General features: G+C 31.7%; 49 protein-coding genes and 1 pseudogene (1 of these 50 cut by a window edge). 27 read left to right on the top strand and 23 right to left on the bottom strand.

Annotation, left to right across the window (positions count from 1 at the left end; genetic code table 11):
• Positions 1 to 180: 180 nt before the first annotated feature.
• Positions 181 to 858, bottom strand: coding sequence for a DUF4294 domain-containing protein (locus RMO53_RS02075; protein ID WP_310377691.1), 678 nt, complete (start codon positions 856 to 858; stop codon positions 181 to 183).
• Positions 859 to 939: 81 nt separating this feature from the next.
• On the opposite strand from RMO53_RS02075, the gene RMO53_RS02070 reads away from it, so the two are divergent.
• Entirely contained in the window at positions 940 to 2,028 is a 1,089-nt protein-coding gene (locus tag RMO53_RS02070) for a M42 family metallopeptidase (RefSeq protein ID WP_310377690.1), read from the top strand.
• A 136-nt stretch (positions 2,029 to 2,164) separates the two neighbouring features.
• Here RMO53_RS02070 and RMO53_RS02065 read toward each other — a convergent pair whose 3' ends face one another.
• Positions 2,165 to 2,902, bottom strand: a complete 738-nt coding sequence (locus tag RMO53_RS02065; RefSeq protein WP_310377689.1) for a hypothetical protein — start codon at positions 2,900 to 2,902, stop codon at positions 2,165 to 2,167.
• 300 nt (positions 2,903 to 3,202) lie between these two features.
• On the opposite strand from RMO53_RS02065, the gene RMO53_RS02060 reads away from it, so the two are divergent.
• The gene (locus RMO53_RS02060; RefSeq protein WP_310377688.1) at positions 3,203 to 3,670 is read left to right on the top strand and encodes a DUF1801 domain-containing protein; all 468 of its coding nucleotides are present in this window, start codon (positions 3,203 to 3,205) and stop codon (positions 3,668 to 3,670) included.
• A 65-nt stretch (positions 3,671 to 3,735) separates the two neighbouring features.
• Here RMO53_RS02060 and RMO53_RS02055 read toward each other — a convergent pair whose 3' ends face one another.
• The 7 genes from RMO53_RS02055 to RMO53_RS02025 all read right to left on the bottom strand — a co-directional run bounded on the left by RMO53_RS02055 (position 3,736) and on the right by RMO53_RS02025 (position 10,799).
• Positions 3,736 to 4,113, bottom strand: a complete 378-nt coding sequence (locus tag RMO53_RS02055; RefSeq protein WP_310377687.1) for an ankyrin repeat domain-containing protein — start codon at positions 4,111 to 4,113, stop codon at positions 3,736 to 3,738.
• 153 nt (positions 4,114 to 4,266) lie between these two features.
• Positions 4,267 to 5,214 (bottom strand): phosphoribosylaminoimidazolesuccinocarboxamide synthase, encoded by a 948-nt coding sequence (locus RMO53_RS02050; RefSeq protein ID WP_310377686.1) that lies wholly within the window; start codon positions 5,212 to 5,214, stop codon positions 4,267 to 4,269.
• Positions 5,215 to 5,287: 73 nt separating this feature from the next.
• On the bottom strand, positions 5,288 to 7,636 hold the full coding sequence (locus RMO53_RS02045) for a prolyl oligopeptidase family serine peptidase (protein ID WP_310377685.1): 2,349 nt from the start codon (positions 7,634 to 7,636) through the stop codon (positions 5,288 to 5,290).
• 85 nt (positions 7,637 to 7,721) lie between these two features.
• Positions 7,722 to 8,534 carry a Cof-type HAD-IIB family hydrolase gene (locus RMO53_RS02040; RefSeq protein ID WP_310377684.1) on the bottom strand — a complete coding sequence of 271 codons (813 nt, stop codon included), beginning with the start codon at positions 8,532 to 8,534 and terminating at the stop codon, positions 7,722 to 7,724.
• An 86-nt stretch (positions 8,535 to 8,620) separates the two neighbouring features.
• Positions 8,621 to 9,082, bottom strand: a complete 462-nt coding sequence (gene tnpA / locus RMO53_RS02035; protein ID WP_310377683.1) for an IS200/IS605 family transposase — start codon at positions 9,080 to 9,082, stop codon at positions 8,621 to 8,623.
• 247 nt (positions 9,083 to 9,329) lie between these two features.
• Positions 9,330 to 10,280: a PhoH family protein gene (locus RMO53_RS02030; RefSeq protein ID WP_310377682.1), complete on the bottom strand. Its 951-nt coding sequence runs from the start codon at positions 10,278 to 10,280 to the stop codon at positions 9,330 to 9,332.
• A 21-nt stretch (positions 10,281 to 10,301) separates the two neighbouring features.
• Positions 10,302 to 10,799 carry a hypothetical protein gene (locus tag RMO53_RS02025; RefSeq protein WP_310377681.1) on the bottom strand — a complete coding sequence of 166 codons (498 nt, stop codon included), beginning with the start codon at positions 10,797 to 10,799 and terminating at the stop codon, positions 10,302 to 10,304.
• A gap of 124 nt (positions 10,800 to 10,923) precedes the next feature.
• Between RMO53_RS02025 and RMO53_RS02020 the strand changes: the two genes are divergently transcribed.
• The 8 genes from RMO53_RS02020 to RMO53_RS01985 all read left to right on the top strand — a co-directional run bounded on the left by RMO53_RS02020 (position 10,924) and on the right by RMO53_RS01985 (position 18,369).
• Complete coding sequence (locus tag RMO53_RS02020; RefSeq protein WP_310377680.1) at positions 10,924 to 11,751, top strand: SAM-dependent chlorinase/fluorinase; 828 nt, start codon at positions 10,924 to 10,926, stop codon at positions 11,749 to 11,751.
• Between the two features lie 79 nt (positions 11,752 to 11,830).
• Positions 11,831 to 12,127, top strand: a complete 297-nt coding sequence (locus tag RMO53_RS02015; RefSeq protein ID WP_310377679.1) for an antibiotic biosynthesis monooxygenase family protein — start codon at positions 11,831 to 11,833, stop codon at positions 12,125 to 12,127.
• A gap of 75 nt (positions 12,128 to 12,202) precedes the next feature.
• Positions 12,203 to 12,928 (top strand): gliding motility-associated ABC transporter permease subunit GldF, encoded by a 726-nt coding sequence (gene gldF / locus RMO53_RS02010; RefSeq protein WP_310377678.1) that lies wholly within the window; start codon positions 12,203 to 12,205, stop codon positions 12,926 to 12,928.
• Positions 12,928 to 14,613, top strand: coding sequence for a gliding motility-associated ABC transporter substrate-binding protein GldG (gldG, locus tag RMO53_RS02005; protein WP_310377677.1), 1,686 nt, complete (start codon positions 12,928 to 12,930; stop codon positions 14,611 to 14,613). Before gldF ends, gldG begins: the two co-directional genes overlap by 1 nt.
• Before the next feature lie 106 nt (positions 14,614 to 14,719).
• On the top strand, positions 14,720 to 15,838 hold the full coding sequence (gene dnaN, locus RMO53_RS02000; protein ID WP_310377676.1) for a DNA polymerase III subunit beta: 1,119 nt from the start codon (positions 14,720 to 14,722) through the stop codon (positions 15,836 to 15,838).
• 154 nt (positions 15,839 to 15,992) lie between these two features.
• Positions 15,993 to 17,393 carry a tRNA uridine-5-carboxymethylaminomethyl(34) synthesis GTPase MnmE gene (mnmE, locus tag RMO53_RS01995; RefSeq protein ID WP_310377675.1) on the top strand — a complete coding sequence of 467 codons (1,401 nt, stop codon included), beginning with the start codon at positions 15,993 to 15,995 and terminating at the stop codon, positions 17,391 to 17,393.
• A gap of 25 nt (positions 17,394 to 17,418) precedes the next feature.
• Positions 17,419 to 17,619 carry a YqaE/Pmp3 family membrane protein gene (locus RMO53_RS01990; protein WP_310377674.1) on the top strand — a complete coding sequence of 67 codons (201 nt, stop codon included), beginning with the start codon at positions 17,419 to 17,421 and terminating at the stop codon, positions 17,617 to 17,619.
• Positions 17,620 to 17,655: 36 nt separating this feature from the next.
• Complete coding sequence (locus RMO53_RS01985) at positions 17,656 to 18,369, top strand: GYF domain-containing protein (protein WP_310377673.1); 714 nt, start codon at positions 17,656 to 17,658, stop codon at positions 18,367 to 18,369.
• Positions 18,370 to 18,468: 99 nt separating this feature from the next.
• Here RMO53_RS01985 and RMO53_RS01980 read toward each other — a convergent pair whose 3' ends face one another.
• Genes RMO53_RS01980 through RMO53_RS01970 form a run of 3 tightly spaced genes read right to left on the bottom strand, consistent with a single transcriptional unit; the run spans position 18,469 to position 19,387 of the window.
• Positions 18,469 to 18,690, bottom strand: coding sequence for a hypothetical protein (locus tag RMO53_RS01980; RefSeq protein WP_310377672.1), 222 nt, complete (start codon positions 18,688 to 18,690; stop codon positions 18,469 to 18,471).
• 2 nt (positions 18,691 to 18,692) lie between these two features.
• Positions 18,693 to 18,848 carry a hypothetical protein gene (locus tag RMO53_RS01975; RefSeq protein WP_310377694.1) on the bottom strand — a complete coding sequence of 52 codons (156 nt, stop codon included), beginning with the start codon at positions 18,846 to 18,848 and terminating at the stop codon, positions 18,693 to 18,695.
• Positions 18,845 to 19,387 (bottom strand): hypothetical protein, encoded by a 543-nt coding sequence (locus RMO53_RS01970; protein WP_310377671.1) that lies wholly within the window; start codon positions 19,385 to 19,387, stop codon positions 18,845 to 18,847. The genes RMO53_RS01975 and RMO53_RS01970 overlap by 4 nt, the downstream gene beginning before the upstream one ends.
• Positions 19,388 to 19,481: 94 nt before the next feature.
• Here RMO53_RS01970 and RMO53_RS01965 point away from each other — a divergent pair, with 94 nt between their 5' ends.
• The 5 genes and pseudogenes from RMO53_RS01965 to RMO53_RS01945 all read left to right on the top strand — a co-directional run.
• Positions 19,482 to 19,730, top strand: a complete 249-nt coding sequence (locus RMO53_RS01965) for a hypothetical protein (protein ID WP_310377670.1) — start codon at positions 19,482 to 19,484, stop codon at positions 19,728 to 19,730.
• A 150-nt stretch (positions 19,731 to 19,880) separates the two neighbouring features.
• Positions 19,881 to 20,321 carry a KTSC domain-containing protein gene (locus tag RMO53_RS01960; RefSeq protein ID WP_310377669.1) on the top strand — a complete coding sequence of 147 codons (441 nt, stop codon included), beginning with the start codon at positions 19,881 to 19,883 and terminating at the stop codon, positions 20,319 to 20,321.
• Between the two features lie 169 nt (positions 20,322 to 20,490).
• Entirely contained in the window at positions 20,491 to 20,730 is a 240-nt protein-coding gene (locus tag RMO53_RS01955) for a hypothetical protein (protein WP_310377668.1), read from the top strand.
• Positions 20,731 to 20,826: 96 nt separating this feature from the next.
• Positions 20,827 to 21,591, top strand: a complete 765-nt coding sequence (locus RMO53_RS01950) for a DUF4369 domain-containing protein (RefSeq protein ID WP_310377667.1) — start codon at positions 20,827 to 20,829, stop codon at positions 21,589 to 21,591.
• Between the two features lie 18 nt (positions 21,592 to 21,609).
• Positions 21,610 to 21,996: pseudogene (locus tag RMO53_RS01945) on the top strand (TlpA family protein disulfide reductase); the annotation flags it as partial.
• 331 nt (positions 21,997 to 22,327) lie between these two features.
• Here the strand turns inward: RMO53_RS01945 and RMO53_RS01940 are convergent.
• Both RMO53_RS01940 and RMO53_RS01935 read right to left on the bottom strand, forming a co-directional pair.
• Positions 22,328 to 23,014, bottom strand: coding sequence for an SIMPL domain-containing protein (locus RMO53_RS01940; RefSeq protein WP_310377666.1), 687 nt, complete (start codon positions 23,012 to 23,014; stop codon positions 22,328 to 22,330).
• A gap of 50 nt (positions 23,015 to 23,064) precedes the next feature.
• On the bottom strand, positions 23,065 to 23,703 hold the full coding sequence (locus tag RMO53_RS01935; RefSeq protein WP_310377665.1) for a rhomboid family intramembrane serine protease: 639 nt from the start codon (positions 23,701 to 23,703) through the stop codon (positions 23,065 to 23,067).
• Between the two features lie 130 nt (positions 23,704 to 23,833).
• Here RMO53_RS01935 and RMO53_RS01930 point away from each other — a divergent pair, with 130 nt between their 5' ends.
• Positions 23,834 to 24,703, top strand: a complete 870-nt coding sequence (locus RMO53_RS01930; protein ID WP_310377664.1) for a lysophospholipid acyltransferase family protein — start codon at positions 23,834 to 23,836, stop codon at positions 24,701 to 24,703.
• A 66-nt stretch (positions 24,704 to 24,769) separates the two neighbouring features.
• On the opposite strand, the gene RMO53_RS01925 is transcribed toward RMO53_RS01930, so the two are convergent.
• From RMO53_RS01925 to RMO53_RS01910, 4 genes are all read right to left on the bottom strand, one after another.
• Positions 24,770 to 26,257 carry an aminotransferase class V-fold PLP-dependent enzyme gene (locus RMO53_RS01925; protein WP_310377663.1) on the bottom strand — a complete coding sequence of 496 codons (1,488 nt, stop codon included), beginning with the start codon at positions 26,255 to 26,257 and terminating at the stop codon, positions 24,770 to 24,772.
• 38 nt (positions 26,258 to 26,295) lie between these two features.
• Entirely contained in the window at positions 26,296 to 27,489 is a 1,194-nt protein-coding gene (locus tag RMO53_RS01920) for a hypothetical protein (protein ID WP_310377662.1), read from the bottom strand.
• Positions 27,490 to 27,563: 74 nt separating this feature from the next.
• Complete coding sequence (locus tag RMO53_RS01915; RefSeq protein ID WP_310377661.1) at positions 27,564 to 28,394, bottom strand: type VI secretion system tube protein Hcp; 831 nt, start codon at positions 28,392 to 28,394, stop codon at positions 27,564 to 27,566.
• Positions 28,395 to 28,563: 169 nt separating this feature from the next.
• On the bottom strand, positions 28,564 to 28,989 hold the full coding sequence (locus RMO53_RS01910; RefSeq protein ID WP_310377660.1) for a hypothetical protein: 426 nt from the start codon (positions 28,987 to 28,989) through the stop codon (positions 28,564 to 28,566).
• Here RMO53_RS01910 and RMO53_RS01905 point away from each other — a divergent pair.
• Positions 28,971 to 29,429 (top strand): SET domain-containing protein-lysine N-methyltransferase, encoded by a 459-nt coding sequence (locus tag RMO53_RS01905; protein WP_310377659.1) that lies wholly within the window; start codon positions 28,971 to 28,973, stop codon positions 29,427 to 29,429. The two genes, RMO53_RS01910 and RMO53_RS01905, sit on opposite strands and share 19 nt — an antisense overlap.
• A gap of 176 nt (positions 29,430 to 29,605) precedes the next feature.
• Here the strand turns inward: RMO53_RS01905 and RMO53_RS01900 are convergent, their stop codons facing one another.
• The 3 genes from RMO53_RS01900 to RMO53_RS01890 all read right to left on the bottom strand — a co-directional run bounded on the left by RMO53_RS01900 (position 29,606) and on the right by RMO53_RS01890 (position 32,109).
• On the bottom strand, positions 29,606 to 30,187 hold the full coding sequence (locus RMO53_RS01900; protein ID WP_310377658.1) for a porin family protein: 582 nt from the start codon (positions 30,185 to 30,187) through the stop codon (positions 29,606 to 29,608).
• Positions 30,188 to 30,206: 19 nt separating this feature from the next.
• Complete coding sequence (locus RMO53_RS01895; RefSeq protein WP_310377657.1) at positions 30,207 to 30,977, bottom strand: membrane metalloprotease; 771 nt, start codon at positions 30,975 to 30,977, stop codon at positions 30,207 to 30,209.
• Positions 30,978 to 31,065: 88 nt separating this feature from the next.
• On the bottom strand, positions 31,066 to 32,109 hold the full coding sequence (locus tag RMO53_RS01890; protein WP_310377656.1) for a hypothetical protein: 1,044 nt from the start codon (positions 32,107 to 32,109) through the stop codon (positions 31,066 to 31,068).
• A gap of 257 nt (positions 32,110 to 32,366) precedes the next feature.
• Here RMO53_RS01890 and RMO53_RS01885 point away from each other — a divergent pair, with 257 nt between their 5' ends.
• From RMO53_RS01885 to RMO53_RS01875, 3 genes are all read left to right on the top strand, one after another.
• Positions 32,367 to 32,882 (top strand): RNA polymerase sigma-70 factor, encoded by a 516-nt coding sequence (locus tag RMO53_RS01885; RefSeq protein ID WP_310377655.1) that lies wholly within the window; start codon positions 32,367 to 32,369, stop codon positions 32,880 to 32,882.
• Positions 32,883 to 32,943: 61 nt separating this feature from the next.
• Entirely contained in the window at positions 32,944 to 33,858 is a 915-nt protein-coding gene (locus RMO53_RS01880; protein ID WP_310377654.1) for a FecR domain-containing protein, read from the top strand.
• Positions 33,845 to 36,382 (top strand): TonB-dependent receptor, encoded by a 2,538-nt coding sequence (locus RMO53_RS01875; protein WP_310377653.1) that lies wholly within the window; start codon positions 33,845 to 33,847, stop codon positions 36,380 to 36,382. Before RMO53_RS01880 ends, RMO53_RS01875 begins: the two co-directional genes overlap by 14 nt.
• 83 nt (positions 36,383 to 36,465) lie before the next feature.
• Here RMO53_RS01875 and glmM read toward each other — a convergent pair whose 3' ends face one another.
• Entirely contained in the window at positions 36,466 to 37,866 is a 1,401-nt protein-coding gene (gene glmM, locus RMO53_RS01870) for a phosphoglucosamine mutase (RefSeq protein WP_310377652.1), read from the bottom strand.
• Between the two features lie 196 nt (positions 37,867 to 38,062).
• Between glmM and RMO53_RS01865 the strand changes: the two genes are divergently transcribed.
• The 7 genes from RMO53_RS01865 to RMO53_RS01835 all read left to right on the top strand — a co-directional run bounded on the left by RMO53_RS01865 (position 38,063) and on the right by RMO53_RS01835 (position 44,406).
• On the top strand, positions 38,063 to 38,569 hold the full coding sequence (locus RMO53_RS01865; RefSeq protein ID WP_310377651.1) for an outer membrane beta-barrel protein: 507 nt from the start codon (positions 38,063 to 38,065) through the stop codon (positions 38,567 to 38,569).
• A 109-nt stretch (positions 38,570 to 38,678) separates the two neighbouring features.
• Entirely contained in the window at positions 38,679 to 39,263 is a 585-nt protein-coding gene (locus RMO53_RS01860; protein WP_310377650.1) for an acyl carrier protein phosphodiesterase, read from the top strand.
• The gene (gene ggt, locus RMO53_RS01855) at positions 39,260 to 40,945 is read left to right on the top strand and encodes a gamma-glutamyltransferase (RefSeq protein WP_310377649.1); all 1,686 of its coding nucleotides are present in this window, start codon (positions 39,260 to 39,262) and stop codon (positions 40,943 to 40,945) included. The genes RMO53_RS01860 and ggt overlap by 4 nt, the downstream gene beginning before the upstream one ends.
• Positions 40,946 to 40,961: 16 nt before the next feature.
• Positions 40,962 to 42,746 carry a chloride channel protein gene (locus RMO53_RS01850; protein WP_310377648.1) on the top strand — a complete coding sequence of 595 codons (1,785 nt, stop codon included), beginning with the start codon at positions 40,962 to 40,964 and terminating at the stop codon, positions 42,744 to 42,746.
• Positions 42,747 to 42,756: 10 nt separating this feature from the next.
• On the top strand, positions 42,757 to 43,440 hold the full coding sequence (locus RMO53_RS01845; RefSeq protein WP_310377647.1) for a peptidoglycan DD-metalloendopeptidase family protein: 684 nt from the start codon (positions 42,757 to 42,759) through the stop codon (positions 43,438 to 43,440).
• A 45-nt stretch (positions 43,441 to 43,485) separates the two neighbouring features.
• Positions 43,486 to 43,959 carry a nuclear transport factor 2 family protein gene (locus RMO53_RS01840; RefSeq protein WP_310377646.1) on the top strand — a complete coding sequence of 158 codons (474 nt, stop codon included), beginning with the start codon at positions 43,486 to 43,488 and terminating at the stop codon, positions 43,957 to 43,959.
• The gene (locus tag RMO53_RS01835) at positions 43,960 to 44,406 is read left to right on the top strand and encodes a DUF1572 family protein (protein ID WP_310377645.1); all 447 of its coding nucleotides are present in this window, start codon (positions 43,960 to 43,962) and stop codon (positions 44,404 to 44,406) included.
• 21 nt (positions 44,407 to 44,427) lie between these two features.
• On the opposite strand, the gene RMO53_RS01830 is transcribed toward RMO53_RS01835, so the two are convergent.
• Positions 44,428 to 44,445, bottom strand: partial view of an o-succinylbenzoate synthase gene (locus RMO53_RS01830; RefSeq protein WP_310377644.1) — the 3' end only. 1,026 nt of this gene lie beyond the right edge of the window; 18 of the gene's 1,044 nt are visible here — the last part of the coding sequence; the start codon falls outside the window, past its right edge — the gene reads right to left on this strand; its stop codon occupies positions 44,428 to 44,430.

Raw genomic sequence — 44,445 nt, 5'->3', positions numbered from 1 at the left:
TAAAAAACTGCCTTTTTCTTGACAGAATAGAGCGCCCAAACGAAGCTCCTTTGCTGGCCTAGAAAAATTCAGCTTTTTTAAACAAGATTGAAACGGTGAGCGGGATTTAGCTAATTAGAAAAATTAACTATTCGAAATTAAAACGAATTACCCGTAATTATATGGGAACGTCAAAAATATTTAATGATTTAATTTATTAGCTTTTGTCAACCAAAAATCAGTGAGGTTTTCATAGTCTACTGGCTTAGATGGATTTTGATTTATTAATCGACCCGAATCAAAAGCACGAATAAGTATGGTTTCTATTAAATAATCCTCATTTACTTGATAGGGCAAATATTCAGTTTTCAAATTAATATCGAACATTTTTGCTGTGGTGTTTGACCAAAATGCTTTCCAACCGCTTTTCAGATTTTTTACCAATTCATATGTAGTATTGCCGGTTTGCCTGTGTATTAATTTCACAAGTATCTGACCTTGTTTGCGTGAAAGTTTCTTTAAATTTGTCTCAAATTCATTACTTAAATAGTTTTCTACAATTTTAAAGTATTTCTTTTTTTCTCTGTTCGTTTTTAATTTAGCCATTCCATAATTTAATAATGTCAATCTTTCAGAGGCTAGTTTTGCATATGGATATGTTACGTAAATACGTTTTTGAAGTAGTAAAAATTGTTTTTTAGCTTCAGGATCTAGTTTTGACTTATGAATTATAATTTCTTCTAGTTGAATAGTATCACTGAGTATTGAGTCGTTTTCGGTTAAAACATAACCCATTTTAGTTGTGTCTTTTTGTATGACTTGCGCATTTGATCCTATAAACAAAAAAAGGAAAAAAGAAAAAAAATTGAAAATTTTCATGAAACAAAATTTATTTAGCAAAATTATAAATTATATACACAACTGTAATGCCAAATTTATAATTTAGCAAAAAATAATTTTATGAGTTCAAAATCGATATTAAAAAAGACTTCTCTTACATTTTTAGAAAACTACCTCAACAACACCTCTCCAACAGGATATGAAGCCGAAGGGCAAAAACTTTGGATGGAATATTTAAAACCTTATGTAGATACATTTATTACTGATACTTATGGCACCGCAGTTGGGGTGATAAATCCTGATGTTCCCTATAAAGTAGTTATTGAGGGTCATGCAGATGAAATTTCTTGGTATGTCAATTATATTACTGATGATGGTTTAATATATGTAATTCGAAATGGTGGTTCTGATCATCAAATTGCGCCTTCAAAACGTGTAAACATCCATACCAAAAAGGGAATTGTAAAAGGGGTTTTTGGTTGGCCAGCGATTCATACAAGAAATAGAGGAAAAGAAGAAACGGCAAGAATCGACAATTTATTTATTGATATAGGTTGTTCAAAAAAAGAAGAAGTTGATGCACTAGGAGTTCATGTAGGCTGTGTAATTACATATCCTGATGAATTTATGATTCTTAACGAGAATAAATTTGTTTGTCGCGCCATTGATAACAGGATGGGTGGATTTATGATTGCCGAAGTAGCACGATTGCTTTTTGAAAATAAAATTAAACTTCCTTTTGGGTTGTATATAACTAACTCTGTTCAGGAAGAAGTTGGGCTTCGTGGAGCTGAAATGATTACAAAAACCATTAAACCTAATGTAGCAATTGTTACCGATGTTTGCCATGACTCTACTACTCCAATGATTGAAAAGAAAATTGAAGGAGAAATAAAAATAGGAAAAGGACCTGTAATTACTTACGCACCAGCAGTACAAAATAATTTAAGAGAATTAATTTTAGATACTGCTACTGAAAAAGAAATTCCGTTTCAAAGACTGGCTTCTTCAAGAGTTACTGGAACCGATACCGATGCTTTTGCATACAGTAACGGCGGTGTGGCTTCGGCATTGATTTCTTTGCCTTTAAGATACATGCATACAACAGTTGAAATGGTGCATCGTGATGATGTGGAAAATGTAATTAAATTAATTTATGAAACATTATTAAAAATAGAAAACAACGAAACATTTTCATATTTTAAATAATTGATCAAAATACAATCGCCTTTTCGTAATTATTAAATATAAAAAAAGCATCATTATCTTACCATAATGGTGCTTTTACATTTAGTAAAACTATACTTTACTTGGCCCGATTTCGAAAATATATTTTATAATTTACTTATTCTAGAACAACTAACGAATTATTGTTCTCAATTATAAAGATTTGATTTTTATTGATTAGGGTAAAGTCCAATTCATATGTCTCGTTTGAAATCGTATTCTCGGTGATGGCGTTGTCTGCGTCAATTAGTTGGTCAGCTGTTTTTTCGATTTTGATTGTAGGAACACTTTCGACAACTTCATAAGCATAAGAATTGTTATTTATAATATTAAAATCCAAAGCTTGCGCCTCGTTTGAAATCGTATTCCCAGTAATCGCATTGTCTTCTGCAATTAGTTGATCTGCTGTTTTTTCGATTTTGCTTGTAGAAATACTTTCGATAATTTCATAAGCATATGAACTGTTATTTATAATATTATAATCCAAAGCTTGTGTCTCGTTAGAAATCGTATTCTCAGTAATGGCATTATCTTCTGCAATTAGTTGGTTAGCATTTTTTTCGATTTTGATTGTAGGAACACTTTCGATTGTTTCATTATTTTCATTTACTACATAAACCGAAGCCATTTTAAAATCTTCCTTAACATTAGTCTCACAATTAAAAACTGGTTGAAATGCATTTGTTTTTTCAAAAGTAGCTTCCTCTGTTTTTAGTGAAGTCCTTTGTAAATTTGAAATGTTTTTGATTGATTTCATTTTTAAAACTTTAACTTCTTTGATGGTGTTAAAAGTTACATTACTTACACTGGCAAAAACCACCAATGCGATTCCTAAATAAATGATTGATTTTTTCATGATAATTAATTTTAATTGTTACTTTTTTATTTAAATTTTTGTTGTTTGTAAAAACATATAATAATATCCTATGCAAATATATATCTAAAAACAGGTATCTTGTTTTACATAGTACTTAAATTTAACATTTATTTAACATTTAGAGTTTTTTTATTATTTAAAATTATTATCTTAATTATTGATTATCAGTGTATTAATGTCAATAATACATTTATATATATTGTTTTGTACTTTTATAATATAAACGAAAAATAGATATAGAACTAAAGATTTTTAGTAACTTTACTAAAACAAATCACAATGATAAGTACAGCAAAAACAGTTGAAGCCTATATAAATGAACTTCCCGAAGAGAGAAAATCATCCTTCATGAAGCTTCGTGAGATTATTTTAAACAATATTCCAAAAGGCTTCAAAGAAGAATTAAGTTACGGAAACTTGGGTTATGTAGTTCCACATTCGATCTATCCAAATGGGTATCACTGCAATCCAAAACTCCCGCTACCATTTATGGGCATTGCCTCTCAAAAGAATTTTATTGCATTATATCACATGGGTATTTACGTCAAACCTGAATTATTAGAATGGTTCAAATCTGAATACCCAAAATACAGTAATCAAAAACTAGATATGGGGAAAGGATGCATACGATTTAAAAAAATAGACCAAATTCCATTTGATTTAATCGCAGAACTTGTCAAAAAAATTTCACTCGAAGAATGGATTCACAGCTACGAATCGAATATAAAACCCAAAAAAGGGCTATAAGAATATAAAATAAAAACTCCAAAACTATAAAGTCATGGAGTTTTGATTTAATTGATTTAGAGAATTTATTTTGCTTCTTTTAATATCAAAATAGCATCCTGAGCATTAGAAAGTTCTGCATATTTTAATGCTGTAAATCCGTTTTCATTTTTAGTTGATTTTTTTGCTCCATTTGCTAATAAGAGTTTAATTATTTCTGCCTTATTATAGCGTGCAGCTACCATTAATGGTGTTAAATTATTTGTAGTCTCCTCTAGATCTGCACCATATTCAATAATTTTTTTTACGGCTACAACATCTCCTTTGATTATTGCAGCACATAAAGGAGTGATTTCAGATTTTACAAATTCTTTTTTAATAATAGCTTTTTCTACAGTGCTAGCAAATGATGAATTTGCAAATGTTACTAGAGCTAATCCTAAAACAATAATAGATTTTTTCATAATGATTTGATTTTTGATTGATGATTAAATGATATCTATAGTAATAGACTTATAAACTTATTTTTTGTTACACTGTATTTTAAATTATAACTTGCATTTAACATTAAGCAAAAAAAACCTCGCAATTGCGAGGTTTATAAAAACTACAGCGTATTACTTTTTTAAATAATTTAAGACATTATTTTCTATTCGATTATAAATATTAGACACATCGGCTTTTACAAATTTTTCGCCTAAAATCTTTTCATACAATTCAATATATCGCTCGGAGACAGTCTCTATATATTCATCGGTCATATTAGGTATTTTTTGCCCTTCAAGTCCCTGAAAACCATTTTCTATTAACCATCGACGCACGAATTCTTTTGACAATTGCTTTTGGTCTTCGCCTCCATCCTGTCGTTCTTGATATCCTTCAAGATAAAAATAACGAGAAGAGTCAGGTGTGTGAATTTCATCGATAAGTACAATTACACCGTCTTTGGTTTTACCAAACTCGTATTTAGTATCTACTAATATTAATCCGCGACTAGCAGCAATTTCCGTTCCTCTTTGAAATAATGCTCGGGTGTATTTTTCTAAAACTAAATAATCTTCTTCTGAAACTATTCCTTTTAATAAAATATCTTCTCGTGAAATATCTTCGTCGTGTGAACCATTATCAGCTTTGGTTGTTGGTGTAATTATTGCTTCAGGAAATGCATCGTTTTCTTTTAATCCTTTCGTCATTTTTACACCACAAATTTCTCTTTTACCTTGAGCATATTCTCGTGCAGCATGACCTGATAAATAACCTCGAATGACCATTTCAACTTTAAAAGGCTCGCACAAATGACCTACGGCAACATTTGGATCTGGTGTGGCAATTAACCAGTTTGGAACAATATCTTGGGTCAATTCCATAAACTTGGTAGCAATTTGATTCAGGATTTGTCCTTTATACGGAATTCCTTTTGGCAAAACCACATCAAACGCCGAAAGCCTATCAGTGGCAACCATGACTAAAAGTTCATCGTTAATATTGTAAACTTCGCGAACTTTGCCTCTGTAAACTGATTTTTGATTCGGAAAATTAAAATTGGTTGTAGTTATTGTATTCATTATTCAATTGAGTTGTTTTTGCAAAAATAGTTTGTTTCAAAGAGATAAAAAAATTGTTCCGCTACATAAATCGTTACTTTTTAAGAAGCGTAGCATTGAACAAATTTAAAATGCGACCGTATTCATCAACCCAAGAATAAGTTTCTGTAAAAGCGTGTGCTTCAACAGGAAAAATAGCTAAATTCCAATTCTTTTTCCCCAATTCTATCAATCGTTGTGACAACCGTACTACATCTTTGTATTCTACATTATTATCGACCATTCCGTGTAGCATGAGCAAATTGCCTTCAAATTTATTGGCAAAATAAATTGGAGAACTTTTTTTATAGGCTTCTGGATCTGTTTCTGGAAAGTTTAAAATATTTCCGGTATACCCGTGATTGTAGTGTGCCCAATCAGTAACCGACCGAATTGCTGCACCAGAAACAAATTCTTTTGGAGCAGTAAATAGTGACATTAGCGTAATAAATCCACCGTATGAACCACCATAAATCCCTACTCTATTTGCATCTATTCCGTAATTATCTACTAAATATTTTTTACCATCAATTTGGTCTGTCAAGTCTTTACCTCCCATAAATCTATAAATTCCTGTTCTAAAATCGCGTCCATAACCGTCACTTGCTCTATAATCGATGTCTAAAACGGTGTAACCCAAATCAGTCAATAAATTATGAAACATATATTCTCTAATATAAGCACTCCAGTAATTATGGGCGTTTTGCAAGTAACCTGCGCCATGAACAAAAAGTATTGCAGCTTTGTTAGTATTTGTAATTTCAGGCTTATACAATCGGGCATGAACTGTTGTTCCATCTTGAGCCTTGAAAGTAATTACTTCGGGCTTTCGCCAAGGATACGCATTGAATTCATTGGTAGTAGAATAAGTGATTTGAGATAAAGATGTATTCTTTATATTATCGGCCAGATACAATTCCCATGGTTTATTTTTAAAGGAATAACGTACTAATAAGGTACTTTCATCCGGTGATAAACTCACTTCGTGTGCGCCATCATTTGTCAAAATAGGTTGCAAAATACCATCAGAAACATTCAATTTATAAAAATTTCTATTTCCAGGATGTGTTGTATTAGTAGTCAAGTAAAATGATTTTTTGTCATTTGCCAAAATTACGCTTCGCACTTCCCAATTGCCATTTGTAAGTTGGATTTTCTTTTTTGACCTTAAATTAAAAGTGTATAAATGAGAAAATCCAGTTGCTTCTGATTGGAAATAAATGGTTTCATTATCACCCAAAAAACCAAGTGTTCCCGTTCCAAATGAATAAGCAGGAATTCCTGGTCCACCAATCCAAGCTTCATCGTGCTGATGTTCAATTTCTTCAAAGGTACCTTTATCTAAATTCAACCGCACTAACCATCGATCTTTGTTGTCTTGACTACGAATTTCGGATATTGCATACGTTCCATCTTGATTGTAAATAGGTGCATTGACCACAATAAGTTTATCAGTTTTTGGTCGGCTTTTTAGGTTTTCATACAATTCAAAATAGCTTGGTTTGTCTTGAATGTGACTCAATGTTGAGAAATTCACAAAATAAACCGAATCTTTTACTGCATTGTAAATTCCGAATTTTGTTGCAATCAGATTATTTTCAGATACTTTATCTTTAGTGTCCGGTGATTTATTATAACCATCGGCAGTGATAAAAACTTCCATTTTTTCATTTCTATTTTCTTTAATCTCCGTTAAATTAAAAGTAGCAAAATCGCCTTTTGGGCTAGATTTTAGAGAACCAAAATTATTTTTATCATAATAAAAAGGTTCAGGAAAATTTGATTTGATGGCTTTTGATTTTTCCTCATTCCATTTTTTATTTGCCTCTTGATCTCTTATAAACTGAAACAATTCTTTTTGTTGAATACTCAAAAAAGTATCTTTATCAGGAACAATTTCTAGTTTTTTTCCTTGTTTGAAATTTGTGGTTTGAACAATACTTCCCTCATTAGAATTGTACTTAAATAAGTTTCCGTTTTGTTGAAAAAACAAAGTGCCATCTTCAAACCCCAATTGCAAATTTGAAACTGAATTACTATTTTGGTAGATTTTTTTTGTGGTTTTGCTTTTTACAGCATACGAAAACAAAGCTCCATTTGAAGTATAATAAACTAAATCCGAAGAAGTACTTTTTAGAAAATTTAATTTAGAAAACGAAGCTTCTGTTGCGGAAACTTGTTGCGGTTTATCGAATCCTTTTTCCCAAAAATAAGTGCTTGAGCCCAATTCTTTATTTGGATTCCATTCGAAATAGATTTTTTTTCCATCCACTGACCAACGTGGATTTTCAGGTTGAACACCAATGAAAGTATCACCTTTCATAATATCTTCTAATTTCAAACTCTGACTTTGACTAACAGTTGCAACAAAAAAACAGATAAGAACTACAATAAATTTATTCATTTAATTTTAGATTATTTTGAGACAAAAATATACTTTGAAAAGTGATATAATTGCTTTTATTCGAGATTTAACGTTTCAAAGGAATTCAAGAGTTTAAAATATTTTTGGCCAGATATGCTGCAACGCCATCATTTTCATTGGAAGAAATTATTTCTAAATGGGAAAGTTTAGATTTCAATCCTTCAACAGCATTGCTCATAATCAAAGATTTTCCGGAAGAAAGAAGCATTTTCACATCATTAAAACCATCCCCAAAAGTTAGGGTTTCCTGAAAAGTAAAATTCTCTTTTTCTAAAATTTTGCCTATTGCAACACTTTTATCTACTGACTTGTCCATAAGTTCTAAACATATTGGAAGACTAAAAGCATAATCAAATAACGCCGAATGTGTTTCAAGAATTTTGTCCTTTAACTCTACTAATTTTAGATGGTCATCGTGTGTAAAAAATATTTTAATAGCACTTAAATCTTCAATAATTTTAAAATTAACAATCTCTGGTGGATAATTCATTTCGGTCTGAAAACTGTTCAGCTTTTTGTTTTCTTTATTGGTTTGCCAAACTTTTTCTTTGAATAATACCGTTGTAATATCAGGGTCAATATCTAAATCAAGGATCGATTTTATGGCATCACTTTTTATATCAAACTCAAAAAGGAGTTCCTTTGTAGGCGAATGAATTCGGGCGCCATTTGAGGTTACTAAATAAACGGGGCATCCCAAATTATCAACTAATGACATAGCATCAATATGGTGTCGACCAGTTGCAACGATTATCAAATAATTTTTGGCGTGAAGTTCTTGAAAAACTGCCTTGGTATATTCGGAAATTTGATGTGCGGGATTGAGTAATGTTCCGTCTAAATCGGTTATTATTACTTTAATTTTTTCTTTAATCATTTTTAAATTCTAGTTTTAACAACGCCAAATTTAGCATAAATTCAAAGTGTGAGACAACGAAAAGTCCAAACGATTTTCTCAAAAAATTAATCCAACCATTCAAATAAAAAGTTCTCTTTATATTCTATTTCAAATTTTTCTAAAAATTCAATATATTCTACTTTAAACGATTTCTTTTTGTGATGATTTTTTTGATTTTTAATGTATTGAACCACATTATTAATTTGGCTGAAACCGTATGAAAAAGCTCCAAATCCTTCTTGCCAATAAAACGGAATCTTTGTGAATTGCTTTTCATTAATGAAAGAATTACTAGATTTTTTTATTTCCCTTACCAAATCCGAAAGACAACAGTTGGGTTTCATTCCAATAAAAATATGAATATGATCAGGCATTCCGTTTATGGCAATTAATTTTTGACCTTTATTTTGGATAATTCCTGTGATGTATTTATATAATTCTTCTTCCCAAGATTCATGAATCAATGCTTTTCGATTTTGAACCGAAAAAACAACTTGTATATAAATTTTGGAATAGGTGTCTGCCATGTAAATTTAGATTTGATTTTTATTCAAAAATCCCAGAGTGATTTAATATTTATTGATTTCATAAATATTTAACGGTAAAACTGTTATTTACAATTATGAAAAAATTAATGGTCCCAAAAATCCCAGAGGGATTTAATATTCATAGAAAACAATTTTAATTATTGTAGATTCGACCCCAGCTGGGGTCGAATATTATTTCGAAAAAATCAATTTCTATAAATATTTAACGGCGCTGCCGTTTGATAATCTAATCGTGATTTTCAATCTGTTTGTAGGCATCAATAACTTTTTTAACAAGTCTATGGCGAACGATATCTTTGTCATCAAGGTAGATAATCCCTATTCCGTCCACGTCTTTCAAAACCAGCAAGGCTTCTTTTAAACCCGAAATAGTTCTGCGAGGCAAGTCGACTTGGCCTGGATCACCCGTAATCATGAACTTGGCACTTTTTCCCATACGAGTCAAGAACATTTTCATTTGCGAATGGGTCGTGTTTTGAGCTTCATCAAGAATTACAAAAGCATGATCTAAAGTTCGACCTCGCATGAATGCCAAAGGTGCAATTTGGATAATTCCTTTAAGGATGTAATCTTCTAGCTTTTCGTTTGGTAGCATATCACGCAAAGCATCGTACAAGGGTTGCATGTAAGGATCTAATTTTTCTTTCATGTCACCAGGAAGAAAACCTAGATTTTCACCAGCTTCAACCGCTGGTCGAGTCAAAATAATTTTTTTGACTTGCTTTTCTTTTAGTGCTTTTACTGCCATAGCAACACCAGTATACGTTTTTCCTGTTCCGGCTGGACCAACGGCAAAAACCATATCATTTTTGTTCATGGTATCAACAAGTAATTGTTGATTTGGCGTCATGGGTTTTATGATTTTTCCGCCTACACCGTGCACTAATATTTTGTCGTGTCCAAACGTTTTAGCATCGTCTTGTGCTGTGTTTTGAATCACTCTTTCGATAACATTGTCGTCAATGGTGTTGTAACGTGTAAAATGAAGCATCAAGCGGTTGAAACGGTTTTCGAATTCATCCAGCACTTCTTTTTCGCCAAAAGCCTTTAAGGTTGTGCCTCGAGCAACAATCTTCAATTTAGGATAATACTTTTTAATTGTTTCAAGATGAGTGTCTTGAGCGCCCCAAAAATCTTTTGGAGCGATGTCTATGAGCTCGATGATTCTTTCGTTCAAAAGTGTTATTTTTTTTAGTTATTAATTAAATGTTAATCGAATTCCTGCTCCGTTTTGATTTGTCATGAACTCCGTTTTCTGAATTTTGAATTCATTATTGCCCATTTTTAAACCATTGTTATAATCCGTAACCACATTTTTTATTTTGTTAGAAAAGCCAATTTTAATTGGAATTGCTATAATAAGGGCTGCAACACCAATGTAAGTCAAGGCGGTAGGAAACCCTTTTTCAGTGCCGTTTTGCAAATCAATTTTTGCCGTAACAGCAGTTATTAAATCGGCAACTATCAATACTGGACCACCTATGAGTAATACATTTCCTGTAGTTTTTTTACTTCTTCCTGCATTGTAATCTGCAAGTAGTTTCTGGTTATTTGCCAATAATTCTCTAACTTGGTCTGGAGAAATTTTTTGATTTTCGGAGTTTAAAATAGTTCCGTTTGATTTGTAAATCAGATTTTGAGAAAACGATTGTACAGTACAAAAAATTAGTAAAAAGAAAAATATTGGTTTAATCATATATGTTGTTTTAAAATTCAAATAAAAAAATTCTAATTAATTAAAGCCGAAAATACTTTAGCTTTGCATTTCTCAAATTTAATGAGTTTTAAGTTTGGTTTTCGTTTTATTTATAAACAATTTTATGTCAATAATTACCCTTACTACGGATTACGGCTTGAAAGACCACTTTGTAGGTGCGTTGAAAGGGAAAATCTTATCTGAATATCCAGAAGCTTCCATCATCGATATTTCGCATTATATTGACCCATTCAACACGGTAGAAGCAAGTTACATTATTGGCGCAGCCTATTTAAGTTTTCCAAAAGGCACCGTGCATCTCATTGGCGTAGACGTGGAATTAAATAAAGAAAACCAACATATCGCAATGCAATGGAACGACCATTATTTCATAGCTGCCGATAATGGTATTTTGAGCATGCTTTCACAAAAAATTGTTCCACAAAAAATAGTAGCCATAAATATTCACGATCGTTTGCCGAACGAAGCCACCGATTTAGATGTTTTTGTAAAAGTCGCTTGTCATATTGCCAAAGGTGGTTTGCTGAACGTTATTGGCAAAGAAATAAAAGCCATCAAACAAGTAACAAATTTGCAGACAGTTGTCCCTAATGATGGAAGTTCTATAAAAGGGTATGTAGTTTATATTGACCATTTTGGGAATGTGGTGACCAATATTTCTAAAAAACAATTCTTAGAAGTAGCCAAAGGAAGACCTTATGAAATTGTATTGCGAACCAAAAACATCAAAACCATTTTACCCAATTATTCTGCGATTGCGAGTTCAGATAAATATCCAATCAAGAATTATGAAGGCGAAAAACTCGCACTTTTTAACGAAGCGGGTTTTCTAGAAATTGCCGTTTTTAAGAGTAATCCATCAAAATTAGGCTCCGCAAACAGCTTGTTGGGGTTGAATTATAGGGATGTTATAACGATTAAATTTGTTTAGAGTTTAAAAGGTTTAAAGTTGTTCATATTGACACCTAAACTTTAAACTTTTAAACCAATAAACTTTTAAACCAAAAAAAATGTTCATACGAATAGTAAAAATGTCCTTCGCCGAAGAAAATATTCCAGCATTTCTGGAAAACTTCGAAATAAATAAAGACAAAATACGAAATGCGCAGGGAAACCGTTTATTGGAATTGTATCAAGACAAAACTAACAAATGTATTTTCTTTACATACAGTTATTGGAAAACCGAAGAAGACATGGAAAATTACAGAAAATCGGAGCTTTTTAATGAAGTTTGGGCATTTACCAAGAAGTTATTCAACGAAAAACCTGAGGCTTGGAGCGTTGACAAATTAGTTAGTTTGCAGTAATTAATGATTCGTTTTTCAATAATAAACAACAAACTATAAACGGAATGAGATTGCTTCGTTCCTCGCAATGACAATATGAAATCAATAGTAGTAAGAGAAATAAAATCCTTTTTTGGTTCGCCAATTGGCTATTTGGTGATTGCCGTTTTCTTGATTGGGAATGGATTATTCCTTTGGGTTTTCAAAGGAGAATACAATATTTTAGATAGCGGTTTTGCAGATTTGAGTCCGTTTTTTACTTTGGCACCTTGGATTTTGATTTTCCTGATTCCTGCCGTTACGATGCGCAGTTTTTCGGATGAAAAAAAGCAGGGAACATTAGAATTATTGTTGACAAAACCCTTGAGTATTTGGCAAATCGTGAACGGGAAATTTCTGGGTTCGCTGATTTTGATTGTAATGTCAATTATCCCAACATTGATTTATGTTTGGGTCATTTCTGGTTTAGGTTCACCCGAAGGCAATATTGACATGGGCAGCACGATGGGTTCTTATTTTGGATTATTGTTTTTGATTGCAGCTTATTCCGCTATTGGAATCTTCACTTCTACCCTATCCGAAAATCAAATAGTGGCGTTTATTGTGGCGGTATTTTTGTGTTTCTTTTTTTACTTTGGATTCGAAAGTTTAGCATCGATTTTTCCTAGTTTTGAAGGATTAATTTCAAATATTGGAATGCAAAACCATTTCAAAAGCATGAGCCGTGGCGTGATTGACACTCGAGATGTAATTTATTTTTTGAGTATCACGGTTTTGTTTCTTTCGCTTACTGTTTATAAATTAAAATCTGTTAAATTATAATGGTACCAATTAAAAAAAGCAACCTCAAAACGCTGTTGATTACCATTATAATCTTGTTGATTATCAATGGTCTTGGAAATCAATTTTTCCACCGTTTTGATTTGACCAAGGACAAACGATACACGCTTTCGACAACTTCCTTGAATATCATCAAACAAATAGAAAATCCGCTGTCCATAAAAATATATTTAGAAGGCGATTTACCAGCTGAATTTAAGCGTTTGCAAAGCGAAACCAGAGATTTGTTGGAAGAATTTCAAGCTTTTAACAAAAATATTATTTTTGAATTTATAAACCCTTTGGAAAACGAAGACCAAAGCATGGACCACATCAAAGAGTTGTACCGAAAAGGGCTTACACCAATTAACATAACGGTTGACGACAAAGGAAAACAATCCCAAGCCATGACTTTTCCATGGGCGATTGCGGTTTACAATAACAAAGAAGTTACGATTCCGTTATTGAAAAATAGAATGGGCGCTTCGACTACCGATAAAGTTATTGGATCAGTACAACACCTTGAATATTCTATTACTGATGCAATCAATAAAATCACACGAAGCAAGCAGAAAAAAGTTGCAATAATTAAAGGAAATGGAGAATTAAAAGAAGCTTTTATTGCTAAATTCCTGCTTCAAACTAGAGAAAGTTACCACATTGGACCATTTACATTAGATTCGGTTGCACGAAACCCAACTGGTAGTTTAGAAGTATTGCAACAATACGACTTGGCGATTATTGCCAAACCAACCGAAACTTTCACTGATGCAGAAAAACAAGTTTTAGACCAGTTTATCATTAATGGTGGAAAAACTTTATGGCTTATTGATCAAGTAAATATGGAAATGGACAGTTTGTACAATGCTTCTGGAGCTACTCTGGCCTTTCCTAGAGATTTGAATTTAAACGATATGTTTTTTAAATACGGATTTAGAATAAATCCTGATTTGGTAAAAGATGAGCAAGGAAGCCCAATAAAACTAGCTACTGGCGAACAAGGAAGTGCAACACAATTTCAAGAATTTAATTGGAAATTTGCACCACAAGTTTATCCAGAAAGCCAACATCCTATTGTGAAAAGCTTGGGTGGAATAAAGTTCGATTTTGCCAATCCAATAGACACTTTAAAAAACGGAATCAAGAAAACAGTACTATTACAATCTTCACAATATTCAAAGAATACAGGCACTCCAACAGAAGTGAATTTGAATATGGTCGTAGAGGAAACCTCAGCTAATGATTATTTAAACAAGGGAAACATACCACTTTCGATTTTGTTAGAAGGAAATTTTAAATCAGTTTTTGAAAACAGGGTTTTACCCTTTGATCAGAAAACATTTATGACTAATGGTAAACTTACAAAAATGATTGTAATTTCTGATGGAGATTTGATTCGAAATCAACTCGATAAAAACGGTCAACCCGTTGAGTTAGGTTATGATCAACGCTCAGGAAATTTGTATGACAACAAAGATTTCCTCATGAATTGTGTCAATTATTTGCTTGACGATAATGGACTTATTAACATTCGAAGCAAAGATCTTGATTTACCATTATTAGATAAAGAAAAAGTTTATGAAAAATATACCACGATACAATTCATAACTATCGGGCTACCAATTCTAATTTTATTGATTTTTGGAATTGCATTTGCCTACTTTAGAAAAAGAAAATACAGCAAATAGATGTTAATAAAAAAAGTTTTATACTAAAATAGTTTACGATATATTTGTATCATGATGGTGTACCAAAAATTAGTGTTTTACACCCTGAAAAATTAAAACAAAACAAATGAAATTTATAGTATCAAGTTCCTACTTATTAAAACAATTACAAGTTTTAGGCAGTGTTATAAACAGTAGCAATACATTACCCATTTTAGATAATTTCCTTTTTGATTTAGATCACAAAACCTTGACGGTTTCTGCTTCTGATCTAGAAACAACCATGTCTGCTACCTTAGAAATTGATTCAACAAGTAAAGGAAGTGTTGCTGTGTCTGCAAAGTTGCTTTTGGAAATTCTTAAAACTTTTCCAGAACAACCGTTAACTTTTATAATCGAAGAAAATAGTACAATAGAAATTAGTTCTAATTCTGGTAAATATGCATTAGCGTATGCTCCAGGAGAGGAATTTCCAAAATCAGTAAACCTCGAGGAACCATCTGTAACTTTAGTTCCTGCCGATGTTTTAGCAACTGCCATAAGCAAAACCATTTTTGCTGCCGGAAACGATGATTTGCGTCCTGTAATGTCAGGTGTATTTTTCCAGTTTTCACCTCAAGGATTAACATTTGTAGCTACCGATGCTCACAAACTGGTTAAATATGCACGTACCGATGTAACAGCTTCACAAGTTGCCGATTTTATTATGCCAAAGAAACCTTTGACTATTTTAAAAAATATTCTAGGTGCTGCCGATGCCGAAGTTAAAATCGAATACAATGATTCAAACGCTACTTTTTCATTCGATAATTATGTGTTAATGTGCCGTTTGATTGATGGTAAATATCCAAATTACGAAGCGGTTATTCCTAAAGAAAATCCAAATAAATTGATGATTGATCGTACTCAATTTTTGAATTCAGTTCGTCGTGTGGCAATTTTTTCGAATAAGACAACACACCAAATTCGGTTGAAAATTGCTGGAGCCGAATTGAATATTTCCGCCGAAGATATTGATTACTCAAACAAAGCAGAAGAAAGATTGACTTGCGATTATCAAGGTGATGATATGCAAATAGGCTACAACTCTCGTTTTCTTACAGAAATGTTGACTAACCTGCAATCAGACATGATTATGCTCGAAATGTCATTGCCAAATAGAGCCGGAATCCTAACTCCTGTTGATGGATTAGAAGATGGAGAAACAGTAACCATGCTTGTAATGCCTGTAATGTTAAATAATTAAGTTAACTAACCAAACCATTTTTTATATTTAAAAAACCGTCTAGTTTTTATAAACAAGACGGTTTTTTTTCGAATATAAACAAATAAGCTTTTTGTATATTTACAGCTTTAAGCATTGATAAAAATCTTTTAAATAATAGTTAAATAAACTTACTTTGTTATACAACGATTCTATAGTAGCACTCGCAACGCCTTCTGGAGCTGGAGCGATAGCCATAATTCGGGTTTCAGGAGAGAATGCAATTACTATTGGCAATAGTGTTTTTCGCTCTATAAAAAACAAAGATTTATTAAAACAAAAAACCCACACTTTACATTTAGGACATATTATTGATGACTCTAAAACACTTGATGAAGTCTTAGTTTCTATTTTTAAAGGTCCAAACTCCTATACAGGTGAAAACACTGTTGAAATTTCGTGTCATGGCTCTACTTATATTCAGCAACAAATCATACAATTATTGCTCCGCAAAGGCTGTCGTATGGCAAATGCAGGAGAATTTACGCTTCGTGCTTTCTTGAATGGCAAACTCGATTTATCACAAGCCGAAGCGGTTGCCGATTTGATTTCTTCCGATAATGAAGCATCTCATCAAATTGCAATGCAACAAATGCGTGGTGGTTTCTCAAACGAAATTGCAAAACTTCGTGAAGAACTATTGAACTTTGCTTCGCTAATTGAACTCGAATTAGACTTTGCCGAAGAAGATGTGGAGTTTGCCGATAGAACTCAATTTCACGAATTATTGAATAGAATAGAATTTGTGTTGAAACGCTTGATTGATTCTTTTGCAGTTGGGAATGTCATCAAAAACGGAATTCCTGTAGCCATTGTAGGTGAACCAAATGTAGGGAAATCAACTTTACTGAATGCTTTATTGAACGAAGAACGTGCTATAGTTTCGGAAATTGCAGGAACCACACGAGACACAATCGAAGACGAATTAGTCATTGGCGGCATTGGTTTTCGATTTATTGATACTGCAGGAATTCGGGAAACTGAAGACCATATTGAAAGCATTGGAATTAGAAAAACATTCGAAAAAATTGAGCAAGCACAGGTCATTTTGTATTTGTTTGAAAGTTTAAAGTTTCAGGTTTCAGGTTCGGAATACATTACCGAAATAGAAAAAGTAAAAAACAAATATCCCTTAAAGCCATTTATTGTTGTTATTAATAAAATAGATTTATTATCGGATAAAGAAATTTTAAATATTCGACAACAACTTGAAACTTTAAACCTGAAACCTGAAACCATATCCGCCAAACAAAATATTGGTATCGACGAACTCAAAAATAAATTACTCTCCTTTGTCAATACCGGCGAATTACGCAATAACGAGACAATAGTTACTAACACAAGACATTACGATTCGCTCTTAAAAGCGTTAGACGAAATCCAAAAAGTAAAATATGGGCTGCAAACCAACTTGTCTAGCGATTTGATGGCATTAGATATTAAAGAAGCTTTGTACCATTTTGGAATGATTACTGGGCAAGTTACCAATGATGAATTATTGGGCAATATTTTTGCCAATTTCTGCATCGGAAAGTAAATTCTTAACTTTTATAATAGAAATTATGAGATATGTTTTAGCTTTTTTTCTGCCATGGCTATCCTTGATGTTACAAGGCAAGATTTTATCAGGCGTAATTTGTTTAGTACTACAACTCACAATTATTGGTTGGATTCCTGCGTTTATATGGGCATTTACAGCTTTAAACCGAATGTACGCAGACAGAAGAACGAATAAAATAATCAAGAACATGAAAACGAATTAGATAATTTTGATTTCTAATTAAATAAAGATACCGTTTATGAAAAAATACTTCCTACATGATGGAACCCAAAGTAGCGGTCCATTTGATTTAGAAGAATTGAAAGCTAAAAAAATAACAAAATCAACGCCTGTATGGCACGAAGGATTAGAAAAATGGAAAACTGCTGGCGAAATACTAGCGTTAGAAACTATTTTTGTAGTAGTTCCTCCTGCTTTTGATACTGTGCCAAATTCTACGATAAAATTAGAAAAAAAAGGAAAGAAAAAAAGAATTTTGGGATTGTCAAAAAACACGTTTTTTGTGGTTTTGGGAGTTCTAGTTGTATCGATTTTTACCATTGTTTCTAATGTATTTCAAGAAAACAGAAGTGATGAATTTGAAATTCGAAATCATAAAACCGAAGTTGGAAATTATCAATACCTACAACAACAAAAAGAAATCGAAGAACAAAAAACACAACTCGCACTTCAAGAACAATTAGAAGCCGAACGTGCTTCTAAAGAACGAAAGGAAACCATAAACAACAGACTTTTAGAAATTCAAACGTTGCTCGAAACCAATTTAAATAAATTGAATGATGCTAAAACCAAACTTGAAGATGCTAATGGCTTTAAAATATTGAGAACATCAGAGGAACGCAATGAGCAAATTAGCGCTTTAGAAAACGATATTGATTTATTTACTACGGAAATTGAAAAATTAAAAAAAGAATCCAGTTTGCTGAAATTAGAATTAGAGAAAATAAAGTGATTTTTAATATCAATCAACATATTACCACAAGATAAACGTTAGAAATAATACTGATAAAAACAGTACCTCAGAACTAAAATCATAAAGAAAATGTATCCCCTAATTCAATTCGGCTATTTTTTGGTGCAACTGATTTAATAAAACTTGATACTTACTTATTTCTATTAAATCCTCGTCTTCGTCTGAAAAGTCGAGCAATTCATCAAGCAAATCGCTCACTTCAACCAGTTTATTATTTGCAGCTTTGTTCTGCTTATTGGCAATTAAATCAATTATTTCTTGAACATTGGTTTTTAAAACTGCGAATTTATCGTTCTCCATAACTATTGATCCTCTTGTGTTTTAGTATCATTGAATTTTTTAGTAATCTGCTTTAATTTTTCTTTTCGAAGAATTTTAGCATTTTTGACTTTGTCTTGTTCTTTATGCAACTTATCGTTGTGTTTTTTTATATTTCGTTCGTTGTTGCGTCCCATCATAGTTCTCTTTTTATTTCTTCTAGCGTTTTATTGGTAAAAATTAAATTGGTAATTATTTTTATTCTCAAATCATTTATATCCTCATTTTCAAAATACTTGGCCCAAGATGTCAAATTGAATAAATTTCGAACTTGCTTGATTCTTTTTGAGGTTTCAAAACTAGTGCGAAGCACCGCTTTATTATCGTATTTTGGATTATTTTTGTGTTGATACTTTACCGTATTGTTTGCAAAATCAGCTTCGAGATAATATAATTTTTCAGTAGCATTGTCAGGATAAAATTCATTCCAATCAGCAAAACCAAGCTTAATTTTAGACGGTGTTTCTATAGCAAATGGTTCTAAACGCCACTTGCTATTGGCTAATCTACCCCAATGATTAGACAATCGATACATTCCTTTTTCGGTGTAATAATATTTACTTCCTGATTTGCTTTGGTATTGAACGCTTAATTTTTCCAAGATTTGTATTTCTTCCTCTTTGAAAACACAAAAAGTATTTTTAAACGAATTTGGATTAGGCCTAAAGTTAATCTTCATAAAACAAAGGTAATCAGAAAGTGAAGAACTTTCGAAAACTACTATTATTTGTTTAACTTTGCACTTTGAGATTTATTTAAAAACTATTAAAATTATGACAAAAGCTGCAGAAGAAAAAATGTTGCAAAAAGGCGTTTTTACAGGCATTATAGAAAAGGATGATAAAAACAATTTTTTTTGTGGTGAATATCTTTTAGATTATAAAATGGTGCAGGCTAAGCATAGTATTGGGGATTGGATTACCATAAAATCTGTAATAGAAAACCCTAGCGACATAAGTTATAACAAATACCCTAAAAAGTCAAAAAACTTTGATAAGGCGAATAATAAACCACAACAATAAGAGGATTAATCCAGAAAATCAGCAACTAATTTGATTTTTTATTTGCCAATAACTAAAAACATAAAAAAAAGTGTACCTTTGCAAAAAATTGTCGATTTTGAAACTAAATTAGATTAGTTTCTTATTAAAAGACAAGTAGTTACCTTATTTATGAAAAAAATAGTTGAATTCAGAAAATTGTTAAATGTAGACAAAACTGCAGAATTAAAAGATCTCAAAACCATTTATAGAAATGCAATGAAAGAATCACATCCTGATAAATTTCAGGGTAATGAGGAAGGTTTGAAAGAAGCAGAAGAGAACAGTAAAAAAATAATCGAAGCCTACCACTTTCTAGTAAGCATCAATCCTGAAACCATAAAACTAAACTTACCTGAATACACACAGACCATTGCATCGTCTACAATTTCAGATTATAAATTTGTTGATGGGAGATTAATTATCAACTTTTCGAACGGAAGTGTTTACGAATACATCAGCGTTCCAAAAGCTACTTATGTTAAAATGGTAAACGCAGATTCACCAGGAAGATTTGCAAAAAGACATATTTTAAACTCTTTTACTTGGAGAAAAACAACAAACCAAGATTAGATTTTTTTTAAATAAATTCATGAAGCACTCCTCAATAGAGTGCTTTTTTTGTTTGAATATATAGCTATTTATTTACAAAAATATACAACTAAATGAAATTATTATTGCTTATGTAATTTATTTTAAGTAAGTTAGCCAACCTTAAAAAAATTTATTAAAATAACAACCTATGGACGATCCTTGTAGCTTATATAAATCACAATATAGAATTGCAAAAAAAACACTTGATGGACTGCACAAAGAATTAGATGAATTGAATTTAAAACTGGAGTCAAGCCCAATAAATGCTGGCTTACACAAAGAGTTAAGAACCATGAATATGGACATCAAAATAACTATGAATGAAATCGAACATGCTGAATTTTCATTGAAAAAATGTGAATTAAAATACAATATAAACCAAGGTTAAAAACTATAACAAAAATTTAGGTCTTAAAATTATAGATACTTTATAATTTTAAATACTTTTGCAGACTTAAAACAAATAACTAATTAATTTTAAATAATGAAAAAGATAATTTTATTACTTTCGGCTGCTGTTTTTTTAATTTCTTGTAGCAATGTTGGAAAAGGGGAATTCTTAATTACCGGAACTGCAAAAGGAATCGATAACGGCAAAACTATAATTCTAGAAACACAAGATGCTAACGGTTTAGGATTAATTGCATTAGATACTGTCAAAGTTGAAAATGGTAAATTTGAATTCAAAGGTAAAATTACCGAACCTTCATTCCATACTTTACAACTTGAATCTGCTAATGGTAAAGTACTACTTATATTAGAAGACGGTCAAGAAGTAACCATCGCTATTGATAAAGACAGCATACAAAAATCTAAAGTTTCTGGAACTTATAATAACGATGAATATGTTAAATTCACTAAAGATCTTGAAGTTATGCAAAAAAAATTAGTAGATTTTCAAAAGAAAAATGCTGATATAATGACTAGTGCGCAACAAACTCAGGATACCGTTGTAATTAACAAACTAATGAAAGAATTTGCAAAAATTCAAGAAGCAGTAAGTACCGATTCAAAGAAGAAATATTTTGGTTATGCTGAAACTCATCCGAAAGCCTTCATAAGTGCTTTAATTGTTCAAGGAATGATGAATGATCCAGCTGTTGATATGAAAAAAATTGAATCTTTATATAAAGGTCTAGACGAAACATTAAAGGCTACAAAACCAGGAAAAGCAATAAAAACTAGACTTGAACAATCTAAAATGCCAGCTGCAGCAACTCCACCACCAAGTGTAGGAGCAAGCAACTGAAATTCAAATTTTTCAGCGCCTAATCCAGAAGGAAAATTAATTACACTGAATCAAAGTTTAGGAAAAATAACTATAGTTGATTTTTGGGCTTCTTGGTGTAAACCTTGTAGAATCGAAAACCCTAATTTGGTTTCAATATATAAAGATTTTCATTCAAAAGGGTTGAATATTGTGGGTGTTTCACTGGACAAAGATTCAAAAAAATGGAAAGAAGCCATTGCAAATGATAAATTAAGTTGGATTCACGTTTCGCATTTAAAATTTTGGGATGAACCAATTGCTTTACAATACGAAGTTCAAGAAATTCCGTCAACATTTATTCTGGATTCCACCGGAAAAATAGTTGCAAAAAACTTAAAAGGCGATGCGCTTCGGTCAAAAGTTGTTGAGCTATTAAGTATATAAACTGATATTAAGCAAAAAATTAAAATCTCCTAAATGGAGATTTTTTTATTTTATTCATAGTCAACACCATAAAAATAACGGCATAATTAAGTGCTAATTTAATTTGGAAACTACAGAACAGTTTTAATATTTGCAACCCAGAATCGCCTATAAATCAACAAATTAGGAAATTGGAGAGGTACTCAAGCGACCAGCGAGGGCAGACTGCAAATCTGCTGTGTGAACTTCGCAGGTTCTCCCGATGCATCGGGACTGCTCTCCCCACGAATAGATTACAAAAAAAATCCTGAAAATTTTCAGGATTTTGTTTTTAACTAAACTTTCTAACTTTTTATTCTAAAATAAAACTCACACTTACATTAGCGGTAATTTCTATTTCACCTGCAGCCAGCGTTTCTCTTGGAGCACTATCATTCATTGCCATACTTTTCATAGCATAGAGTACCGGTTGAGGATAATAAACTTGGGAGTTATCTGAAATGGTAATTGCTTTTCCTACTTTTTGATTTAAAACAGATACATAATCTTCGGCTTTAGATTTTGCGTCTTTCATGGCTAGTTTTCTAGCATCGGATTGAAGTTGTGCCATGTTAGAAGATTTAAAAATTACATTATCAACTCTGTTTACACCGGCTTCAATTAATCCTTCCATTAAAACATCATATTTTGATAAGTCTTTGAGTAAAATTTGAACAGTTTGCGTAGCGACATAATTGTGTTTCTTTTTTTCGTAGTCATAATTTGGATTTAATGAAACGCGTTGCGTCTGGAAATCTTCTTTAGCAATTGCTGATTTTTTGATGAATTTTAAAACAACATCCATTTTTTTATCATTCTCTTTTTTTACTTCATCGGCTTTTGTTCCTTTTGTTTCTAATGAAATTGAAATAGAAACTTGGTCTGGAATTACTTTTACTTTTCCTTCGCCAGAAACATTAATCATAGGAACTTGTTTGATTTCTTGTGCATTTGACATTGTCATAAATAATACGGACAAAATTAAAATTGATCTTTTCATTTTATAAAAATTTAGTTTGTTTTTAAATTACTAGTCAAATCTTATGCCATTTATAATTTTCCTGCTTTTGACATTCCAAAAAGCACTAAAATAGGAATCGCTAATAAAATAACCATTAAAGTATTGTTTAAAATCATAGAAGGCTCTTTTGCTAATGTTATCAAATATCCACCTATTGCCCCACCAAAATGTGCCGTGTGACCAATGTTGTCATTTTTGGCTTTCATTCCATAAATTGAATACAATAAATAACCAATACCAAAAAGATAAGCTGGAACAGGAATTACATAAAATAAACCTAACATCATATCAGGCTGCAACAAAATAGCCGAATAAATTATTCCGGTCACTGCACCAGATGCGCCAATAGCTCTATAACTATACTCATTTTTATGCATTAACAACGTCAACAAACTACCAAATACAAGGCTTCCGAGATAAATTAAAAAAAAAGAACCCGAACCAAAATAGTGTATCACTACAGGTGCAAACATATAAAGTGTAAACATGTTAAAAAATAAATGGCCCATATCCGCGTGCAAAAATCCAGATGTAATCATCCTAATTTGATCTCCAGACCGAATACTTCCAATATGAAATTCAAACTTTCGGAAAAAAGATGGGTCGTTAAATCCTTTGAAACTAAATAAAACAGTTATTCCAATAATTACAATTAAAATAGTACTCATAAATACGTTGATTGGTTTTAATTTTGAATGCAAATTTAATTAATAATATGTTTACAAAATCATATCCCGAGACTTAAACCATCCTAGAAAAGGAATTTTTGAATTATATTTACAAAAATATTATCCTACAATGCGTTTTATAGTTTACCATCTAGTTTATCCATTTTTATGGTGCATATCAATGCTACCGTTTCCGTTACTCTATTTATTTTCGGACGTGGTGTATGTAATTGTATATTATGTAATTGGTTACCGTAAAAAAACGGTTCGTGAAAACTTGGCTCTTGCAATGCCTCATTTAGGCGTTCAGGAACGATTGATTATCGAAAAAAAATCGTTTCATCATTTGTGCGATATGTTTCTAGAAATGATAAAAACAATGACCATTTCTAAAGAGGAAATTAACAAACGATTTGTATTTACAAATATTGAAGTTTATAAAAATTTAGAAGAAAAACAAAAAAGTATAGCCATAATGATGGCACATTATGCCAGTTATGAATGGGCAATTTCAGTAAATTCAATTATAAATTTTGAAGGCTATGGAATTTATAAAAAAATAGCAAATCCTTATTTTGACAAATTAGTTCGAGATATTAGATTACGATTTAAAGCAAAACTTATAACTACCAAAGAAACAATTCCGGTTATTATAGAAAATAATAAGTTAAACAAATTAAGCACCTATGGTTTTGCAAGTGATCAATCGCCTAGAATATCTTCTACTTTTCATTGGCAAAAATTCATGGGAATAGAGGTTCCGGTGCATACTGGCGCTGAAATGCTTGCCAAAAAATATGATATGAATATCGTTTTTCTAAAAGTAAAAAAAATAAAACGAGGCTATTACAATGCAACTTTCGAAGTCCTTTCTGAAAATACAAAATCAGAATCTAATTATGAAATCACAGACCGTTTTCTAAAACTTGTAGAACATCAAGTACTGGATGCACCCGAATATTATTTATGGACCCATAAACGCTGGAAACACAAAAGATAGTTAGATTGAGGGTTGCAGGTTACAAATAGCCATTGCAGAAATAGAATACCAAAAATCTAATATTTTTTAAACTTTAAACCACTCTTGGACCATTAATTTTTCTAATGGTTTTGCGTTTTTATGAATAAATTCATTAGAAATTTTATCATAAATATAATCGGTTGCCATGCTTTGGTGGTTTGCAGCCAATGTTTTTATACTATCACAAACAAATTGAATTTCTGCATTTGTAGTTGTGGGATGAATTGACATTCTAATCCAACCTGGCTTTAATGTTAAATCACCAGAATCAATTTGGCATACTAAATTATGAGAAGTTTCTTGATTTACATTCAATAAATAATGTCCGTAAGTTCCTGCACAGCTGCAACCGCCACGGGTTTGAATTCCGAATTTGTCATTGAGCAATTTTACGCCTAAATTGAAATGCATGTCTTCTATATAAAATGAAATCACTCCTAATCTTTCTTGATGTTGACTGGCCAAAATTTTTATATTAGGTAGGTTTCCAATTTCTGAAAAAACAAAATCTACGATTTCGTGTTCTCGTTTTAAGATGTTTTCAATACCCATTTTTTCTTTCAACTGAATTGCTAAAGCAGTTTTTATAACTTGCAGGAAACCCGGCGTTCCACCGTCTTCTCGTTCTTCAATATTGTCAATGTATTTGTGTTCTCCCCATGGATTCGTCCATGAAACCGTTCCGCCACCGGGATTATCTGGTATTAAATTTTGGTATAATTTTTTATTAAAAATCAACACTCCAGATGTTCCTGGTCCACCAAGAAACTTATGTGGCGAAAAAAATATTGCGTCTAAAAAACTTTCTGGATCTTCCGGATGCATATCTATTTTCACATAAGGTCCAGAACAAGCAAAATCTACAAAACACAGTCCGTTATTTTTGTGCATTAATTTTGCTACTTCGTGATACGGCGTTTTAATCCCTGTAACATTGGAGCAGGAAGTTATAGAGGCGATTTTAAAGCTCCTGTCTTTATATTTTTGCAATAATTTTTCTAGATTTTCAATACTAAATAACCCTTCATCACAAGACGGTATCACCTCAACATCTGCAATGGTTTCTAGCCATGATGTTTGATTAGAATGGTGTTCCATGTGCGATATAAAAACAACTGGACGTTTTGCTGCAGGAATAGTAATAAAATCTTTAAGGTTTTCGGGAATTTTTAAACCCAAAATACGTTGAAATTTATTTACAACACCTGTCATTCCGGTTCCGTCAGTAATAAGTACATCATCAATACTTGCATTTGCATGCTGTTTAATAATAGTTCTAGCTTTGTGATAAGCCATGGTCATTGCAGTTCCTGAAATTGTAGTTTCGGTATGGGTATTTGCAACGAAAGGACCAAAATCGTTCATCAATTTTTCTTCAATTGGACGATACAATCTTCCACTTGCAGTCCAATCTGTATATATTATTTTTTGTTTGCCATAAGGTGAAACAAACTCTTGATCAATTCCTATAATATTCTCTCGAAACTGATCGAAATAGTGTTCTAGATGAGTTGGTATTTCTTTGGCGATCATTTTATTATTAATTTTATTCCAAAGATACAAATCTCAACTTAAAAACTTTTTGAATAACTCAATAAAATAGTTTGTTTGTAATAGGGTTTAAATGGTTTAACTAGAAAATCTCCTTTTAAAACTGCTCGGTGTGCTAAGGATACATTTTTAATGATTTTAAATTTAGTAATAAACAAACCATCTAATGTAGCATTAATTGCGGTTTTTGATAAATAATCCGATGAAATTCCCAAACGATATTGCATTTCTAACCATTTTTTATATTTTCTATCGTACCAAATATTAAGGTCTGCTCCCACTTGATTGAATACAAACAGGTCGTAATCACCATTTGTATCAAAAGTCTGTGTATAAAAACCAGTGTTTGCTATTTGCTGGCTACTCAAGCCATAAAGATTAACAGAATAAGGTGAAAATGAGAGCCGAAAATAATCATTGGGCTGGTATTTGATTCCAGGAGATAGGATTACTTCGTACGGACTTATAAAACCCTGTATTTTCCCGTTGTTATTATAATCTTTAAAATAGTCGCCATCATAAATAGTAAAAATTGAAGTATTTGTTTTGACAATTAAATTAACATTCCATTTACTGTTCTTGGTCAATGTATATGAAAAATCGTGGAGGGTATTTAACTCATCGGCTATTCTTTGAATATGATTTGCTCCAGTTATACCAGATTTTTGAATAGAAAAATTCCAATGCAACTCGTTTGTCATGGCAAAACGATTGCCTTCTTTGTAATAATCTAATCCTAAATCTAATGCAGTGGTAGCAGAAAAAGTTTTTTTATCTAAACCCGAAGGCGGATTAAACTCTAATACATTTCCTAAATTAAAACCAATACTAAAAGTAAATTGATAGGCTTTTACTGGTTCTTCCTCTGTGGCTGCAACAGGTTCAGTTTTGTTAAAAAGTTTATGATCCATTAAATTTTGATCATACTTATCATATTGTATGGTATCAACAACTGATTTTAAAATAGTAGTTTTTACTACTTTATTTTTGGGATTGATAAAAGCGTAGGAATATTTTGTGTGTGTTGCTTTTAGAATTTTACATCTAATTTCTGTACTGTCTTTTTTGAATATAGCATCAGTTTGTGCTACTAAATTTCCAGAAGTAATTATAAAAACTAAAATTAAAATTTGTTTTAATAAATTTGAATTTACAAATTTAAAATTAGTATGAATACTAAATTGTGTGAAGTAATTAAGTAAAATTCTATTCATAAGAATATTATTTAAGGTTGAAATCTTTTAGAATAAAAAAAAGGAAGCATTGCTACTTCCTTTTTTCTATTTATTTATTTTTTTTGTACTGCAAGATCCCAACAAGCTCCATCTTTAATTTCTAATAAAAAATCAACGGCACAGCGTCCAGAACCACTACCATGTGTTGTAGTGCCTTGATTTGTCATTCCCCAACTCCAGTCTGCAGTTATAGAACATGAACCATCAGGACAATCACCTAGCGGGATATTACATTCGCCGTCTGGACATACAATTTTAGTGATTTTTCCATCACATCTTTTGGTAATTGTAAACTCTTTAAAAGTAGCTTTACCTGCACTCATAATACTTAGATCACTCACTGAAACTTTTCCTGATCCCATTCCTGAGCCAGATTCTTTGTGAACTCCAGGTTCGTCAATAGCAATTTCTGAACTTGAACTTGTTTTACCTTGCACTAGTTTTTCTATTAATTTTGGAGAAGCTTTATCAAGTTCCGTCGAAATAGGTTGCACGGGTTTGTGCATTCTTCGACCTGTGGCTAAACCACTTGCTGCATCGCGTGGGCTTTTTACGGCGGTTACTGAATTATCAGTTGCGCTAACTACAAAACTATACGGCTTGTGCATTCTTCTACCAGTTGGAAGTCCACTTGCAGCATCTCTTGGGCTTACAATTTCATTTTCAAAAACAATGGAACATCCGTCAGCAGTTGCAACAACTCGACATGTTATAATACCTTCTTTAATGTGTTGACCTGTAGCCTTAGTACTTGCTGCTTGTTGCCAATCGTCTGAAGCCATTGTTTTTCCCAACGCTTTAGTAGTTGCATCTTGTGCGAATAATTGACTTGTTAAACTTGTAATGGCGATAAAAGCAATTGCTTTAAAATTAATTTTTTTCATGATTTCTAATTTTTAAATTGTTGTTTATTTGTTGTTTAGTACTAGATACTTTGAGTTCAAAAATTGTTACCCTTTTTAAATTTATTTTTAAATTTTGGTGACTTCTAAATCTCTTAAAGAACGAATACAACAGTATATCAATTTACTTTTAAAATTGTTACCTCATTTTTTACTCTTTTTTCTTATTTGGCATTTTCAGGTGGATATCAGTAGATTTCGTTTTTGGTGCGACAGAATCATTTGCAACTTTTGCAGCATTATTCATTTTAATAGTGTAATGCTGTTTTTCAGTGGTCTTAGCGCTCTCGCTTACATTCATTTTTTGAGTAACCGAACCTTTAATTTTAGAACCTGTTCCAGCCGAAGCATCAGAAGAATGTTTTTCTGTACTTATTCCACGTTCTCCTTTGATGTCACTTATTTTCATATAAATAGAACTTTTTTCAGTCGTTTCGGTTTCTGGTGGTAACTTTTTCAAATCTTCAGCAGATACTTTCCGACTGCCTGTTTTATTTATAGTGTCATTTTTGTTAACTTGCGCAAAAGTTACTGAACCAAATAATAATGCTCCAAGGAATGCAATCGATTTTTTCATATTTTAAAAGTTTTAAAAGTGATAAAAATAATTTATTTGTTACTAAACCTACTAATTTTATTTATGTAGCCGTTTCTCCAATTCATGGTCGTGGTGTTTTTGCTCAAAAAAACATTAGATCAGGAACCATTTTTGAGGAATGCCCTGTAATAAAAATGAAGTTACAGGAAATGACTGTTCGTAAACACATGTTACTCAATTACTATGCTTTTATGATAGATGAAGAACATGAATATACTGGCATTGCACTTGGTTACGGTTCTTTGTACAATCATGCTGATGAACATAATGCAGTTTATTACTACGATAATGATAAAGAACTTATGATTTTTGAAGCGATTCAACCTATCGCAATGCACCAAGAAATCACCATTAATTATTTAGGATCTAATGATTCTGGTCATACTATCGAAAACTGGATTAATAAACCAGAGGTTTGATCTAAAAAGATTTAAATATACATTTTTTTATTAAATCATAAGTATTTATGTTAAAAAATTCAAGTTTTAGCCATAAAAAAAACCTTGCAGGACTCGTAATTTAAAATAAAAATCAAAAGATGAGACAAAAAAAAACGTTTCTGAACTAGAAACGTTTTAATAATTTTGTTTTTATTTTATAAATCAATACCAATAGAAAACTGCCAAACTCGGTTGTTTGCTTTGCTATTATCATATAAATCGCCTAAACCTAAATGATAACGCACCTCAAAACTAATACCAGAATCTGTTTTAAGTCCACCACCTAAGTTTACTCCCCAATCAAAATTACTAGGATAATATTCTTGTGAACTATTAAAAAGTCCTTCATATTCCTCTTTGTGCGTAATGGCCAATCCTATTTGCGGGCCAGCTTCTAAAAATAAATTTTTAGAAGGATATGCTTTTAGCATTAAAGGCAAATTAATATAATTCAATTTTTGAGTAAACGTTCCGCTACTATTTGTAATTACATAACCTTGTTGCGAATACAGCAGCTCCGGTTGAATTGAAAAGCTATCACTCAGAAATTCTTCCCCATATAACCCGATATGAAAGCTATGACGTTGTTCAGTTTCTCCTTCGCCATTAAAATTAACTGAAGCCAGATTATAACCACCTTTTATACCCACATTCGATTTATGTGTACTATTTACTTGTGCGCTTATTGAGAATACCATTCCCAAAAACAAAGCTATTATTAGATTTAACTTTTTCATATTTCATTTTTTTAATAAATTATTTTCCGCCATTTGCACGAAGATCAGCAAGACATTGCGCATCCAATTGTGGAGCCGAACCACTAGAAACCATATTACCAATACCATGACCGGTTTCGGATGACCAGTACATTAAGCAACTTTCTACATTACAATGTTTTGGATGTTCAGTGTCTTCGTGACTACTTTGCAAAGCTGTCCCTAAGTTGGTAAGTCCTAAAATATGCCCAAATTCATGGTTAATAATAGTAGTTTCTAATACGCTTCTATTCGGTTCAAAAGGACTGTCGCTCAAACCATGAACTGTTTGCTCATAAATGACCATAGAGGTATTTCTGTAAGCTGTACCCAAGACAACTGAAGTACTGGTGTTGCTTGAAGATTTCCCATCAGTAAAAAATAACCAAACAGCAATTTGATTTGAAGTATTAAATTTTGTTCTGTTTGCATCTTCAATTTCTGTTATTTCTGCATTGGTAAAAGTTGCTTTCCCAGTAGATGGAATGGCTCTTTTTACAATACTTATTCCGTTTGGTTTATATGTTCTCGCAGTTAGAAAAGCCACAAAATTATTAATAGCATTAGTAGAGGGTTCAAAACCTTGAACATAGACTACTTCTACAACCATGCTAGTAAACTTTTTGTCCGACAATAAATCATTAGACGAACTTCCTGTTGATTGTTTATTTGTATTCGGATTTATACTATCTCCAGAAGTAGCCGCATCGTCTTTGGTACAGGACACAAATAAGAACAAACCCAATGTTATAAATACAATTATTTTTTTCATTTTTGTTTTAATTTTATTATCAATTCAGTTTCAAGAACAGTTACTTAAAATACGTAACTGTTCTAAAAAATGTATGCCAAATTATAATCTAAATTTGTTTTAACACTAAGGAAACAGCACCATTAGTGGAACTTTGCATTGTTATTGTTGATGAAGTAAAACTGGTTACTTTCCAGGTATTGTTCAATAAAATAAACGATGCATTTCCTGTAAAATTGAGTTTTAGTAAAACATCTATTTCAGAGCTAACAGCATAAGTTCCGTTTACAGTTGTATTTAAAACAGTAACGGCAGTTACAGCTAAATTATTAGCAAAATCCAAGGTATACTCTTTATAATTTGTAGCCGAGTTCACTCCTGCACTTATAAATGAATCTACTTTGAACTTTCCATTAACCAAAATTATTTCTAATTTTTTAGAATTTTCTTCCGCGGCTGCTTTTGCTGCTTTTACCTTAATTGCTGCATCTATTGTCGATTGAAACTGTGCATCGCTATATATCATTGATTTTGACTCTCCTTCAATTGTAGTCGAAATTGGGTATTTTACAGAATAAAATTCAGTACTGCTTACATTAGACATATATGCATACAATTGCTGTTTGGATGTAATAACAATACTTCCTATTTGAACTAAAGTCGAATTATACGTTAAAATTGTTATTGGAAAACTGATGTCTAATGTAGAAACAGCATCTTGACTACCACTTTGAGCTGATGAACAAGCATTTAGAATTGCATTATACTCGCTTTGGTTATTCACCGTTACCTCAGTATAATTACTTAATTTCACTCTTAGAGGAAATTGAAGCACAACAGTATCCGGATTCGTATTTGATTGTCCCAAAATTGAAATTACTTGTTGGTAATTTAATTGCGTTAGAATAGAGACCTGAACACCATTAACTTTAGCCACTGCTGGTAATATGATTGAAGAACATGATGCTCCATCTAAAAAATCATCAGATGAACCATCGAACATCGAAGCACGTTTCAGATTAGTAGTTGTGGTTGAGTTAGCAGAATTTGTATTTGGATTATCTCCTTCAATGTTATCAATTTCACTTTGGCATGATGTAAAACCTAAGATAGTCATCAATGCAATTCCTGTAATAATTTTTAATTTTCTCATAATTTCAAATTTAATGTTTTTTTTATATTTACAAGCGATGTTTTTTAACGCCTTTCTGGTAGTAAGACAACCCACTTTATTTTTTCCCTACTGAAAATTAAAAAAAAACGTGAAAATTTAAAATATAATTCACAACATGTTAAATACCAATTAATTATGAATAAAATATTTTTTAAATAATGCAAATATTATTATTCTAATTGCAATTTGTAAAAATATTCTACTTTTACAACTTACAAAAAACGAATTAATTCTAAATGAGCGACGAAAACAAAAACCTTTGCGACGAAAATCACTTTAGGAATTTTTACCTAAAACAGGTTCAATCTGCAACAAATTTTGCTTATTATAAATGTGGGGATAGTTATGCCGCACTCGATTTAGTCCAAGATGCTTTTACTAAAATATGGGAGAATTGCTCCAAAATTGACCTTACTAAAGTCAAAACTTATTTGTTTACCAGCATTAATAATTTATTTCTAAACAGCATCAAGCATCAAAAAGTGGTTTTGAAGTATGCTAAAGACGCTCCTAATTTAGACACCAACAATCAAAGTCCCGAATATTTATTAGAAGAAGAAGAATTCAAACAAAAACTGACTAAAGCAATTGATTCTTTGAGTGAAGTACAACGTCAAGTGTTTTTATTAAATCGAATCGATGGAAAAAAATACAGAGAAATTGCTGATTTGCTGGACATTTCTCAAAAAACAGTCGAAAAAAGAATGTCTGGAGCATTAAAGATTTTAAAAGCTCAAATAGAGAACCTATAATTAGTTATTGAACTGTAGGGTAATTATAAAGTTAGTTGTCTTATTAACATAGAGATATAAAATGAAAAATGAAAAAGAAATATTAAAATGGCTAAACAATGAGCTTACAAGTGAAGAAATAGATGATTTGAAACAATCTGAAAATTCTAAAACACTTGAAAAAATTGCCCATTACGCATCACAATTAGAGGCTCCAGAAGTAGATGTCCAAGCTGCTTTGGATGCTTTTTATGCCCAAAACCAATCTAAAAAGAAATCTAAAGTTAGAACTTTTGACCTAAAACCATTGTATAAAATAGCTGCTGTTTTTGTTGTGTTGCTCACCACAGCCTATTTTTTATATTTCAATGGCACCACATCATTTGAAACTCAAATTGCACAAACAAAAACAGTTTTGCTTCCGGACAACTCAGAAGTGATATTAAACGCTACTTCAAAATTATCTTTTAACGAACGAAAATGGTCAGATAAAAGAGAGTTAAAATTAGATGGAGAAGCTTATTTTAAAGTACAAAAAGGACAAACTTTTAGCGTATACTCAAATTCTGGAATTGTAAAAGTTTTGGGAACACAATTTAATATAAAAGAGCGTAAAAACTATTTTGAAGTTCATTGTTACGAAGGTCTAGTGAGTGTAACTATCGACAACAAAACCATCAAACTAACACAAGGAAAAACGTTTAGAGTTATCAATGGAATAATTGAAAATGTAGAAGATTATAATGCCAAAAACCCTTCTTGGATCGAAAATGAATCGAGTTTTAATAGCATTCCGCTAGATCAGGTAATCGCAGAACTGGAACGTCAATATAATATAAAAATTAAAACGGAGGGTGTAAATACATCCAAACTATTTACGGGAAGTTTTACCAATACAAATAAGGAAATAGCGCTACAAGCCGTTACAATTCCACTTCAATTAAGTTTTAGAATTCAAGAAAAAATCGTCATTTTATACAATTATGGCGTTAAATAAAGGAATCATTTTTTTGCTACTCTTTTTAGGAAGTATTTGTTATGGACAAAATACGGCTAAAAAATTGGCACTTACAGAAGTTATTGTTTCCATTGAAAAACAATTTAATATAAAATTTTCGTATGCTGTTGAAGATGTTGCTGCCATTACAATTGAAAAACCCAATGCTAACCTCACTTTACAACAAACAATAGATTATCTCAACTCGAAAACCCTATTAAATTTCAAAGCCTTAGACAATCGATATGTTACCGTTTCGGTGATAAACAAAACAATTTCAGTTTGTGGCATTGTTTTATCCGATGAAAATAAAACACCTCTAATTGGTGCTTCTGTACTTGTAAATGGAACTGAAAAAAGTACTCTTACTGATAAAAACGGCCAGTTTACATTCGAAAACATCCCTTTAAACTTCACAATAAGCTTATCCTATCTGGGATTTGAATCCAAACAAATAGCGGTTTATGAATTGTTTTCAGCGCAAAATAATTGCAAAGAAATAATTCTTACAACTAAAAACGAAGAGTTAAATCAGGTGTTAATCAACATCTATTTAACCCCTGGATTACAAAAATATTTAGATGGAAGTACCGTTTTAAACACAAAAAAATTTGGCATACTTCCTGGACTAATTGAACCCGACATTTTACAATCTATTCAGGCGTTACCCGGTGTTGAAAGCACCAATGAGAGCATCGCAAATATTAATGTTCGGGGCGGAACAAATGATCAAAATTTAGTGCTTTGGGATAATATCAAAATGTATCACTCTGGCCATTTCTTTGGATTAATTTCTGCTTACAATCCCAATCTCACGAACAAAGTAATCGTTAGCAAAAACGGAACAAGTGCTGAATATAGTGATGGCGTTTCGAGCACAATTAATATGCAAACCAAAGACAATGTTACCAATGTCTTTTCTGGTGGAGCGGGAATTAATCTAATCAGTTCGGATGCCTTTTTAGAAATTCCGATAACAAAAAAATTAGAACTTCATATTTCAGGACGTCGTTCCATTACCGATTTATATCAATCTCCTACCTATACCAACTATTTTGAAAGAAGTTTTCAGGATAGTGAAATCAATACAAATAGTGACCAGAAGGATACTTCTTCAGATTTTTACTTTTATGATTATACCGCAAAACTACTTTATGATATAAATGAAAATCATCAATTTAGAGCTACTATTATTGGAATCAATAACGCTTTAGATTATTCAGAACTCCATACTATAAACTCAAATGAAACCGAATCTAAAATTAGCAATTTATCACAAAAAAATATTGGCTATGGCGGGAATTGGAAAGGACAATGGACACCTAAACTAAGTACAAATCTTATTACATATTTTTCTAAATACAATATAGACGCTACCGATTACAGATTAGAAACAGATCAGCTTTTAACTGAGGCCAATGAAGTTCTCGAAACTGGAATAAAATTTAATAGCAATTATAAACCAAATGATAATTTAAATCTCTTAGCTGGATATCAATTCAATGAAACCGGAATGTTGAACCAAACTACCGTTAACAACCCCAAATATACAAGTACAAAAAAAGACGTTCTATTGAATCACGCCTTATTTTCAGAAGTTGAATACCATAAAAAAAACACCTATTTAAGATTAGGATTGCGTTTGAATTATTTCCAAAAATTTGAAAAACTTATAGTTGAACCTAGAATAAATATCAGACAAAAAATATCCAATCAATTTGCTTTAAAGCTAGAAGGTGAATATAAAAACCAGTCTACTACTCAAATTATTGATTTTGAAGATGATTTTTTAGGGGTTGAAAAAAGACGTTGGGTTTTAGTCACCGATAAAGACATACCCATTGCGACAAGCAAACAAGGTTCGTTTGGGGTTGAATTCAATCAAAATAAACTAAATATTGAAGCTACAGGGTTTTATAAAATTGTTGATGGAATTACAGCTTCTAATCAGGGGTTTTATAACAGCTTTCAATACGCTAACGCAAATGGAAGTTACACCGCTAAAGGATTAGAATTTTTAGCCAATAAAACAGATTATAAATATAGTTTTTGGCTAAGTTATACTTTCAGTACAAATGAGTATGAATTTGATTCTTTTACACCTTCAACCTTTCCCAATAATGTTGATATAAGACATTCAGTAACTTTGGGTTTTTATTACAATCTATTTAAAAATCTAAAAATTGCAGTAGGTGGTATTTGGAGAAATGGTCAGCCGTACACAAAACCAGTTGAAGGCAATGAAACCGTACAAAACGGAAATAGTACAATGGTAAATTATGACACCCCAAATAAAGAAAACCTTGATGATTTTATGCGTTTAGACGCTTCACTAAATTATAGTTTCAATCTCTCTCCAAATATTAAAGCTATATTTACTGCTGGCGTAATAAATGCTACCAATCATGAAAATAGTATTAATCAGTATTACAAAGTCAATCCAAACGACACTAATAAAACAATTCAAGTAGATAATAAATCACTTGGTTTAACCCCAAATATCAGTTTTAGAGTGAATTTTTAATGCTGTTTTAAAATAATTTTTAAAAAGAAAAACCCTTTCTAAAATAAATTATGAAAGGGTTTTATACTTTAAAAAGAAAGCTCTTAAATGCCTGCTACGGTTTTTATCTCTTCAATAATTCTAAGTGCAAGTTTATCAGCTTTTTCCTGTGTATTTGCTTCGGTGTAAATACGAATAATTGGTTCGGTATTGGATTTTCGTAAATGAACCCAATTTTCGGCAAAATCAATTTTCACACCATCGATTGTAGTACAATCTTCATTTTTGTATTTCTCAGTCATAGCGCCTAATATCGCATCTACATCAATTTGTGGCGTTAATTCAATCTTGTTTTTACTCATGAAATATTGTGGATAGGAAGCTCTTAATTCTGCAACGGTTTTATCTTGATTTGCCAAATAGGTCAAAAACAATGCAACACCTACCAAGCTATCTCTACCATAATGCAACTCTGGATAAATAATTCCTCCATTGCCTTCACCACCAATTATGGCATTGGTTTTTTTCATTAATTCTACCACATTTACCTCGCCTACAGCACTGGCTTGATAACTTCCGTTGTGTTTATTTGTAATATCACGCAAAGCACGAGAGGACGACATATTCGAAACCGTATTTCCTGGAGTTTTGCTCAACACATAATCGGCGCAAGCCACAAGTGTATATTCTTCTCCAAACATTTCACCATCGTTCGAAATAAAAGCTAGTCTATCAACATCTGGATCGACTACAATACCAAAATCGGCTTTTTCTTCTACTACTAATTTACAAATATCACCCAAGTGTTCTTTTAAAGGTTCCGGATTATGCGGGAAATGTCCGTTAGGTTCACAATATAATTTCACTACCTCAACGCCCATTTGTTCCAAAAGATTTGGAATAATAATTCCTCCTGTAGAATTTACTCCATCAACCACTACTTTGAATTTTCGTTTGGCAACCGCTTCTGCATCGACCAAAGGCAAATCCAAAACTTCATCAATATGAATATCCATATAGGAATCATTAATGGTGATTTCTCCCAAATCATCCACTTCCGAAAAGTCGAATGCTTCGGCTTCGGCAATTTCTAGAATTTCCTCTCCATTGGCACCACTCAAAAATTCGCCTTTTTCGTTCAATAACTTTAAGGCGTTCCATTGTTTTGGATTGTGAGAAGCAGTTAAAATAATACCTCCATCTGCTTTTTCCATTGGAACAGCAATTTCAACTGTTGGCGTTGTTGACAATCCCAAATCAATCACATCAATTCCAAGTCCTAACAATGTGTTCATTACTAAATTATGAATCATAGGTCCAGAAATTCGAGCATCACGGCCAATCACTACTTTCAATTTTCTTCCATCTTCCAACTTCCCACTTCTTTCTTTTAGAAAAGTTCCATAAGCCGAAGCAAATTTTACAGCATCAACTGGAGTTAAATTATCTCCTACTTTTCCGCCAATAGTTCCACGAATTCCTGAAATTGATTTTATTAAAGTCATTGTTATTTTTAATTTTAAATTTAAGAATTACAAATATAAAAGATAGGAATTAGCAAAACAGAAATGTTGATTTTTTTTTTAAGAAATATTTATGTGAAATTAGAAACAAGGGTTAATTAATAGTTAATTAATTTAAATTGAGATTTTTTTAACAACTATACTGATTTAATTTGTATGAATTTTAAAACAAAAAAAAATGAAAAAATTAGTATTATTGACTATTTTATTGATGAGTATTTCTAATTTAAATGCTCAAGGTTCTGAACCTACAAAGAAATTTAATTTCAATCTAGGAACAACTTTTTTTGATACATTCCTTGAATCAAAAAATATTTATGCTGGATTTGATTACAAAATTACAGAGTCAGCATCAGTAGGATTAATGTTTAATCATGCAAATTTTGATAAATCATTTAATAAGTATTCCAGAAATGAAATACTGATAACATTAAATCAAGATTGGAGCGGAATATTAGGCGTAAACACAAATAAGTTTGATATCTATACCGGGATAAACATGGGGAATGTTTATTATAATTTCGAAAATACAAATACAGATTATTCTCAAAAAAATGAAGGTTTTGATATTGGTGGTCAAGTAGGAATACGTTATTTTGTTTATAAAAATTTCGGTTTAAATACCGAAATTTATTCTAATCTTGGAAAAGGAGGAATACGAACAGGAATCACTTATAAATTCTAAAATGTTTCTAAAGGTTAATTAAAAGTGAACCAAAGAGTTCACTTTTTTTTTGAAATCAAATTAAGAAACCTAAAACTTTGTACATTTGGTTTATTGAACCTACATTTTTATGAATTTCCTAGCGCACATCTATCTTTCTGGCAACAACGATTTGATCAAAATTGGCAATTTTATGGCTGACGGCGTTCGTGGGAAAGATTATCTTAATTTTCCCGAAGAAGTTAAAAAAGGAATTTTATTGCACCGCCAAATCGATACTTTTACTGACTCACATCTTATTTACAGAAAAAGTAAACATAGATTACACAAAAAATACGGGCATTATTCAGGTGTAATTATGGACATTTTATACGATCATTTTTTAGCCAAAAATTGGAACAATTATTCCAATGAAAGACTCGAAGATTATACCGCAAATTTTTATCAATCACTAGAAACAAATTACAACATACTTTCAGAAAAAACTAAAAATCTGATGCCTTATATGATTGAAAGAAATTGGCTCGTGAGTTATGCAACCATTGCAGGAATTGAAATGATCTTGTTCCAAATGGATTATAGAACTAAACACAGGGCAAATATGCAAGAGGCAATTGTAGAACTTCAAGAATTCTACTTGGAATTCGAACAAGAGTTTACTGATTTCTTTGAAGAATTAATTACATTTACCAATCAAAAAATAATTACTTTATGAGTAAAAAAGTTCAGCTTATTTTCATAACAATTTTCTATTTACTTCCTAACAAAATTTTATCGCAAACAGGTTTAGTCACTTCTAAAGCGATGGTAGTTTCGGCACGAGAAGAAGCCTCTCAAATTGGGGTAGAAATTATGAAAATGGGTGGCAATGCTTTTGATGCTATGGTTGCAACAGAGCTAGCATTGGCAGTTTCCTATCCCATTGCAGGAAATATTGGTGGTGGTGGATTTATGATTTTCAGAAAAGCAAATGGCGAAATTGGCTCATTGGACTATCGTGAGAAAGCACCAATACTGGCTACTAAAGACATGTATCTGGACAAAAACGGAAATGTAATTCCTAATTTAAGCGTAAACGGAGCATTAGCAATAGGAATTCCTGGAACCATTGCAGGTGTTTTTGCAGTTCACGAAAAGTACGGAAAACTAGCTATGGATGATATTTTGAAACCTGTTATCGCATTAGCAAAAAAAGGTGTTGTAGTAACTTTAAAACAAGAAAAATACATTCAAAATTCAATTGATGACATTAGAAAAGTAAGCGGAAATGAAACCATGTATTCCAAAAATTATAAAGCAGGTGATACTATAAAATACCCGGCATTATCAGAAACTTTAACTCGTATTATGAAAAACGGTAAAGCAGAATTTTATACAGGAGAAACGGCACAAAAAATAGTAGCCTTTATCAATAAAAATGGTGGCATAATTTCTATGGAAGATTTGGCAAATTATACTGTAAAATGGCGGAAACCAATTACCTTTAAGCACAAAGATTTGAGGGTTATTTCAATGGCGCCACCATCAAGTGGTGGAATTACATTGCAACAAATTTTAAAAATGTTAGCGCCATATCCAATAGCAAAATACGGGCACAATAGCGAAAAAGCAATACAGTTAATTACCGAAGCAGAGCGCAGAGCTTATGCCGATAGAAATTATTTTTTAGGTGATCCCGATTTTATTAAAATCCCTAAAAATGAATTACTTAATAAAAATTATATAAAGCAAAGAATGAAAACTTTTGATTGGGAAAAAGCCACATTGTCTTCCACTGTTTCTCACGGTGAAATTGCCTTTTCAGAAAGCAATGAAACCACACATTATTCAATTATTGACGCCGAAGGAAATGCAATTTCTGTAACCACAACGCTTAATGGAAATTATGGTTCCAAATTATATTCGGAGGAATTGGGTTTCTTTTTTAATAACGAGATGGATGATTTTAGTGTAAAGCCCGGAGTTCCAAATTCGTATGGTCTGATAGGTGCAAAAGCAAACAGTATTGCTCCAGGTAAAAGAATGTTAAGCTCAATGACGCCCACAATTTTAGAAAAAAACGGAAAATTATTTATGGTTGTTGGAACGCCTGGTGGCTCAACAATTATTACATCGGTTTTACAAACAATTTTAAATGTAACCGAATTTAAAATGGGAATGCAAGAAGCGGTAAATGCGCCTCGTTTTCACCATCAATGGTTGCCTGACGTAATTTTATTTGATCCGTTTGATAGTTTTTCGAATAAAATTTTAGAAAATTTAAAACAAAAATCTTATATTATTTCAGAAAAAAATGCTCCAATAAGAGGCAAAGTCGATGCGATTTTAGTATTACCAAACGGAAAACTAGAAGGCGGAGCAGACTATCGTGGTGATGACAAAGCTGTAGGGTATTAAATTTAGAAATTAAATTATGTTCAAAAAAATTATTTCTAATTTAGAAAATGTAATTGTCTGGTCGCAATCAAAACTTACACCAAAGCAATTTATATTTTTATCCAGTGTTTTAGTTGGAATTTCAGCTGCGTTAGCGGTTATTGTTTTAAAAACATTTGCCCATTGGGTTTTCACTTTTGCAACTTATATAGAGCATATTTTAAAATTAGGATTCATCAATAGTTTATTTCCAATAATAGGAATTTTGCTCACTGTTTTTGTAGTTAAAAAAATTTTAGATGGAACTATAGAAAAAGGAACTTCTCAAATTTTGTATGCCGTTGCAAAAAAAGCAAGCATAATCCCAAAAAAACAAATGTATGCACAAATTGTAACCAGCTCACTTACTGTAGGATTAGGTGGATCAGCAGGTTTAGAAAGTCCAATTGTAATCACTGGTGCTGCTTTTGGTTCTAATTTTGCACAAAAATACAAGTTAAGCTACAAAGACAGAACCTTACTCATAGGTTGTGGTGTTGCGGCTGGAATTGCGGCTGCCTTTAATGCGCCAATTGCGGGTGTATTGTTCGCTATAGAAGTATTGCTTGTAGATGTAAGTATTTCGGCATTTACACCAATAATGATTGCTGCAGCAACAGGCGCATTGGTATCTGTGATTGCATTAGACGAAAGCATTTTATTGACTTTCGATCAAAAACAAACCTTTGATTATCATAACATTCCTTATTATATTTTGCTAGGATTATTTACAGGATTAATGGCTGTTTATTATTCAAGAAACTTTCAAAGAATGGAACGATTGTTCGCCAGACTTAAACTCAAACCTTACAAAAAAGCGTTATTTGGCTCCATTATTTTAGCTCTAATGATTTATATTTTTCCTACTCTTTTTGGCGAAGGATACGAAAGTATTAAAACCTTATCTGAAAATGATCCAGGAAAATTACTAGAAAACACCCTTTTTAGTGGGTTGAGAAATAACAGCTGGGCATTATTATTATTTGTGGGATTAACAATGTTATTAAAGGTTTTTGCAACAGGCATTACTCTTGGAAGTGGCGGAAATGGTGGTAACTTTGCTCCTTCTCTGTTTTTAGGTTCCTATGTTGGTTTCTTTTTTTCCAAATCATTAAACCTTATTGGTCTTACAAAATTACCTATTAGTAATTTTACTTTAGTAGGCATGGCTGGAATTTTAAGCGGTGTTTTTCATGCACCGCTAACAGCAATTTTCTTAATTGCAGAAATAACTGGCGGTTACAACTTGATGATTCCGCTTATGATTGTTTCCTCGATTAGCTTTGCCATTTCAAAACGTTTTGAAAAACATTCCTTAGATGTAAAAAATTTAGCTAGAAAAGGACATGCGTTCACTAGCAATAAAGACAGCAATATACTTTCTACAATAGACACGAATGTAATTATCCAAACGGATTATCTCACGGTTTCACCCGATGAAAATTTAGAAAAATTAGTAGATTTGATTTCCCACTCCAACCAAGTCATTTTTGGCGTTGTAGATAAAGAAAAACAGTTGCTTGGAGTAGTACATTTTAATGATATAAGAGAAATTATTTTCAATTCCTATCGGGTAAAATTTACTATTGTAAAAGAAATTATGACCAAACCAATTGATATAATTTACCCCACCGATAGTATGGAAATCGTGATGAATAAATTCGAAAAATCAAAAGTTGCCTTTTTACCAGTACTCAAAAACGGTATATATTACGGTTTCATATCAAAATCTATCGCGCTCGAAGCTTATAGAACGAAACTAAAATCAATGACAATAGACTAAAATAGTAACTATGACAACATTAGTAGACAGCTTTGTAAATTTAAAAAACATAAAAGTTATAGACCAAAATATTGATTATGAGGATTATGTGGCTTTAGACCTCACTATTTCGAACAGTGATTTATCAAGTATTGATATAAAAAATCCAATAGCTTTTGAAACATACATCGAAAAATTACTTCAGGAAAATGATGCCAAAGTTGTTTTTGGAGGTTACAACGAAAAACGTTTTTTATACAACCATAGTGGTCTTTTTAATGATGATTCCACTTGTGAGCGTAACATTCACATTGGAATAGATTTATGGCTAAAAGCTGGAACTCCAGTATTAGCAGCAGTTGACGGTAAAATTCATAGTTTTAAAAACAATATTGGAACAGGCGATTATGGACCAACAATCATATTAGAACATCTATTAGATGGAACGACTTTCTATACTTTATACGGTCATTTATCTATAGAAAGTATTAGTACTATTAAAATTGGAGATTTGGTAAAACAAGGAAATAAAATTGCAACTTTAGGCAACGCTAATGTAAACGGTGGTTATGCACCACATTTGCATTTTCAAATCATCAAAAAAATAGGCGACCATAAGGGCGATTACCCTGGAGTTTGTAGTTTAGTCGATTTAAATTATTATCTAGAAAATTGTCCTGACCCCAATTTATTGCTCAAAATAAATGAGTTTTAATTCACATAAAATAATTCCTTATTTTTACCTTTAACTTTATTTTAGATGACACAAAACGAAAACACAATCATCAAGTTTTACTCCGCTTTTGCAAAAGCTGATACAGCAACAATGTGCGAATGTTATCATGAAAACATTCAGTTTCGCGATCCCGCTTTTGGATTATTAAAAGGAAAAGAAGTTTGTGAAATGTGGAAAATGCTAATCGAAAAAAGTAAAGGAAATATAACTATTGAATTTTCTAAAGTAGAAGCAGACGACTATTTAGGTTCTGCTGAATGGATTGCCGCTTACAATTTTAGTAAAACCAATAGAAAAGTAGTGAATATAATTCAAGCAAAATTTCATTTTCAGGATGGTTTGATAATAAAACACACTGATGAATTTGATTTATGGAAATGGTCAAAACAAGCCTTTGGAATTGTAGGTTTTTTACTGGGTTGGACTGGTTTTTTTCAAAAAAAAATACAACAACAAGCACTTTTGTCTTTAAAAAAACACCAAGAAAACAACTTATAAATGAGTTTAGTAGCATTAAAAACACTTTTTAACCGAGATCTCAATAGATTAAAAGCTGAAATCGGATTGTATCAAGACGAAAGTTGCATCTGGCATATTGAAAAAAGCATCTCAAATTCAGCAAGAAATCTTTGTTTGCATTTAATAGGAAACCTCAACACTTACATTGGAGCAACACTAGGCAATACAAATTATATAAGAAATAGAGCGCTTGAATTTTCGACCAAAGATATTCCAAAAAAAGTTTTGATTGAAAAAATTGAAGAAACAAGGAGTATAATCATTGAGACGCTTTCAAATTTAAGCCTAGAAACGCTAAAAACGGAATATCCATTGCTCGTTTTAGAAACAAAAACCACAACAGAATTCTTTTTAATCCATCTCGCAACGCATTTGAATTATCATCTAGGTCAAATTAATTACCACCGAAGATTGTTAGATAAATAAAATTTACAAACCTTTTGTTTTCTATAAATCATCAAAACT

The sequence above is a fragment of the Flavobacterium sp. genome (genome assembly GCF_031409475.1).
Classification (GTDB): Bacteria; Bacteroidota; Bacteroidia; order Flavobacteriales; family Flavobacteriaceae; genus Flavobacterium.
Note: the sequence above shows the minus strand (reverse complement) of the source record. Positions and strands in the feature narration are given on the sequence as shown.

Coding starts and splice junctions, on each gene's coding strand:
- RMO53_RS02070 (WP_310377690.1), top strand. CDS start 940: ATGAGTTCAAAATCGATATTAAAAAAGACTTCTCTTACATTTTTAGAA.
- RMO53_RS01850 (WP_310377648.1), top strand. CDS start 40,962: ATGTTCAAAAAAATTATTTCTAATTTAGAAAATGTAATTGTCTGGTCG.
- RMO53_RS01935 (WP_310377665.1), bottom strand. CDS start 23,703: ATGAGTACTATTTTAATTGTAATTATTGGAATAACTGTTTTATTTAGT.
- RMO53_RS01970 (WP_310377671.1), bottom strand. CDS start 19,387: ATGAAGATTAACTTTAGGCCTAATCCAAATTCGTTTAAAAATACTTTT.
- RMO53_RS01880 (WP_310377654.1), top strand. CDS start 32,944: ATGAAAAATGAAAAAGAAATATTAAAATGGCTAAACAATGAGCTTACA.
- RMO53_RS01835 (WP_310377645.1), top strand. CDS start 43,960: ATGAGTTTAGTAGCATTAAAAACACTTTTTAACCGAGATCTCAATAGA.
- RMO53_RS02045 (WP_310377685.1), bottom strand. CDS start 7,636: ATGAATAAATTTATTGTAGTTCTTATCTGTTTTTTTGTTGCAACTGTT.
- RMO53_RS01840 (WP_310377646.1), top strand. CDS start 43,486: ATGACACAAAACGAAAACACAATCATCAAGTTTTACTCCGCTTTTGCA.
- RMO53_RS02050 (WP_310377686.1), bottom strand. CDS start 5,214: ATGAATACAATAACTACAACCAATTTTAATTTTCCGAATCAAAAATCA.
- RMO53_RS01910 (WP_310377660.1), bottom strand. CDS start 28,989: ATGAAAAAATCGATTGCATTCCTTGGAGCATTATTATTTGGTTCAGTA.
- RMO53_RS01990 (WP_310377674.1), top strand. CDS start 17,419: ATGAGATATGTTTTAGCTTTTTTTCTGCCATGGCTATCCTTGATGTTA.
- RMO53_RS02040 (WP_310377684.1), bottom strand. CDS start 8,534: ATGATTAAAGAAAAAATTAAAGTAATAATAACCGATTTAGACGGAACA.
- RMO53_RS02060 (WP_310377688.1), top strand. CDS start 3,203: ATGATAAGTACAGCAAAAACAGTTGAAGCCTATATAAATGAACTTCCC.
- RMO53_RS02065 (WP_310377689.1), bottom strand. CDS start 2,902: ATGAAAAAATCAATCATTTATTTAGGAATCGCATTGGTGGTTTTTGCC.
- RMO53_RS01865 (WP_310377651.1), top strand. CDS start 38,063: ATGAAAAAATTAGTATTATTGACTATTTTATTGATGAGTATTTCTAAT.
- RMO53_RS01915 (WP_310377661.1), bottom strand. CDS start 28,394: ATGAAAAAAATTAATTTTAAAGCAATTGCTTTTATCGCCATTACAAGT.
- RMO53_RS01955 (WP_310377668.1), top strand. CDS start 20,491: ATGGACGATCCTTGTAGCTTATATAAATCACAATATAGAATTGCAAAA.
- ggt (WP_310377649.1), top strand. CDS start 39,260: ATGAGTAAAAAAGTTCAGCTTATTTTCATAACAATTTTCTATTTACTT.
- glmM (WP_310377652.1), bottom strand. CDS start 37,866: ATGACTTTAATAAAATCAATTTCAGGAATTCGTGGAACTATTGGCGGA.
- RMO53_RS01895 (WP_310377657.1), bottom strand. CDS start 30,977: ATGAAAAAAATAATTGTATTTATAACATTGGGTTTGTTCTTATTTGTG.
- RMO53_RS01985 (WP_310377673.1), top strand. CDS start 17,656: ATGAAAAAATACTTCCTACATGATGGAACCCAAAGTAGCGGTCCATTT.
- RMO53_RS01845 (WP_310377647.1), top strand. CDS start 42,757: ATGACAACATTAGTAGACAGCTTTGTAAATTTAAAAAACATAAAAGTT.
- RMO53_RS01960 (WP_310377669.1), top strand. CDS start 19,881: ATGAAAAAAATAGTTGAATTCAGAAAATTGTTAAATGTAGACAAAACT.
- RMO53_RS02015 (WP_310377679.1), top strand. CDS start 11,831: ATGTTCATACGAATAGTAAAAATGTCCTTCGCCGAAGAAAATATTCCA.
- gldF (WP_310377678.1), top strand. CDS start 12,203: ATGAAATCAATAGTAGTAAGAGAAATAAAATCCTTTTTTGGTTCGCCA.
- RMO53_RS01900 (WP_310377658.1), bottom strand. CDS start 30,187: ATGAAAAAGTTAAATCTAATAATAGCTTTGTTTTTGGGAATGGTATTC.
- RMO53_RS02020 (WP_310377680.1), top strand. CDS start 10,924: ATGTCAATAATTACCCTTACTACGGATTACGGCTTGAAAGACCACTTT.
- RMO53_RS01925 (WP_310377663.1), bottom strand. CDS start 26,257: ATGATCGCCAAAGAAATACCAACTCATCTAGAACACTATTTCGATCAG.
- RMO53_RS01860 (WP_310377650.1), top strand. CDS start 38,679: ATGAATTTCCTAGCGCACATCTATCTTTCTGGCAACAACGATTTGATC.
- RMO53_RS01890 (WP_310377656.1), bottom strand. CDS start 32,109: ATGAGAAAATTAAAAATTATTACAGGAATTGCATTGATGACTATCTTA.
- RMO53_RS01975 (WP_310377694.1), bottom strand. CDS start 18,848: ATGATGGGACGCAACAACGAACGAAATATAAAAAAACACAACGATAAG.
- RMO53_RS01950 (WP_310377667.1), top strand. CDS start 20,827: ATGAAAAAGATAATTTTATTACTTTCGGCTGCTGTTTTTTTAATTTCT.
- RMO53_RS01940 (WP_310377666.1), bottom strand. CDS start 23,014: ATGAAAAGATCAATTTTAATTTTGTCCGTATTATTTATGACAATGTCA.
- RMO53_RS01905 (WP_310377659.1), top strand. CDS start 28,971: ATGCAATCGATTTTTTCATATTTTAAAAGTTTTAAAAGTGATAAAAAT.
- RMO53_RS01980 (WP_310377672.1), bottom strand. CDS start 18,690: ATGGAGAACGATAAATTCGCAGTTTTAAAAACCAATGTTCAAGAAATA.
- RMO53_RS02055 (WP_310377687.1), bottom strand. CDS start 4,113: ATGAAAAAATCTATTATTGTTTTAGGATTAGCTCTAGTAACATTTGCA.
- tnpA (WP_310377683.1), bottom strand. CDS start 9,082: ATGGCAGACACCTATTCCAAAATTTATATACAAGTTGTTTTTTCGGTT.
- gldG (WP_310377677.1), top strand. CDS start 12,928: ATGGTACCAATTAAAAAAAGCAACCTCAAAACGCTGTTGATTACCATT.
- RMO53_RS01930 (WP_310377664.1), top strand. CDS start 23,834: ATGCGTTTTATAGTTTACCATCTAGTTTATCCATTTTTATGGTGCATA.
- RMO53_RS02075 (WP_310377691.1), bottom strand. CDS start 858: ATGAAAATTTTCAATTTTTTTTCTTTTTTCCTTTTTTTGTTTATAGGA.
- RMO53_RS01885 (WP_310377655.1), top strand. CDS start 32,367: ATGAGCGACGAAAACAAAAACCTTTGCGACGAAAATCACTTTAGGAAT.
- RMO53_RS02025 (WP_310377681.1), bottom strand. CDS start 10,799: ATGATTAAACCAATATTTTTCTTTTTACTAATTTTTTGTACTGTACAA.
- dnaN (WP_310377676.1), top strand. CDS start 14,720: ATGAAATTTATAGTATCAAGTTCCTACTTATTAAAACAATTACAAGTT.
- RMO53_RS01965 (WP_310377670.1), top strand. CDS start 19,482: ATGACAAAAGCTGCAGAAGAAAAAATGTTGCAAAAAGGCGTTTTTACA.
- RMO53_RS01920 (WP_310377662.1), bottom strand. CDS start 27,489: ATGAATAGAATTTTACTTAATTACTTCACACAATTTAGTATTCATACT.
- RMO53_RS01875 (WP_310377653.1), top strand. CDS start 33,845: ATGGCGTTAAATAAAGGAATCATTTTTTTGCTACTCTTTTTAGGAAGT.